Origin of the sequence: Parascardovia denticolens DSM 10105 = JCM 12538 (genome assembly GCF_001042675.1) — a bacterium.
Taxonomy (GTDB): Bacteria; Actinomycetota; Actinomycetes; order Actinomycetales; family Bifidobacteriaceae; genus Scardovia; species Scardovia denticolens.
The window spans coordinates 1,496,579-1,554,249 of the sequence record NZ_AP012333.1; the positions used below are offsets into that span (position 1 = coordinate 1,496,579).

46 protein-coding genes, 4 tRNA genes and 1 pseudogene (2 of these 51 running past the window's edge) are annotated in these 57,671 nt (G+C 60.7%); 12 read left to right on the plus strand and 39 right to left on the minus strand.

Annotated features, from left to right (window positions below; genetic code table 11):
• From nusB to PSDT_RS06180, 5 genes are all read right to left on the minus strand, one after another.
• A protein-coding gene (gene nusB, locus PSDT_RS06160; protein ID WP_006288802.1) for a transcription antitermination factor NusB crosses the window boundary here: on the minus strand, positions 1-78 show its beginning. The gene continues 552 nt to the left of window position 1, outside the view; 78 of the gene's 630 nt are visible here — the first part of the coding sequence; it begins with the start codon at positions 76-78; its stop codon lies beyond the left edge, outside the window.
• Between the two features lie 2 nt (positions 79-80).
• Positions 81-644: an elongation factor P gene (efp, locus tag PSDT_RS06165; RefSeq protein ID WP_006288801.1), complete on the minus strand. Its 564-nt coding sequence runs from the start codon at positions 642-644 to the stop codon at positions 81-83.
• Positions 645-785: 141 nt separating this feature from the next.
• Positions 786-1,385, minus strand: a complete 600-nt coding sequence (locus PSDT_RS06170; protein ID WP_223293574.1) for a methionine ABC transporter permease — start codon at positions 1,383-1,385, stop codon at positions 786-788.
• A 101-nt stretch (positions 1,386-1,486) separates the two neighbouring features.
• Entirely contained in the window at positions 1,487-2,812 is a 1,326-nt protein-coding gene (locus PSDT_RS06175; RefSeq protein ID WP_006288799.1) for a methionine ABC transporter ATP-binding protein, read from the minus strand.
• A 103-nt stretch (positions 2,813-2,915) separates the two neighbouring features.
• On the minus strand, positions 2,916-3,920 hold the full coding sequence (locus PSDT_RS06180) for a MetQ/NlpA family ABC transporter substrate-binding protein (protein ID WP_006288798.1): 1,005 nt from the start codon (positions 3,918-3,920) through the stop codon (positions 2,916-2,918).
• A gap of 414 nt (positions 3,921-4,334) precedes the next feature.
• Between PSDT_RS06180 and PSDT_RS06185 the strand changes: the two genes are divergently transcribed.
• Entirely contained in the window at positions 4,335-5,396 is a 1,062-nt protein-coding gene (locus tag PSDT_RS06185; protein ID WP_144412449.1) for a C40 family peptidase, read from the plus strand.
• A gap of 161 nt (positions 5,397-5,557) precedes the next feature.
• Here PSDT_RS06185 and ribF read toward each other — a convergent pair whose 3' ends face one another.
• Positions 5,558-6,811 (minus strand): bifunctional riboflavin kinase/FMN adenylyltransferase, encoded by a 1,254-nt coding sequence (ribF, locus tag PSDT_RS06190; RefSeq protein WP_006290179.1) that lies wholly within the window; start codon positions 6,809-6,811, stop codon positions 5,558-5,560.
• A gap of 214 nt (positions 6,812-7,025) precedes the next feature.
• On the opposite strand from ribF, the gene PSDT_RS06195 reads away from it, so the two are divergent.
• The 6 genes from PSDT_RS06195 (at position 7,026) to PSDT_RS06220 (ending at position 11,183) form a co-directional block, all read left to right on the plus strand.
• Positions 7,026-7,115: transfer RNA gene (locus PSDT_RS06195), tRNA-Ser, on the plus strand.
• A gap of 199 nt (positions 7,116-7,314) precedes the next feature.
• Positions 7,315-7,863, plus strand: coding sequence for a DUF1310 family protein (locus PSDT_RS06200; protein ID WP_006290005.1), 549 nt, complete (start codon positions 7,315-7,317; stop codon positions 7,861-7,863).
• A gap of 3 nt (positions 7,864-7,866) precedes the next feature.
• Positions 7,867-9,213: a DUF2974 domain-containing protein gene (locus tag PSDT_RS06205; RefSeq protein ID WP_006290177.1), complete on the plus strand. Its 1,347-nt coding sequence runs from the start codon at positions 7,867-7,869 to the stop codon at positions 9,211-9,213.
• Entirely contained in the window at positions 9,210-9,503 is a 294-nt protein-coding gene (locus tag PSDT_RS06210; RefSeq protein WP_006290176.1) for a hypothetical protein, read from the plus strand. Before PSDT_RS06205 ends, PSDT_RS06210 begins: the two co-directional genes overlap by 4 nt.
• Entirely contained in the window at positions 9,500-9,787 is a 288-nt protein-coding gene (locus PSDT_RS06215) for a hypothetical protein (RefSeq protein WP_006288792.1), read from the plus strand. Before PSDT_RS06210 ends, PSDT_RS06215 begins: the two co-directional genes overlap by 4 nt.
• Positions 9,788-10,001: 214 nt before the next feature.
• A complete protein-coding gene (locus PSDT_RS06220; protein ID WP_006290175.1) occupies positions 10,002-11,183 on the plus strand; it encodes a hypothetical protein in 1,182 nt (393 codons plus the stop codon).
• Between the two features lie 56 nt (positions 11,184-11,239).
• Here PSDT_RS06220 and PSDT_RS08135 read toward each other — a convergent pair whose 3' ends face one another.
• From PSDT_RS08135 to PSDT_RS06245, 6 genes are all read right to left on the minus strand, one after another.
• Positions 11,240-11,497: a hypothetical protein gene (locus tag PSDT_RS08135; protein ID WP_006288790.1), complete on the minus strand. Its 258-nt coding sequence runs from the start codon at positions 11,495-11,497 to the stop codon at positions 11,240-11,242.
• Between the two features lie 120 nt (positions 11,498-11,617).
• A complete protein-coding gene (locus PSDT_RS06225; RefSeq protein WP_223293541.1) occupies positions 11,618-12,292 on the minus strand; it encodes a holo-ACP synthase in 675 nt (224 codons plus the stop codon).
• A gap of 125 nt (positions 12,293-12,417) precedes the next feature.
• Positions 12,418-21,894, minus strand: a complete 9,477-nt coding sequence (locus tag PSDT_RS06230; RefSeq protein WP_006288786.1) for a type I polyketide synthase — start codon at positions 21,892-21,894, stop codon at positions 12,418-12,420.
• A 191-nt stretch (positions 21,895-22,085) separates the two neighbouring features.
• Positions 22,086-23,765, minus strand: a complete 1,680-nt coding sequence (locus tag PSDT_RS06235; protein ID WP_006288785.1) for an acyl-CoA carboxylase subunit beta — start codon at positions 23,763-23,765, stop codon at positions 22,086-22,088.
• Positions 23,762-25,624 carry an acetyl/propionyl/methylcrotonyl-CoA carboxylase subunit alpha gene (locus PSDT_RS06240; protein ID WP_006288784.1) on the minus strand — a complete coding sequence of 621 codons (1,863 nt, stop codon included), beginning with the start codon at positions 25,622-25,624 and terminating at the stop codon, positions 23,762-23,764. Before PSDT_RS06240 ends, PSDT_RS06235 begins: the two co-directional genes overlap by 4 nt.
• Positions 25,621-26,694 (minus strand): biotin--[acetyl-CoA-carboxylase] ligase, encoded by a 1,074-nt coding sequence (locus PSDT_RS06245; RefSeq protein ID WP_006290173.1) that lies wholly within the window; start codon positions 26,692-26,694, stop codon positions 25,621-25,623. Before PSDT_RS06245 ends, PSDT_RS06240 begins: the two co-directional genes overlap by 4 nt.
• Positions 26,695-26,945: 251 nt before the next feature.
• Between PSDT_RS06245 and dinB the strand changes: the two genes are divergently transcribed.
• Positions 26,946-28,283, plus strand: a complete 1,338-nt coding sequence (gene dinB, locus PSDT_RS06250; RefSeq protein ID WP_006288782.1) for a DNA polymerase IV — start codon at positions 26,946-26,948, stop codon at positions 28,281-28,283.
• A gap of 14 nt (positions 28,284-28,297) precedes the next feature.
• Here the strand turns inward: dinB and fdxA are convergent, their stop codons facing one another.
• The 5 genes from fdxA to PSDT_RS06275 all read right to left on the minus strand — a co-directional run bounded on the left by fdxA (position 28,298) and on the right by PSDT_RS06275 (position 32,253).
• Entirely contained in the window at positions 28,298-28,624 is a 327-nt protein-coding gene (gene fdxA / locus PSDT_RS06255; protein ID WP_006288781.1) for a ferredoxin, read from the minus strand.
• A gap of 88 nt (positions 28,625-28,712) precedes the next feature.
• Positions 28,713-29,486 carry an ABC transporter ATP-binding protein gene (locus PSDT_RS06260; RefSeq protein WP_006290170.1) on the minus strand — a complete coding sequence of 258 codons (774 nt, stop codon included), beginning with the start codon at positions 29,484-29,486 and terminating at the stop codon, positions 28,713-28,715.
• A 35-nt stretch (positions 29,487-29,521) separates the two neighbouring features.
• Positions 29,522-30,061: a hypothetical protein gene (locus PSDT_RS06265; protein ID WP_006288779.1), complete on the minus strand. Its 540-nt coding sequence runs from the start codon at positions 30,059-30,061 to the stop codon at positions 29,522-29,524.
• Between the two features lie 23 nt (positions 30,062-30,084).
• A complete protein-coding gene (locus PSDT_RS06270) occupies positions 30,085-30,630 on the minus strand; it encodes a hypothetical protein (RefSeq protein ID WP_006288778.1) in 546 nt (181 codons plus the stop codon).
• 291 nt (positions 30,631-30,921) lie between these two features.
• On the minus strand, positions 30,922-32,253 hold the full coding sequence (locus PSDT_RS06275) for a UDP-N-acetylmuramate dehydrogenase (RefSeq protein ID WP_006288776.1): 1,332 nt from the start codon (positions 32,251-32,253) through the stop codon (positions 30,922-30,924).
• A 320-nt stretch (positions 32,254-32,573) separates the two neighbouring features.
• On the opposite strand from PSDT_RS06275, the gene PSDT_RS06280 reads away from it, so the two are divergent.
• A complete protein-coding gene (locus PSDT_RS06280) occupies positions 32,574-33,158 on the plus strand; it encodes a DUF4854 domain-containing protein (protein WP_006291168.1) in 585 nt (194 codons plus the stop codon).
• Between the two features lie 137 nt (positions 33,159-33,295).
• Here the strand turns inward: PSDT_RS06280 and PSDT_RS06285 are convergent, their stop codons facing one another.
• From PSDT_RS06285 to PSDT_RS06325, 9 genes and pseudogenes are all read right to left on the minus strand, one after another.
• Positions 33,296-34,852 (minus strand): amino acid permease, encoded by a 1,557-nt coding sequence (locus PSDT_RS06285; protein WP_006288771.1) that lies wholly within the window; start codon positions 34,850-34,852, stop codon positions 33,296-33,298.
• Positions 34,853-35,074: 222 nt separating this feature from the next.
• Entirely contained in the window at positions 35,075-35,245 is a 171-nt protein-coding gene (gene rpmG, locus PSDT_RS06290; protein WP_006288770.1) for a 50S ribosomal protein L33, read from the minus strand.
• An 85-nt stretch (positions 35,246-35,330) separates the two neighbouring features.
• A tRNA-Met gene (locus PSDT_RS06295) sits at positions 35,331-35,404 on the minus strand.
• Position 35,405: 1 nt separating this feature from the next.
• A tRNA-Thr gene (locus tag PSDT_RS06300) sits at positions 35,406-35,480 on the minus strand.
• 1 nt (position 35,481) lies between these two features.
• Positions 35,482-35,563: transfer RNA gene (locus tag PSDT_RS06305), tRNA-Tyr, on the minus strand.
• A gap of 147 nt (positions 35,564-35,710) precedes the next feature.
• Positions 35,711-36,825, minus strand: a pseudogene (locus PSDT_RS06310) (histidinol-phosphate transaminase).
• A 264-nt stretch (positions 36,826-37,089) separates the two neighbouring features.
• Complete coding sequence (gene groES / locus PSDT_RS06315; protein ID WP_006288769.1) at positions 37,090-37,383, minus strand: co-chaperone GroES; 294 nt, start codon at positions 37,381-37,383, stop codon at positions 37,090-37,092.
• 238 nt (positions 37,384-37,621) lie between these two features.
• On the minus strand, positions 37,622-38,617 hold the full coding sequence (locus tag PSDT_RS06320; protein ID WP_143828279.1) for a hypothetical protein: 996 nt from the start codon (positions 38,615-38,617) through the stop codon (positions 37,622-37,624).
• Positions 38,618-38,851: 234 nt separating this feature from the next.
• Positions 38,852-39,628 (minus strand): GNAT family N-acetyltransferase, encoded by a 777-nt coding sequence (locus tag PSDT_RS06325; protein WP_006290161.1) that lies wholly within the window; start codon positions 39,626-39,628, stop codon positions 38,852-38,854.
• A gap of 23 nt (positions 39,629-39,651) precedes the next feature.
• Here PSDT_RS06325 and PSDT_RS06330 point away from each other — a divergent pair, with 23 nt between their 5' ends.
• The 3 genes from PSDT_RS06330 (at position 39,652) to PSDT_RS06340 (ending at position 41,941) form a co-directional block, all read left to right on the plus strand.
• A complete protein-coding gene (locus PSDT_RS06330; protein WP_223293540.1) occupies positions 39,652-40,587 on the plus strand; it encodes a 5-formyltetrahydrofolate cyclo-ligase in 936 nt (311 codons plus the stop codon).
• A gap of 118 nt (positions 40,588-40,705) precedes the next feature.
• On the plus strand, positions 40,706-40,912 hold the full coding sequence (locus PSDT_RS06335) for an FmdB family zinc ribbon protein (protein ID WP_006288765.1): 207 nt from the start codon (positions 40,706-40,708) through the stop codon (positions 40,910-40,912).
• Positions 40,913-41,116: 204 nt separating this feature from the next.
• Positions 41,117-41,941: an SAF domain-containing protein gene (locus tag PSDT_RS06340; protein ID WP_006288764.1), complete on the plus strand. Its 825-nt coding sequence runs from the start codon at positions 41,117-41,119 to the stop codon at positions 41,939-41,941.
• A gap of 11 nt (positions 41,942-41,952) precedes the next feature.
• Here PSDT_RS06340 and PSDT_RS06345 read toward each other — a convergent pair whose 3' ends face one another.
• The 13 genes from PSDT_RS06345 to PSDT_RS06405 form a co-directional block, all read right to left on the minus strand.
• The gene (locus PSDT_RS06345; RefSeq protein WP_006288763.1) at positions 41,953-42,168 is read right to left on the minus strand and encodes a hypothetical protein; all 216 of its coding nucleotides are present in this window, start codon (positions 42,166-42,168) and stop codon (positions 41,953-41,955) included.
• A complete protein-coding gene (locus PSDT_RS06350; protein WP_006290158.1) occupies positions 42,149-45,934 on the minus strand; it encodes a hypothetical protein in 3,786 nt (1,261 codons plus the stop codon). The genes PSDT_RS06345 and PSDT_RS06350 overlap by 20 nt, the downstream gene beginning before the upstream one ends.
• Positions 45,935-45,939: 5 nt before the next feature.
• A complete protein-coding gene (locus tag PSDT_RS06355; RefSeq protein WP_006288761.1) occupies positions 45,940-47,247 on the minus strand; it encodes an FHA domain-containing protein in 1,308 nt (435 codons plus the stop codon).
• 236 nt (positions 47,248-47,483) lie between these two features.
• Positions 47,484-47,864 carry a 50S ribosomal protein L7/L12 gene (gene rplL / locus PSDT_RS06360; RefSeq protein WP_006288760.1) on the minus strand — a complete coding sequence of 127 codons (381 nt, stop codon included), beginning with the start codon at positions 47,862-47,864 and terminating at the stop codon, positions 47,484-47,486.
• 136 nt (positions 47,865-48,000) lie between these two features.
• Positions 48,001-48,522, minus strand: a complete 522-nt coding sequence (gene rplJ, locus PSDT_RS06365) for a 50S ribosomal protein L10 (RefSeq protein WP_006288759.1) — start codon at positions 48,520-48,522, stop codon at positions 48,001-48,003.
• 300 nt (positions 48,523-48,822) lie between these two features.
• On the minus strand, positions 48,823-50,391 hold the full coding sequence (locus PSDT_RS06370) for a hypothetical protein (protein ID WP_006288758.1): 1,569 nt from the start codon (positions 50,389-50,391) through the stop codon (positions 48,823-48,825).
• A complete protein-coding gene (locus tag PSDT_RS06375; RefSeq protein WP_006288757.1) occupies positions 50,375-51,049 on the minus strand; it encodes a hypothetical protein in 675 nt (224 codons plus the stop codon). The genes PSDT_RS06370 and PSDT_RS06375 overlap by 17 nt, the downstream gene beginning before the upstream one ends.
• 81 nt (positions 51,050-51,130) lie before the next feature.
• Positions 51,131-52,420 carry a hypothetical protein gene (locus PSDT_RS06380; protein ID WP_006288756.1) on the minus strand — a complete coding sequence of 430 codons (1,290 nt, stop codon included), beginning with the start codon at positions 52,418-52,420 and terminating at the stop codon, positions 51,131-51,133.
• Between the two features lie 81 nt (positions 52,421-52,501).
• Positions 52,502-52,852 (minus strand): hypothetical protein, encoded by a 351-nt coding sequence (locus tag PSDT_RS06385; RefSeq protein WP_006290155.1) that lies wholly within the window; start codon positions 52,850-52,852, stop codon positions 52,502-52,504.
• An 8-nt stretch (positions 52,853-52,860) separates the two neighbouring features.
• Positions 52,861-53,946 carry a hypothetical protein gene (locus PSDT_RS06390; protein ID WP_006288755.1) on the minus strand — a complete coding sequence of 362 codons (1,086 nt, stop codon included), beginning with the start codon at positions 53,944-53,946 and terminating at the stop codon, positions 52,861-52,863.
• 17 nt (positions 53,947-53,963) lie between these two features.
• Positions 53,964-54,284, minus strand: coding sequence for a histidine ABC transporter substrate-binding protein HisJ (locus tag PSDT_RS06395; RefSeq protein WP_006290154.1), 321 nt, complete (start codon positions 54,282-54,284; stop codon positions 53,964-53,966).
• 220 nt (positions 54,285-54,504) lie between these two features.
• Positions 54,505-54,801 (minus strand): WXG100 family type VII secretion target, encoded by a 297-nt coding sequence (locus PSDT_RS06400; protein ID WP_006291185.1) that lies wholly within the window; start codon positions 54,799-54,801, stop codon positions 54,505-54,507.
• Between the two features lie 214 nt (positions 54,802-55,015).
• Positions 55,016-57,671: the 3' portion of an FtsK/SpoIIIE domain-containing protein gene (locus PSDT_RS06405; protein ID WP_006290150.1), read on the minus strand. Its footprint extends 2,447 nt past the window's final position; only the last 2,656 of its 5,103 coding nucleotides appear in the window; its start codon lies off the right edge, out of view; the stop codon is at positions 55,016-55,018.

The following is a 57,671-nucleotide window of genomic DNA, read 5'->3' on the forward strand; positions in this document are numbered from 1 at the left end:
GATCTCTTCACCCTTCTCATCGGCTTCGTACAGGGTGTTGAGGGCGCGCTTGCGCGCGGTGGTCCGTGCTCGTGCCATCTTTAGTTTTCGCGACCCAGGTAGGAGCCGTCGCGGGTGTCCACCTTCACCTTCTCGCCTTCGGAGATGAAGAGGGGGACCTGGATTTCGGCCCCGGTCTCCACGGTGGCGGGCTTGGTGCCGGCGGAAGAACGGTTGCCTTGGAGGCCAGGTTCGGTATGGGAGACCGTCAGGACCACGGAGGCGGGCAGTTCCACGGACAGGGGGTTGCCATCATGGAAAGAGACGATGCAGTCGGTGCCTTCCAAGAGGAACTTCTCCTGCTCCCCCACCAGGGATTCAGGGATCATGACCTGGTCGAAGGTCTGCATGTCCATGAAGACGAAGTTGTCCCCATCCCGATAGGAATACTGGAGGTTGCGGTTGTCCACGGTCTCGAAGTCGAGCTTGGTCCCGGCGTTGAAGGTCTTGTCCACGATCTTGCCGGACAGGACTTCCTGAATGGTGGTGCGCACGAAAGCGGGGCCCTTACCTGGCTTCACATGCTGGAACTTGATCACCTTCCACAACTTGCCGTCCAGGTTGATGACGGAGCCGTTCTTAATATCGTTCGATGTCTGTGCCATAGTTCACCCTCTTGTTTTACTTTTCGATTTCCGTTTGATTGAAGTTCGGTCTTATTGACGAATCTGGCAAAACGCTTGACCATTATGCCACAGGGGATAAACGAGCGGGTCGGCCTACCGCGGGGCCAGACGGCCCAAGGGTCAGCGGCGCAGGAGGCGCTTGGCGAAGGCGTTGGCGATCGCTTGGACGATCTGCACCAGGAGGATCATGATGATGACCGAGGCCCAGGTGACCCAAGGATTGAACTTCTGGTAGCCGAAGGCGATGGCGAAATTCCCCAAGCCGCCGCCTCCGATGTATCCGGCCATGGCCGACATGTCGAGAACGGAGATGAAGAGGAAGGCATAGGCCAGGATGAGGGGGGCCAGGGATTCGGGGATGAGGACGGAGGTGATGATCCCCAGCTTGGACACCCCCATGGAACGGGCGGCTTCGACGACCCCGGGGTCGACGGAGACCAGGTTCTGCTCCACCAGACGGGATGAGGCCACGGTGCACATGATGACCATGGGGAAGATGGCGGCCGCGGTGCCGATGGAGGTGCCGATGACGGCTATGGTCACCGGCTGCATGGCCGCCAGGAAGATGATGAAGGGGATCGGCCGGATCAGGTTGATGATCACGTCCAGGACCTTGTAGACGACGGCGTTCTCGAAAAGGTTGCCCGGTCTGGTCCCCCAGAGGATCACGCCCAGGATCAGCCCCAGGAATCCTCCGATCAGGAGGGTGACGGCCACCATGATGAGGGTCTGGAAAAGGGCCGAAGTCACAGACCCATCCTGCAGATAGGACTGGAAGTCCAGGAAGTTGCTTTGCGGGCCCACCCCGATCAGATTCACGTTCATTCGTCCTCCCCTTTCCTCGCGTCAGAAGCCGTCCGTCCCCCAGAGCCTGGGTCGGGCCCGGCCGGGACCTCCACATAGCGGTCGTAATCCAGCCGCCACTCATCCGCCTCCAAGACCCGCAGCCGAGCCTGTTCATTGGCCTGGTAAGCGGCCAAAGCTTGGTCATAATCAATCGGATGGGAAACCGACCCGAAATCCACGATGACGTTGGCCAACCGCAGCTGGTCAACATACCGGTCGAGGTCCAGGTCGCGGTCCGGGCGCCCGGCCGGAACCCCTTGCCCAGCAGCCCCGGGGGAGGCAGCGGCCGGGGACTCCTTCTGACCGCTGAAGAACTCGTAAGTGAAGGCCCCCAATCCTTTGCCGGAGATATCCTGCACTCCCCCTTGCAGGATCCGGTTGGTGATACCCCGGTGGGTCAGCATGGAAGAGATCCGCTGGCCCGAAGGGGTGATGCCCAGGGCCTGGTCGGGCGAGCGCATGACGACCGTCACCAGACGGCCGGCGGACCGAGCCCGCAAACGCTCGACCTCATCGGCCGAAGGGATGGTGTTGACGGCGGTGGAGACGAAATCGCGGGTGATCTTTTCCCTGGGCTGGGCGAAGACCCGGTACAGGGGGCCGGATTCCACCGCCTTGCCCTGGCTCATGACCAGGACCCGGTCGGCGATGTGGGTGATCACATCCATCTGATGGGTGATGAGGACGATGGTGACCCCGAAATCCTTGTTCGCCCGTTTGAGCAAGTCCAGGACTTCGGACGTGGTCTGCGGGTCCAAGGCGCTGGTGGCCTCGTCCGCCAGGAGGATGTCGGGATGGGTGGCCAAAGCCCGGGCGATCCCCACCCGCTGCTTCTGTCCGCCGGAGAGCTGGCTGGGGTACTTGTGGGAGTGCTCCTTCAATCCCACGAAATCCAGGAGTTCCGCCACCCGGGCTTGCCGGTAGTCCTTCCTCCAATGGTCCTGTTTGAGGGGGTAGTCGATGTTGCCGGCCACCGTTTTGGACGAGAAAAGGTTGAATTGCTGGAAGACCATGCCGATCTTCTTGCGGATCGGCTGCATTCTGGCCTCGGACAGGGCGGTCACGTCCTGCCCGAAAACCCGGACCGTGCCCGAAGTGGGCCTTTCCAGTTCGTTGATCAGCCTGACCAAGGTGGATTTGCCGGCGCCGGAATAGCCGATGATCCCGAAGACCTCCCCCTTGCCGATCCGGAAGGAGACGTCGTCGACGGCCACGTGCGGGTCCTGTCCCCTTTTGGCTGGGGGGAACTCCTTGGTCACATGTTCGAAGGAGATGAGGGGCTCATCCTGTTCTTCAGCCATATCCGTCCTTTGCTCGTCCTGGCTTCGCCCTGCCTTGGCTTGCCTTGCCTGAATCCTTAATCCTGAATCCTGCCTTGCCATCCGCGTTGTAGCTTGGCTCGCCCTACCTCGCCTCGGACTCCACGCTCTTGAGGATCTTCTGCAGGTCCTCGGCGGAGTCGTCGTTGAAGGCGACGTCCTGCCCGAACTGCTGCCTGACGGCCGCGCGCACCGCAGGGCTGTGGAAGATCTTGACCAGCTTACGGTAGACGGGATTGTTGACATCCTCCTTACGGGAGACCCAGACGTTGATGTAGGGCTTGGCGGACGGGGTGGTGGCCGAGTCCCGGAAGAGGGCGTTGGAGGTGCTCAGGCCTGAGTCTTTGACGTAGTCGTTGTTGATGACCCCGGCGGCCACCTGCTTGGCTTTCACCTGGTTGGCCACTTGAGCCGCGTCCAAGGGGAAAACGGAGACCCGGGAAGCGGAGGCGTCGATGTCGCGGGGGGTGGTGAAAGCGGTCCACTTGCCTTTGAGCTTGACCAGGCCGGAGGCCTGCAGTACCACGATGGCCCGGGCTTGATTGGTCTCGTCATTGGGGATGGCCACTCTGGCCCCTTGCGGGATCTCTTTGAGGGACTGGTACTGGGTGGAGTAAAGGCCGAGGGGGAAGACGGCGAAGCCGCCGATGGGCTGCAGGTCCTGCTTGTTCTTCACGTTGTAGTTGGCCAGGTAAAGGATGTGCTGGAACTCGTTGAGGTCGAGCTTGCCTTGGGCAAGGGCCGGGTTCTCGGATGTATAGTCGGTGAAGTTGCGCAGGGTCACGTAGATGCCGGCCTTCTCGGCTTCGGCCTTGAAGGCCTTCCAATGGGGGTTCTTGGCCCCGACCACGCCGATGACCACAGGGTTGGCCTGGGAGCCTTTGGGGGCTGCCTCCCTGTTCTTATTGGCGGCCCGGATGCCGAAGAAGGCTATCAGGGCGACGACCAGGACGGCCACGGCCACGAGGATGCCGTTGCGCAGGCGGTTGTCCTCGCGGATGGGCTCGACCGAATTCGATGGCTGGTCCTGATTCGATGGTTGGTCCTGCGGAGTTTGGTAAGTGTGCGGATTCTCTTGCGAAGTCGACATGCGATGGCCTTTCCTCTTGCGCTTCCCCTCTCTTATGAGGCCTGACGCGGGTTTCCGATCACGTATGGCCAGAGTCCGGAAGAGAAAGCTGATAAAACTTTTTCTTATAACTGAGTGCTTTTCTTCAAAGCATGCTTATAACCATAAAACAGGGGGGCCCGAAAATGGGCGTCTTTTAAGAAGATCGCTTATAGGTGTCTTTTATAGCAAGTGCCAAACTCCTGAAAGAGCACGGAAATCGAAGGAAAATCCTCCCCCAGACTGACGGCGCTCGCCCTCGCCATCTTTTCTCGGACTGCGAAAAAGGCAGGGAGACAGGGAGGAAACCCCGGGGATGAGAGAGAAAAGACAGGCTTCTTGTTCACCTCCGCCATTAGGATGGAAGAAAATATCACACAAGTCAGGAGTTTTACTTTGGCCCAAGGTCGACACATACCCGAACAGCCAGGCTTCCTTGCCTCTCTGAGAAAAGGAACGTCCTCCCTTGCCACCGGTATCGCCAAGACGCCAGCGAACCTCAAGGCTCTGCGTTTAGGAACCGTCGTTCCCAGCATCGCGGTCCTGGCCGCCCTGGCCGGTTCCACCTCCCCCGCTTTGGCGTCCGGCAATGGTTTGAAGGAATCTTTGGATGAAACCACGGTGGTTTCCCGTTCCGAAGACCGCTCCAGCCTTTTGAGCGAGTCGGTCACCGTCACCAGCGGCGAGAACGACACTTTCACTTTGTCCGACAACAGCACCAATTCCGCTGTCCCCTACAGCCAGACCCCTGACCAGCAAAAAGCCCATCAGACCCTGCAGGTCGCGGCCGCTTCCGCCCAAAGCACGTACGAATCTTCTTCCCAGGCGGACGCCTCCACCCGCGCCACCCTCAAGGCCAAGATCGATGAGGCCAAGGGCCTGCTCACTCGGGCCGACGCTTCGACCGCCGACCTCAACAAGGCCGCTTCCGCCACCACCGCAGCCGCCACTGCGGCCCGCAACAGCCAGGCCAGCAAGGTGGCCGCCGCCAACCGCACCGCCCAGGCCCAGAACGCCGGCGGCACCGCAGGAACAGGCGCGAATACCCGGCAGCCGGCCACCCCCTCCCTTCCTTCGACCGACAACTCCCCCCTCGTCTCCGGCAGCGGCAAGGGGGCGGCCGTCGTGGCCCTGGGCATGCAGTACGTGCACAAGGTCCCCTACGTCTTCGGCGGAGAGACCACGGCCGGATGGGATTGCTCCGGCTTCGTCAAATGGGTCTACGCCCATTTCGGGGTGAACCTGCCCCATAGTTCCGGGGCCCAGGCGGGAGCCGGCCGCGCCGTCCCCAATCTGGCGGCCGCCCAGCCCGGCGACATCATCGCCAATGGTTCCCATGCCGCCATTTACATCGGCGGCGGCAAAGTCGTGAATGCGGCGAACCCCTCCCAGGGGACCTGCGTGAGCGAATTGCGGTGGATGTTCCCCGGCGGCTACTCCATCCGTCGAATCTTCTAAGACTCCTTGTCGGCGGCGGGCGCGAATCATTCGATTCAAAGGCCGTCCGTCCACAGACATGGATAAAGCATAAGGCCCGGCATCACTTCGGGCCTTATCCATTTCAGCGAAAGGTCATACCGCGGAATGGAATCCAAGGGCCACAACCAAACGATCGGTCATCAGCTCCCCGCTTGGCCGTCGGTCAGCTCTTCCGTTCTGCGCTCATCCTCCTTCAATTGGTCGACCAGCTCTTCAGCCGAATCGAACCTGACCATGGGCCTCAGGAAGGCGGCGAAATCCACGGCCACCCGATGGCCATAAAGGTCCAGGTCATGGGAACCGAGGACGTAAGCTTCGATGGTACGGGAAACATCCTCCCCCGCTTCATGGAAAGTGTCGTTGAGGCCAACGGAGATGGCGGCCGGCAGGCGGGCCGGCTCCCGATCCCGGCCGTCGAACTCCCGGTATGGATGCCCTGAAAGGTCTTCCTGCCTGGAAGCGGCCCCTTCGGAAACGGAACCATCCCCAAAGCCATAATCCAAAAGATAACCGGCGTAGACCCCATCCACCGGAATGAAACCTTCCCGATAGCCGCCTACATTGGCCGTGGGGAAACCCAGATCGCGGCCACGGGCGTCTCCATGCACCACGACCCCCGCCACTTGCGGGTCGCGCCCCAAAACGCTCCTGGCTTCGGCGATGCGGCCCGTCGCCAGGCAATCGCGCACGTGGGAGGATGACCAATCCCGCACGGGACGCATGTGGTGTTTCTTGGTATAAGCCCGCTTCTGCGCCTTCGACATGCCTGCCAGCGGGTTGGCCGGCTCCCCCTTCCGCTGCGGAGCCTGGTAGGTGACGGTCCCAGGGACCCAGGTCCCGGCAGTCTCCCCTTGGTCATCCACCACTTCCAGCTCGAAGACCCCCACCGCCTGGGCCACGTTGCGGATGGCCTTGATGTCTCCCGACCGGTCTTTGCCCAGACGGGCGTCCTCCCCCAAAACCAGGGTCCTCATGCCGACCTTGCCCACCAGCTGCCCCAGGAAGGCGGTATAGGTGGTCTGGGCGAATTCGGGCGTGTACTCCATTTCGAAGAGGGCATCCACTCCCTGACGGGCGATCAGCTCCTCCCTCTGGCGCAGGCTCGTCAAAGCCAGGCGGTCCTCCTCTTCCGAAGCCGTCCTCCCCTCTTTCCAAGCGAGATGGGCAAAGGAGGGACGAGGGGTGAAAATGATGACCAGGGAGAAGGAATCATGCTTCCGTGCCAGCTCCACCGTTGTGGACAAGACGGCCTGATGCCCCTTATGAACCCCGTCGAAAGTGCCGATGGTCACCACGGACCGGCGTTGGGCGTCCAAGAGAGGCCAATCCACCTTGCCGTGATCATCCGGGCTGAGTTTGAAAATCTTCACGATTCCGATTCCTTTGCCTTCCATCTTGCGAACCCCGAAGGGTTTTAACCCTAGGATTGTACCTGTTCCCCTGGCCCTGCCAGGGATGAATCAGCCCTGGGCCCGCCTGAGGGAAAGGATTGGCCAGGGTCTTCTTCCACCGGCTCGCCGACGAGGACCGGCCTTCCTGGATGTCCACAGAATTCCATAAGATATATGCTTGTTGCTCCTTGCATGGGGTTCTGCTCGAATTGAATATGGAGACGTGCCTGAGCGGCCGAAAGGGGCACCCTGCTAAGGTGTTAACCGCGTAAGCGGTTCGAGGGTTCGAATCCCTCCGTCTCCGCCACCAGGCTCCGGCACCGTTCTCGGTCCGAGGCTTTTCCTTTTCTTACGCTTCCCTTGTCCTTCGTCCTTTTCCCATTCGGCTTCTTCCTCCGCCCCCTTTGCCGCATCTGAGCATGGACTCCGGTTTTTGGTGATTCTTTCAGCTTGTCGTGTGAGCGTTTCATAATGGGGTGGAAAGTTTTTGATGGAAGGAGGCTGCCGTGGCGTTGCAGAAGAAGCGTCGGATGCCTGGCTGGGTGATGGCTTTGGCTGTTCTGCTGGTCGTGGTGGTGGGTGTTCCTTCCGGTTGTTATGTGTATGAGAGGAGGAAAGCCATGGATTACCGGCAGGAGATGATTAGCATCGTCCACTCCCAGGAAGTGAAAAAAGTCATCGAAGTAAACCTAAGAGAAATAGATCCGCATGCCTTGGACGGCCAGGGGGTGATCAGAACCTACTATATCAATGACGGTTCCATTGAGCACAATCCTATGGGAGGATACGATTTCGATGTCATCGTCAACAATGACCGCAAGCTAGGCGTCAGCTTCGCCATTGATCGGCGTTATATCGCCGGCGAGGGGTACGGGCCCATCGACGGCGACGGAAGCCCTTCCGTGGAGCTGGCGGATTTGTTGGACAGGCGTTACGGGAAGGGGTGGGATGAGACGGATGACGCGGCGGAGAAGTATCGTAAGGCGCATCCCGAGGAGTTCCCCACGCCACAGAAGACCCAATCCGACAAGTCCGGTGAGAGCGGTGAGGAGTGAGTAATGGACGATTACACGGAGAAGCAGCGTATGGAGATCACTAATGAGGGGTATAAGGATGAGAATTGGCATGTCGGACATCCCTTTTCCATTGACCATTACAAGACAAAATTGGGTACGGTGACGCGGGTGGTGCGTGGCCGGGACGGGGTGAAGGGGGATAATCCGAACGGTTTGGACGCCCTGGTGGTCAAGGATCCGAAGACGAAGACGATCCGGGTGATCTACCAGGGGTCGCGGGGGAATATGCTGCTCAGCAAGGATTGGACGATGAACGATTGGCCGATGGCCGGGCGGATCATGGGGTCCTCTCCGTCGCCCCCTCCTGTGCCGGATCGGCCTTGCCCTCCTCTTCTCAACATGCTGACTCGCCCGTCTATGCCCGACCTTCGCCCTCCCTGGGTGACGGGCCAGCTGAAAGACGCGTCGCGGTTGTTGAAGAAGACGTTGAAGGACAATCCCGGCTACAGCGTGGAGGTGTATGGGCATTCCCGGGGGTCCATGGACGGCCAGTACGCGGTGTCCAGTCTGGATGAGGCGGAGGCGAAAAGAATCAAAGGCGCCTGGCTGTACGAAGGCCCCGACATCTACCCCGCCCTGAATGAGGGGCAGAAGAAGCGCGCCCGCTCCTACGGCAGCCGGGTGAAGAACTACGTGGATTCCCAGGACCTCGTGCCCATCGGCTATCGGGACGACAAGCAGGCCGTCGGCCAGGTGCGGCACGTGGAATCCACGGACGCGGGAGGCTCCAACCCGATGGACCATATCGGCAAGCAACACTCCTGGGGCGGCTACCAGTGGGCTTCCGACGGCAGCCTGGCCCTCACCGAACAGACCATCGACGCCACGCAGCTACGCACGGACACAGCCCTCAAGAACCTGCGCTCCCAGTGGGAGAAGGACGGCGGGGCGTTGTCCGCCGGGCAGAAGATCTACCTGGACTACCAGCAGGCGATGAGCCTGCTGACCGCCGTCAGCCAGGAGATGGGGCGCACCGACGCGCTGGTCGCCGCCGCCAGGAAGCATCAGGCCGCCACCGCCGGGGACGTGTGGGAGAAGGACATCACCGACATCTACGTCTACCAGTTCACCTCCGTCGGCGATCTTTCCCGCGACGACCTGGTCGACATCGCCACCCAGGAAGGCCACTCCAAGCAACGGTTCATCCAGCAGGCCACCGCCAGCATGGACGCCTACCGGGATCGGGTGAAGAAAGCCCATGAGAACCTGGACGAGCTGACACGCACAACCAGCGCCGCCCTGAAGACCCTCCTGGACAAGGACGCCCACCTGGCCACCCGGTTCCGCCAATGGGACACCCAACTCGACCACCAGGAAACCAACCTATGAACAACAACCAGGAGCGGGCGAGGGCCATGCTCGCCCAGGAGGAACGGGACTACCAGCAGGCCCTCGCCCGCATCAAACACGACGAGGACTTCCTCAACGACCAGGAGGACGCCTGCCAGACCCTCGCTTTCCGCCACCCCGCAGCCTCCCAGGACATCCTCATCGCCTCCCAAAACCTCCTCGGCACCTACCGGGACGAACTACACCACCGCAAAAACACGCTCACCCAACACCACGACCAGACAATCAACCACCTGCACACCACCCTCACAAAAGAAAACCACACATGACAATAACAAAAGAGATTCGAGACGACCAATCCGGGCAGACTGATCTTGATCTTGACGGCATCGAAAGAGCCCTCGCCCGCAAGAACATCCCCATCGTCCTTGGTACGGAACTCGTGATCGCCAAAGCGACCATTTTAACAGATATCCAACCTGTGAAAACCGACGCTTATACCCGCCTGACCACCATCGTCTCCCGCCTCAACAAAGCCATGGAAGGCAAATACAGCACAGCCATCACAGACAAATACCACGAGGAAATCAAAAAGATCAAACCAGAAAAATAGCGCCGACGATACCTCATCACATAGGGTTCCGCCTACGACCTTGCTATAAGCCTGCATAAAGGCGGAAATATTCATTGGCCTTTCTCCCGTCTCAGATTCCGGTAATCACAGGGATGTTTGTATTCTTATACAACTAGCCTGGGAGTACGTTTCCGGAGCGGAAACGGAATTGTCGAAAGCGACAAATCCGAAGATCAGGAAAGGAGAAAGTCACATGGCAAACATCGTAGCCTTCCTCTACGTGGTGGTCGCCATTTTCATTGGCGAATGGATATCCAAAAGGACCAAGTCCTGGATCCCCTCAATCTTCGTAACGGCCATCATCTTCTTGATCGGATTCTGGACGGTCATCCCCAAAGACATCACTGTCCGGGCGTCTTTCGGCGCGGAATTCACCAACATCGCCATCGGCATGCTCCTGGTCCACCTGGGCACCCTCATGAACGTGAAGAAACTCCTGCGCCAGTGGAAAGCCGTCTGCATCGCCCTGCTGGGGGTCGCCGGCACCATGCTTTTCACCCTCACGGTCGGCGTCCTCTGCTTCGGCAGGAACCTGGTCTTCTCCACGGTCCCCACCCTGACCGGCGGCCTGGTGGCGGCGGTCATGATGGCCAAGGGCCTGGCCGTAGCCCATCTTCCTGAGCTTGCAGCCTTCCCGGTCGTCATGTTCGTGGTCCACGAAATCATCAGCTTCCCCCTGATCGCCACCTGCCTCAAGTCCGAAGGCAAGCGTCTGCAGGCGATCTACAAGGATGACCCCGAGAAGGCGAAGCAAGTGGTGGCTGCGGAGACGACGAGCGAATCACGACTGAGCCGCTTCTTCACCCCCAGCGAGTCCTACAACACGTCCGCTTTCATCCTGGCCAAGGTGGCCCTGATCGCCGTCCTCGGCACCTGGCTTTCCGCCCTCACCCATGGCGCCGTCAACTCAGCCGTTTTCTGCCTGATCTTCGGCGTCATCTTCCATGCGCTCGGATTCCTGGATGACGACGCCCTCAACAAGGCCAAGGTCTTCAACTGGCTTATGTACGGGCTGCTCGCCTATGTCTTCTCCCAGCTGAGCAACGCCACCCCCCAAGCCATCGGCAGCATCATCCTCAAGGTTCTGGCCCTGATCGTCCTAGGTCTGCTCGGCATGTTCCTGGCCTCCTTCGTCCTGGCCAAGCCGTTCGGAATGAGCCGGCCCATGGCCTTCGCCTGCGCCCTGACCGCCCTGTGCGGATTCCCAGCCGATTACATCCTCACCACCGACGTGGTCCATAACCTGACCGAAGACGAGCACGAGAGGGCCTTCCTCCTCAACAGCATGCTGCCCAAGATGCTGGTCGGAGGATTCGCGACGGTCTCCATCGCCTCGATCTTCGTCGCGGAGCTCTTCCTGCGTTTCGTGCATTAGCGGCCTTGCGGCCTTCGCAGCATTAGCCTCATTCGCTGCATTCGCAACACAGTATTTCATGCCTCATACGCATTGAAGAGCAAAGAGCTGTTGGGTAATCCGTTTGCATGATTGCCAGGGGACGGGATGGCAGACGCCAGCCCGAAGCCATCCGAGACAGAACGGATCCGCGGACGCTGGAACGCCAGGGACGCCGCCAAAGCCATAAAAGAAGCAGGGCGAAAGCGACCCTCCACCAGGCCGCCGGCAAAGGAAAGCTGGCTGAAGGCGACCTTGGCCACCATGGTCGCGGCGTGAATCAGGGCGGCTTCCACAACCCGCCAAAACGATGACCGGGAGCCGGCTCAGGGCGGTCAGGACGAGGAATCACATGCTGTGAATACCTCATTACTTTAAAGAAAACGCTCCCAAAACCCGGCGACCCGTATCAGATATCAACGAATGCCAATCCCCAAGACCGCGGAAGCGTAATGCCCGTCATGGCTGATGGACAGGCGGAAGTCGACCGGCTGGTCGGATGCCAGATCCAAAGAGCCGCGGAAAGCCTTATCCAGCTTGGCGGATAAGCGTAGAGAAGGGACTCCATGGGCGTCGGCGATGATTTCGACCTCTTTCCAAGGGAAATTCTCCAAACTATAGGGATATCCACCATAGGAAGAATTCCCATCTTGGGAAAGATTCCCGTCGGAAGCGGGCTCCACGCGGGAGGAAGGCGCGAAGGACAGGAGCTGGCACCAGGCTTTGACGAAGGATTCCTTGGCGGCCCAGCGTCCGGCCAGGTGCAAGGCGAAGGAGTCGTTCTTCGTGGCTGCCCTTTGCTGGGCCTGGCGGATTTCCTGACTGGAGAAGGAGGACCGGGTGAAGGCGGAGCAGCGGGAAAGCGCGGCGGCGGCCACGAACCCGGCGGAAGAGACGGGAGCGGAGGGAGCGCCGAGTGAGGCAGGCGAGGACTGCCCCACCAGGCCGGCGAAATCGTCAATGAAGACCAGGTCATGCCCCATCCCCCACAACGGACGCAGCGGATGGCTTCCCCCCTCTTCATCTCCCACGCTTTCGGTCGTGCCACCAGCCGTGCCACCAGCCATACCATCATGCATGTCACCCATCATACTTCCGCCTTCCTTATCATCAATCAGGAGTCTCATTCCTGAATCATATCGGACTTTCAACGCCGGAAATCAGCGGGGCACCCGACCGAATAAATCGGCCGGATGCCCCGCTGATTTTTCAATTCTTAGGCGGCGTAATAGCCGTCCTCACCCAAGCGGGCGTCAGGATTGAGCAACATGGCCTTCTCCACTTCGTGGGAATCATAACCACGGCCATCCTCATGGAAACGGCGGTTATCAACCGGAGTGTAGAGGTCGGCGTGGCCGAGCATGGCTTCCTGGAAGCGGCGCTGCCCAGCGGCCAGACGGGCGTTGGCACGGCTCAGCCACTGATCCAGGCCCTCCTGCCCATAGGCGGCCAGGATGGCTGCTTCGAAAGCAGCCGGGTGAGCCAGAGCGACCAGGCCGGAGACGTGGCCGAAGCCCAGGGAGGTGACCAAACCGGCCCGAATGGTCTTGCCTTGAGAGGCCAGATCCAAAGGCTTGCGCAACCAGACCATGAAGTCGTCACCGGCCAGCTTGGGGTCAACGCAATCCAAAGAAGCATTGGCCGGGATGAGGCCGGAGGCGAAGACCTGAGTCAGGCCATTGACCTGGAAGATGGCGGCCCCGCCCTTGGCATGGCCAGTGATCGTCTTCTGGGAGATCACGTACAGCGGGTTGCCATCCGCGCGGCCCAAAGCGTGCTGGAGGCTGTTATGCAGCTCGGACTCGTTGGGGTCGTTGGCGTTGGTGGAGGTGTCATGCTTGGAGACCACGGCGATGTCATCGGTGGTCAGGCCCAAGCGGGCCAGATCGCGGGCCAAGGCCGAATCCTTGCCACCGCATGCAGCGGCCAGAGCGCCCAAGCCGGGAGCCGGGATGGAGGTATGGGCCCCATCGGCGAAGGAGTTGGCGTAAGCCACCACAGCGGCCACAGGCAGACCCAGCTTATAGGCCAGATCGCCTCGGGTCACCAGGATGGTGCCGCCGCCTTGAGCCTCCAGGAAGCCGCCGCGACGGCGGTCGTTAGCCCGGGAGAAGAAGCGGTCGGACAAGCCCTTGGCGTACATCTCTTCGGAATTAGCGGTGGCGTTCATATCGCCGAAGCCATTGACCGATTCCACGCCGATGTCATCGATGGCGCCGGTGACCACGAAGTCAGCCTTACCCAGCTTGATCTTGTCGACGCCTTCCTCCAGGGAGACAGCCGCCGTAGCGCAGGCGGAGACGGGCTGGATCATGTTGCCGTAACCGCCGACGTAGGACTGCATCACATGGGCGGCCACCACGTTCGGCAAGGCCTCTTGCAGGATGTCGGTAGGATAAGGCTTGTTGAGGAAACGGTCCACGTAAAGCTGACGCATGGAATGCATGCCGCCGAAGCCGGTTCCCTGAGTGGAGGCCAGCTTGGAGGGGTGGATGGACTTCAGGAGCTCGGCTGGGCTGAAACCAGCGGAGAGGAAGGCGTCCACCGTGGTGACGATGTTCCACAAGGCGATGGGATCGACCGAATCAACCATGGAAGCGGGGATGCCCCAGCGCTGAGGATCGAAGCCCTGAGGGAACTGCCCGCCGACGGTCCGGCTCATGACGGCCCGACGAGGCACATGGGCGGAAGCCCCGCTGGTCCGGGTGACCAGCCACTCACCGTTCTCGGCGTCATGCCGCAGACGGGTATGGTCGGGGTCGGCGTCCAGATATTCCTTGGCTTCGGCTTCGGAAGCGACGGAGAAGGTGATGTCATGGTCCAGGAAGACCTCGGCGGCCTTCTCATCGGTCCCATGCAGATAATCGGCCCCCATGCCGTCGTCGAAAGGCCGCAGGCCGGAGCGGGCCACGACTTCGTCATGGAATCGGTCATAGATGTCCGACTCGGGAACCAGGTTCCCTTCCTGATCCACCCAGCCGGGTTCAGGGGAATCCTGCCATGAGATCAGGCCCATGTTCCAAGCTAGCTCGATTACGCCTTCGGCGTTCAGATCCACCTGTCCATCAGGATGGATGCCCCGCTCAGCCAGGCAGCGGGTACGGCCGGAGCCCCAGACGCCCAACTCGCCGATGGAGACGATGACGATCTGGTCTTCCGGACGGGCGGTCACGCCTTGCCACTGGGAAAGGTCATCCTGGGCCTGGGCCGCTTGATGCAAGGTCGGCAGAGCCTTGATCAGGGACTGGTCGGAAGTCTGAGAAGCCTGGGGATCGGCGGAGGCGGCGGAAGCTGCAGCAGAAGAGGCGGCATCAGTCTGAGTCTCCGCAGCCATCTCTTCGGCTTCCTGCTTCAAAGCGGCCATGTCCAGACTGACGGACCCCATGCCTCCGGTCAGGTCCACATCCAGCGGGGCCTTGCGGGCCTCCTGGCGGGACTGTTCGGAAGCCAAATCCAGCAGCTTCTGGGAGATCTCTTCGGTGCTGAAGGTCCGGACCCCATGCTTTTCAACGGCTGCGACCAGAGGATCGTTACCGCCCATGAGGCCGGTGCCTCGCACCCAGCCGATCCGCGGATGGGCGAAGGTGACATTGGAGGACCAATCCTTCTCCACCCGGGACCGGTTGATGATGGCGTCCAGAGCGCTCTTGATCTCGCCGTAAGCGCCGTCCCCGCCCAAGGTGCCCCTGTTGGGAGACCCCGGCAGGATCACATGGAGCTGATGATCCACATCCGTGTCGGTGTCCAGGGGCCCCAGCTTGGCGATCAGGCGTTCCAGACCCCAGAGCATGAGGCGGGCCTGGGACTCGAAGAGCTGGCCCGAATCGGCGAGGGTGCCGTGCATGGAAGGAGCGGCGAAGGGGTAAAGGAGGGTGGGCTGGTAGGCGGGCTTGATCACCGTGGTATCGGCCACATGGGTCTCCTTCTGCTCGGAACCGATCCAGGAGGCGAGGGCGTCCACGTCCCTGTAGCTGGAAAGGTTGGCGGGAACGATCCAGAGTTTGGCGGAGCCGGACGCGTTCTGCCGGTAAACCTGCTTGGCCCACTGGATGAAGGCGGTGCTGAAGGAATGGCTGGTGGCCACGACGGTGGCCCCCTTCCTCAGCAGTCCGGCCACGACTTGTCCGGCGATGGATTTGGCGGAGACACCTGTGACTAAAGCCACGTCCTTGGCAAAGGCGAAGGCCTGGGAATCCTCGGAATCCTGCGAATCAGAAGGATTCTGCTGGGTTTCCTGGGCCTGGGCGGCGATGGCGGAGAAGAGATCGGCCATCTCCTTCTTGCCCGATTCGTTAGCCTTCTGGGCGTACCAAGCGGCCTGTCGGGCCACAGCCTGGCCGGCACCGGCGAAGTTGGCGGCGGACACCTGGTCGGCGTCTTCCTGCTGATAGAAGATGCGGGCCAGGTCCTCGCGAGCGCTGGCCCAACGGTCATCCAGCAGAATGGCCTTGCGCTCATCGAAGCGGGGCTCCACCTGCTTGGGCCAGGAAGCTCCCAGCTCGGCGGTGACGGCTTCCACGACGGCGGCGGATTCATCCTCTTCGGAGTCACCGGCCTGCTGGTTTGCGGTCAAGCCCAGTTTATCCAGCAGGTAGCGGGCGGTGGAGGCCAAAAGACCATCTTCCCCGGTGATGCCGGAAGCGAATTCCTTCAAAGCGGCGGAATCCACCATGGCTCCGGAGCCGGCGGACTGGGCGGATTGCAAGGAGACGGTCACTCCCCTATCCGAGGCCACGGCCTGCACGGCCTGGTCAATCAAAGCGTCCGCGTCGGCGGCGTTGGAAACGGCTTCGGTAGGCAGGGCGGCCAGGTCCCCTCCCCGGGTGCTGGCGCCTTCACGGGTGGCCAAAAGGAGTTCGGCGGTGACGGCCGCAGCCCAACCTTCCGACAGGCCCCAAGCCTCGTTCAACCTTCGGGCGATGCGGGCCTGCTTGACGCCGGCGGAGCCGAAGAGCTGATGCAGACGTTCGCGGATGGCTTCCGACAGAACCGGTCCGAAGGCCTTGTAACGAGGAGCGGCCTTGACGACTGCGGCCTGCAGAGCACTGACGGGGGCTTCGGCCGCGCCTTCGATGGAAGGCACGGCCAGTTCGGAGCTCATATCCATCAGGAGCTGGTTGCGGCGGGAGGAGACGCCGTTGGTCAGGGTGTCAGTGGTATCGGCGGAGCCGATTTGATCAGGACGGATCTTGGCCGAGTAAGCGATCAAGGTCTTGATCCCATCCCAGGCGGTGAAGGTGATGTCGGCGGCAGGGGCCGATTCGGTCGCCGGGACCGCAGCCGCAGGAGCGGTAGGAGCCTGAGCTTGAGCGGGAGCCGGGGTCGCAGCAGCCACCGGAGAGGATGGGGCCGCGGCAGCCTGAGCAGGAGCCTCCTCTTCCTCAAGCTCATCCTCATCAGTCTGAGGAACCAGGGAATCAGGATCGGAATCGGTCATGTAGACGCGGGCTTCATCCCGGCCCACGTTAAAGACGTTCACCTGTCGATCAGCGAACTGCGGCAGCATCAAGGTCTTGGTACCCAGATTGGCCAATGTAGGCGAATTGCCCAGGCCGACTTCCACATAGTTCTCCACGGCCAGACCATCGTCTTCCTGAGAGCGGAAGAGCAGGTCCTGGGTCTCGATCCAACGGACGGGGGAAGCGAACTGCCAGCAGAGGAGCTCAACCAGGAGCAAGCGGCCCAGCTTCTGCTCGTCGGCGGCATACTCGGCCCAGGCCTGGTCGTCGTTCACCACTGCGGCCAGAGGCTCGGAAGGCACGACTTCCAGGATGGAGCGGGCGAAGTCCCGGGTCATCTCGAAAGGCCGGGCCACCAGGTTGGGGATGTAGCGATCCACCAGGCGGGAGTAATCGATCTCCTGGGGGAGCAAAGTATCCAGCTTCTGGCGGAACTCGGGGACCCCCTTGCGCAAGAGGACCGAGTGGAAGGGGACGTCGATTCCGGGAACCAGCATGAAGGGCTTCTTGCCGCCGGCTTCGCGGGCCCGACGGGAGGCGTCCTTATCCAAAGCCTTCAAACCGGCGATGGTGCCGGCGATGGCGTACTGGGCTCCTGCCAGATTGTAGTTGACGATCTGCAGGAATTCGCCGGACTCCTCGCTTACCTGCTCGATGTAGGCCTTGACGTGGGCGTCATCCACCCCGAACTGGTTGGGTCTCAAGGCCCCCATCCGGTAGTTGGACCGGCCCTTGGCATCGCGGTCGATCAGGTGATGCATGGTGGATCCGCGGTGGAAGACCAGGACCAGCTCCGTTTCCAGAGGGATGATCTGGGCGAAGGCAGACAGAGCGTTGTACTCACCCAGGGAATGACCGGCGAAGTAGGCTGGTTCGAAGGTCATGCCGGCCTCGCGCAGCCGGGCCATCTGGGCCTGGGCCACGGTCGCCAAAGCCACCTGTGTGAACTGGGTCAGGTTGAGCAGACCTTCCGGATGCCGGTAAGTGACCCCGTTGGCGGTCAGTTCACGAGGGTTATCGCGGACGACGGCCAAGATGGAGAAGCCCAGCTTCTCCCGGGTAACCTTGTCGGCCCGCTCCCAGACCAGGCGGGCGGCCGGGGACGAGGTCCGCTCGTCCAAAGTCATGCCTTGCTTCTGAATGCCCTGGCCGGGGAAGACATAGGCGGAAACGGGCTGGCGGCAGATGGCGGAGGCCTTGGAGACCACTTCCCTGCCCACCCGGCAGGTCACTTCCAGGACCAGACCGCCGTCAGTGGCCTTGCCCACGCGTTCCACGCTGATTTCCACCTGGTCGCCCAGTTGGACCATGCCGTACATGAAATAGGTCCAGCCTTCCAGCTCATAATGGGCGCCTTTGACGTCGATTGCTTGGGCCACATGCTGGGCGGTGGCGGACAGCCACATGCCGTGCACCAGAGGGGCCGTCAGACCGGAGACCCGGGCGGCTCGCTCAGAGGTGTGAATGGGGTTGAAATCGCCGGAAACCCGGGCGAAAGCGGTCATGTTATCCGGGGCGGTCACCGTCACCTTGCGCAAAAGGCGGCGGGCGGTATCGCGGACTTCGGCCTGATGCCCGCCGAAGTCAGGGGCCTCGGTCGGCAGCTGAGAAGAATAGACGCGGCCGCGGATGGCGAAACGCTCGGTTTCGTGGGCCAAAGGAGTCCCATCGGAGGCCACATGCTCCACATGGATGGTCACCACGCGTCCAGCGGAAGATTCGGCGTAGTCCTCGGCCCAGGAGGTCAAGGAGACGGTCTGCCCGTAGTAGGACTGGAGCCGGGCTTCATCCACCAAGAGCTCGATGGAATGGTCCAGATGGACGGCGTTCAGCAGACCTTCGATGATCGGGGTCTGGCCAGAGTATACGGATCCCAAGGCGGTATAGATGGCCGGCCAAGCCGGGCCCACCAGCGCGTCGGGGACGATGGCGGAAGGCCGCAGGGACTGAGGCAGGTGGCCGGCGGTCACGCTTTCATGATCGAATCCCAGGTTATCGCTCAACGTGTAAGTGGCATGGGCGAGGCCGAAAGGATAGGCCTGATCGACGGAAAAAGGATCCACTTGGGGCATGTCTACCAGCCGGTCGCCGGTGATGGCCGTATTGCCCATGCCGGCGGTACCGGCCAGGAGGTCATAAATGTGCTTCTTCAAGCGGGAGGCGTCAACCACGGGGATGAGGAAAGGATGGTCCCTGTCCAGGCTGAGCGGAATCGCGATATGACGGACGGCGTGAGGAGCCAGGGCCGAGTAGCCCCCCTCCTGCTGATCATCCCAGAAGGTATCCAGATGGATGTCCAGGTCGAAAAGATCATGAGACCCTTCCCGCCCTTGATGGACGAGCTGATAGACCTGATCGCCCTTGTGGCTGCCGAAGGCCGGGTTGTCCATGACATGACCCACCCAGGAGATGGAAGGCGAACGGCGGATGAAGTCCTCGTCGTCCTGGCAATCGCCCTGGACGCTGTATTCCAGCCGCTGCTCATAGGCGTCGGCCTGGTCGAGCTCAGCCACGCGCCGAGTGACGGCAGCATCGAACCGGGCCAGGATATCGACCACGGGCTCATCCATGGTGGTGATGCCGCCCACGGACAGGGGTCCGGGGATCACGCGGACGGAATCGGCGCTGTAGCGGTCATCCTCCGACTGCCAGAGCTGGTCACGACCCCACCAACGCAGGAGGTCGCCGTCAATCACGGGGACGAAAGGCAAAGGCTTGGGGTATTCCCGGGACAGCTGAGGGAACCAGGCCGCATCCGTGGCGGAGACGGCGGTGGTCTCGGCCTGAGGATAGGCGGAGATCAAGAGGTCCAAAGCCGCCTGAGGGTCTTCCTGCACGGCCGAATCGGAGAAGACGGAAGTGAACTCGCCCTTGTCGGCAGGGTTCAGACGGGCCTCGATCCTATGCAGCAGGTGGAGGAAACGCAGGCCGAAGGTGTAGTCGGCCCAGGGATAGGTCAGCTCCACGAAACGCTGGGCCCACTGGGCGTAGGTCATGGAAGCCAGGTCGCCGAAGTAGGGTTTGGCGGTCAGGGCCAGGGAGTCGATCACTTCCTGCCGGCGCTGGGGAAGCTCGTCAGGATGCTTCTCCAAATAGACCATGAGCCGACCGGCCTTGGCCGAAGAGTTCTCGATCTCGTAGATATCGGCATGCAAATGGCTGAGGCCGGAAGACATGCCGCCTACCTGGCCGCCGGAGGGGACCCAGCTTTCGCCCAGAGGGGCGAAGGGGTCGTCGTTCTTGGAGAACTCGGTGATGCCAGGGGTTTCCACCAGGAGCTTCTTGACCTGAGGGCTGGTATGGGCTTCCTTGGCGGTCATCAAAGCGGTTCCCACCATGACGGCGTCCACTGGCATGACAGGCAGGCCGTAGCGGTTGGACCACTGGCCGGACACATAGTCGGCGGCCCTTTCCGGGGTGCCGATGCCGCCGCCCACGGTCAGGATCACGTTCTCCTGATTGCGGATTTCCGCATAGGTGTTGACCAGCAGGTCGTCAAGGCTCTCCCAGGAGTGATGGCCTCCAGCGGAGCCGCCTTCCACTTCCATGATGATGGTGGTGCCGGCCGTCTGCTTGGCGATCTGCAGGACCTGCCTGATCTGGGAGACGGTGCCGGGCTTGAAGACCACATAGGGGAAGCCGTCGGAATGAAGCTGTTCGATCAGCTTCTGGGCTTCATCCAGCTCGGGGATGCCGGCGGAGATGACCACCCCGTCGATGGGGGCGCCGGACACGCGGGCCTTGGAGACGATGCGCTTGCCGCCAAACTGCAGGTTCCACAGGTAGCGGTCCATGAACATGGCGTTGAACTCCACGGAAGCGCCTTCTTTGAGGAGCTCCTTCAGATGGGCCACATTGGAGTCGAAGACCTCTTCGGTCACCTGGCCGCCGCCGGCCAATTCAGCCCAGTAGCCGGCGTTGGCGGCAGCCGCCGGAAGGTCGGCCTCCACCGTGGTGGGGGTCATGCCGGGAACCATGATGGTGGAGCGACCGGTCAGGCGGGTGAAGGCCGTGCTCACCTTGTCTCCGGCCGGAGTGTGCACGATGTGGGGGGCGAAGCGGGACCAGTTTCCCAAAGGCTTATACGAGATGCCGGGAGTGGCCAGGTCCAGACGCTTCTTGGCGGTGGAGGCGGAGACCAGGCCGCAGCCGGTTCCTTCCACCAAAGCCTTGGTCAACTTCTCCGCGGTCGCGCCGGGACCGAAATCCAGGAACCAGAGGGCACAGTCGGCCGAATCCTTGTTCAGGCCCCGCTCTTTCCGCCAATCCTCATGGTTCTGAAGGATGTCCTTGATCTGGGCGTCCCAGTCCACCTGATCCACCAGGACCGCCTGAGCCAGGTTGCCGGCCAGGTCGGAATCCAGACCGCATTGACGGGCCCACTCCTGGACCAAGTCCACGGCATCCCGCAAGAGGGAGGAGTGGAAGGGGATGGAGACTTCCAGATATTCGGCCGTGGGATCGAAGACGCTGCCACCCCGGACCTTCTGTTCGCGAAGCTTGGCCTGATGCTTGTGTTCCTGCCCCATGCAGGCTTCCAGCTTGCGCAGATCTTGGGGGAAGCCGGAGACCACGTAATTGTCGCGCGCGTTCTTGACCCCGATGGCCACCGGACCCAGGGGCTGGGGAATGCGGGAGATCAAGGCCTCGATCTGTTCGCGGGTGGCGCCTTTGATGGCCAGCATGGGGGAAGCGGCGGTTTCGGGGACGATTCCCTGGCGGGCGGAGACCTGGCTGCCAGCCGCCCCGATCAGGCGGGCGATGGCCAGAATCAGGCCCATCCGTCTCGTGGCCTCTTCTTGATTGATGACCCCCGCTGCGGCGTCGACCAGGACCCCGGCTGCGTCGATGGACAGAAGGCCTTGGGAATGGCCGGCGTAAGCCACGAATGTGTCAGCGGCGAAAGGCATCCCCAGGTTGCGGGCGTCCTCGAGGGCGGCGATTTGGGCCAGGACGACCCCGGGCACGCTAGCTTCGGCGTATTTGGCCTTCCCCAGCACCGGCTGAGCGCTGGCGTAAGAGAAGAGGTCCAGCTTCTTGCCGTAGACGGTCAGCAGCTGGGTGGCCACGGGCCGCAGGAGGCGCTCGGCCTCCTGGTCGTAGGAACGCAGGGCGTCCATGAGTTCGGCGTTATCGCCGACTTCCTGAAGGACCTGGGTCCACGGGGTGGACTGCCCTGCGAAAAGGAGGGCGTGCGGCTGCTTTTGCGCGGCTGAGAAGAATGACTGTTCCATAAATGTCCTTGTCTCTTATGACGGATGTCCACCGTTCTGGCGGTGGGCCTTTGGGGTTCTTTGTTTCGGTTTCGTGTTTTTGTTTTGGTTTCTGGTTTTCCGATTGATCGATTGGACAATTGATTATTTGATCAATTAATCGCTTGATCGCTTATTGGGCCTGCCCGACCGCTTCCGCGAGGGCCGCCCTCTTACAGTGGCTGGTTATCGTGCCTCCTGTCCATGGTCGGCAGAGGTTTCTTGTCTTTGAGCAGTTCCAAGGCCTGGGCGATGGAATCACGGGTGTCTTCGGGGTCGATCATGCTGTCGATCTGCCCGATTTCCAAGGAAAGATTGGCGTTGACCGTGGTCTCTTCGTACTCCTTGACCAGGCTGGCCCGCAAGGCGTCCACGTCCTGCCCATCGTCCTTGGCCTTGCGCAGCTGTTTGCGGTGGATGATGTTGACGGCCCCTTGGGCCCCCAAGACGGCGATCTGAGCGTTGGGCCAGGCCAGGTTGATGTCCGCTCCCATGGCCTTGGACCCCATGACGATGTAAGCCCCGCCGAAGGCCTTGCGCAGGATGACGGTGATCAGGGGCACCTGGGCGGAAGCGTAGGCGTAGATCACTTTGGCCCCGCGCCGGATGATGCCGGCATGCTCCTGGTCGCTGCCCGGCTTGTAGCCTGGCACGTCCACCAAGGTGACCACAGGCAAGTTGAAGGCGTCGCAGAGGCGAACAAAACGGGCCACCTTCTCCGACGACTCCACGTCCAGACTGCCGGCCCTCACGCTGGGCTGGTTGGCCACCACCCCGATGCACCGGCCTTGGATGCAGCCGAAGCCGACCACGACCGACTGGGCGAAAAGCTCATGGACCGGCACGAATTCCCCGTAATCGAGGATGCAGCGGATCACTTCGGTCATGTCGTACGGCTGCCGGTCGTTCTCCGGGACGATGTGCCCAATCCGTTCGGCGGCTATATCTTCCGCGCGCCCTTCCGCATAAGCGTAGAGCGGCGGCTGTCCATCGCAGGAGGAGGGAAGGTAAGACAGGACCGTGCGGGCGTAGTCGATGGCGTCCGCCTCGTTCTCGCCCAGATAATGGGCCACTCCGGAAACCTCATTATGCACCTGGCCTCCGCCCAGGTCGGCCATGGAGATATGCTCCCCGGTCGCCGCCTTGACCACTTCCGGGCCGGTGACGAACATGTAGGAGTTCTCTTTGGTCATGATGACGATGTCAGTCAAGGCCGGGCAGTAGACGGCTCCTCCGGCGCATGGGCCCAGGATCAGGGAGATCTGGGGGATGAGGCCGGAAGCCATGCAGGTCTTCCTGAAGATGCGGCCGTACTGGGTCAGGGCCTGGACCCCTTCCTGGATGCGGGCGCCGCCGGAATCGATGATGGCCACCACCGGGACTTTGATCTCCATGGCCATGTCCAGCAGGTGGCAGATCTTATGCCCTTCGGCCTGGCCCATGGTCCCCCCGCGCACGGAGAAGTCCTGGGCGTAGACGCCGACCGTCCGTCCCATAATCCGGCCGAAGCCGGTGATCACCGCGGCCCCGGGAACGTCCTGGTTGATCTTCCCGCCGGAGAAGCGGCCGATTTCATGGAAGGTCTGAGGGTCGAAGAGGAGGTCCAGCCTCTCCCTGGCCGTGTACTTGCCTTTGGGATGCTGCCTGTCCCGGGCCTTTTCCTCGGCCTGGGAGGCCAGGGCGGCCGCATGGACGATCTCCGACCGGATGGGTTGGTGGCCGCCGGAAAGGATGATGGAAGAGGAGGCCTCAGGCAAGGCCGGAGGCTCCCACCCGTCCGGGGTCCCTTGGGAGTCGCCCCCCTCTTGAGGGCTCCGTTCCCCGGTTTTCGCCGGGATGTCTGTCGACGTCATTCAGTCATTTCCTCCTTATGTTCGCCCTGCCGGGCCTGATCCTCCTGCTTGATGGTGACCAGGGGGTCGCCGGCGTCCACGCTGTCGGAAGGGCCGACCATGATGTCAGTGACGGTCCCCGCCAAAGGCGCGTAGACGTAGTTCTCCATCTTCATGGATTCCAGCACCACCAAGAGGTCCCCTTTGGCCACCTTCTGGCCGTCGGCCACGTTGACCCGGGTCACCACGGCCTGCATGGGGGCGCTGATCTGCCCGCCGGCCGCGATGGAAGAATTCTGTTTGCCCTGGCCCTCTTGGGCGCTGCTCAGACCGTTGCCCCGCAAAGGCTGCTGCAGGCGCCGGGGGCCCCGGGACCTGCCCCCGCCCAGGAGTCCCACGAAATCATCGGGAACATTGACCCTGACCCGCTTGCCGTTGACCTCCATGATGAAGGATTGGGCGGCCACGTTCCCCAAGATCTCCTCGGGGGACTGCATCTGGGTCAGGCTTTGGGGCAGGCCTGCCTTGGAGGAGGCGGCGTTGCGGGAAAGGTATTCCTTCTCCAACCAGCGGGTGGTGACGGTGAAATTCCCGTCGTCTGCCACGAAGGCCGGGTTCCGGAAGATCTGCCGGTAGAGCTCGCAAGGGGTGGCGATGCCGGTGACCTGGAATTCATCCAAGGCGCGCAGGACGCGGGCGATGGCCTCCTGGCGGGTGCGGGCGGTGACGATGATCTTGCCCATCATGGAGTCGAATTTGGGGGAGATGACGCTGCCTTTATCCACCCCGAAGTCGATCCGGATCCCCGGGCCGGCCGGGAAGGTCAGGCTTTCGATGGTCCCGGCCGAAGGGGTCAGGTTCTTGGCCGGGTCTTCGCTGGTGATGCGCAGCTCGAAGCTGTGCCCCCGGGGCTTGCCGGCCAAGGTCAGGGGGAGGCCGTCGGCTATGTTCACCTGCTCGCGGACCAGGTCGATCCCGCAGACCTCCTCGCTGACCGTATGTTCCACCTGCAGGCGGGGGTTCACTTCCAAAAAGTAGACGTCGCTGGTGGGGGTGACCATGAATTCGCAGGTTCCCAGACCTTCGTAGCCGACCGAGTCGAAAAGCCGGCGGGAGTAGGTCTCCAGACGGGAGATGACCTTGTCGTTGAGGAAGGGGGCGGGGGCCTCTTCGATCAGCTTCTGGTTGCGCCTTTGGACCGAGCAGTCGCGGGTGGAATAGACGGTGAAGGAGCCCAGCTTGTCGCGTCCGCACTGGGTTTCCACATGCCGGGCGTGGGGGACGAATTTCTCGATGAAATATTTGCTCAAATCCCCGCCTTGCAAGGAATCGTGGGCCCCGTAGAAGGCCCTCAGCTCGTCTTCCGTCCGGCAAATGGTGATTCCCCGGCCTCCGCCTCCGTCGGTCCTTTTCATCATGACCGGGTAGCCATGTTCCGTGGCGAAGTCCAAAAGGGTATGCAGGTCCTCCACCGGATCGCTGATGCCGGGGACGGGGGGCACCTGGGCCACCCGGGCCACCCGGCGGGCGCTGATCTTATCGCCCAGATCTTCCAAGACCCCAGGCTTGGGGCCGATCCAGGTGATCCCGGCCTCCATGACCTTGGAGGCGAATTCGTCCGATTCCGACAGGAAGCCGTAGCCGGGATGGATGGCGTCCGCCCCGCTGCGGCGGGCGATGTCCAGGATGGCCTCCTGGTTGAGGTAGGTCTCGTTGTAGGTGTCCCCGGGGAGGTAATAGGCCTCGTCCGCCCTGCCCACGTAGGGGGCGCGCCGGTCCGGCTCCGAGTAGATGGCGACGGTGGGAATGCCCATCTCTGTGGCGGTGCGGATGACGCGCAGGGCAATCTCCGCCCGGTTGGCGATCAGGATTTTCTTCATCGGCTTTCCTTCCCCTGCTTCCCCGTTCGCCCGGGGTCGCTGTCGGACTTGGTGCTGTGATTGAAAAGATTGTTGCCGGCGGCGGAGGCGGTCAGGCCGCCATCGGGGCCAGGGGCGCTTGATGTCCCGGGGAGGGCGGACCAACCGGTCCTGATCGCCGTCACATCCCCCACGCTGATGCGGCGGGTGCGGCCATCGGAGAATTCCACCGTCAGGCAGGCGTCGGGCTCGATCCCTTTCACCTTGCCCGCTAGGGAGATCCCGGTGGGGAAGGTGACGGTCACATAGCGGTCTGCCAGGAAATTCATCCGTTCGAGGTGGGCGTGGAGACTGCGGCTGGTCCCGTGGGGATGGGCGTTGAAGACCCCCATCCAGGCCGAAAGGCTGCGGCCGATAGCTAGGGCCAAGGTTTGGCGGAAGGCCGGGAGGTCGCTGCCTTGGGGGATCTCCATGAGCCAATCCAGGCAGGCAGGCCGGGTCGCCAAGGCGCCGAGTTCGAAAAGGTCTTCCAAAAGCTTATCGGGCATGGACAGGTTAAGACCGATGCCGATGATGAGGGGGCAGCGGCCGCCGCGGGCTGGAACCAGCTGGCTGAGGATCCCTCCCAGTTTCCCCCCACGCAGCATGATGTCGTTGGGCCATTTGAGTTGGAGGCGGTCGAAGGCTTCCCCTTTGCAATCCTTCTGATTTTCCTGCTTGTCCGCCACGAACTCTTCCAAGACCTGGACGGTGGCGACCCCGGCCAAGGGGGTCAGCCAGTTCATGGCCTGGTCTTGAAGGAGGGAAGAGGGGACGGACACGATGTAGGAAACGGTCAAAGACCCATCCTCGTCCGAAAGCCAGGTGTGGCCGTTGCGCCCTTTCCCCCGGCTCTGCCGGTCGGCCAGAATCATGATTGTATTTTTTGGGGAGTCCTCTAAAAACTCCAAGAGATCATTCCCTTCCTCACCCTCTCGCTGGTCTTGGGAGATAAGGGAATAAGCCAAATCATTGGTGGAATCGACCTGTTCGACGTGGAAGGACCTTATATGGTCCTCACAAAAAAGGGCAGACAATTCCTGACGCATCATAGGGCCAAGGTTACTCCGCCGAGGGCGGGTATTTCTCTGTGGGAGCCTCTAAACTTTTCTGAAGATTTTTGTATTTTTCTACAAATGATTTCTTCGAGCCTCCGGGAATGACTCCCTTATTTGCAAACCAAATTGTCAATGACTTACAAAATACATCTAGGCTTTCTGACCACTTTTTGCTTCTTCCTACAAAAACCGTCCTTCCAGCGCGGACGGAGGCGGAAGGAAGGCGAATGCCTTACAATGGCAGCATGAGCACAGCACCACGCCTAGCCGCCGCCAAACACAGTTGGGGCGATGACTTCCGCGGCTGCTCCATGCTCCATATCGATATGGACGCCTTCTACGCCTCCTGCGAGATTGTCCGCCATCCCGAGTTGAAAGGCAAACCGGTCATCATCGGGACCGGACAAAGGTCGGTCGTCTCCGCGGCCAGCTACGAGGCCAGGGCTTTCGGGGTCAATTCGGCCATGGCCGTCGCCCAGGCCCGCCGCCTCTGCCCCCAGGGGATCTACCTGCCCGTTGACATGGCCTACTATCGTTCCATGAGCCGGAAGGTCTTCGCCATCTTCCACCAGGTGACCGACCAGATCGAACAGGTGTCGGTCGACGAAGGCTACATGGACGTGTCCGCCGCCCTGCTCCAATGGGGGGATCCCAGGAAAATCGGCGCCTGGATCCGGCAGGAGGTGCGCGAGCGCGTGGGGGTCACCTGTTCCGTCGGCATCGCCTCCAACAAGCTAATCGCCAAGCTGGCATCCACCAACGCCAAGCCGGATGGGATGCTCCTCATCCCTGTCGGCCGTCAGGCCGAATTCATCCAGATGATGCCGGTCCGGTCCATCCCGGGGATCGGCCCTTCCACCCAAAAAGCCTTGGAAAAATGGGGGATCGCGACCGTCAAGCAGCTCTCCCAGCTCAGTCTGGCCGACCTGACCTCCGCCTTGCGCTCCCCCGCCCACGCCCGCTACCTCTATGAGGCCGCCCGCGGAATCGGTTCCGACCAGGTGGTCGTCGACGCCCCGGACAAATCCATCGGGGCCGAAAGGACTTTCCCTCATGACACCGACAGTTGGCTGGCCGTGGCCGGACTGTTGCGTTGGGCCTGCGACCGGGTGGCCACCACCTTGCGGGAGCGAGGCCTGTACGCGCGGACGGTGACGGTCAAACTCCGCTTGGCCGACCTCTCCCACATCTCCAAATCCCTGACCGTGGCCGAGCCCATGAACACGGCCAGTCAGCTTTACCCCCTGGCCTTGAAGCTCCTGGCCCGGCTCCTGTCCATGGGCCAACCGGCCGCCGGGAAGGAGGCCCGACTGCCGCAACAAATCCGTCTGGCCGGCATCGGCACCTCCCACTTCTCCGACGCCGAACACGCTTCCTATCAGCAGTCCTTCGACGATTTGCTGGGGCCGGATGATGGAAGCGGAATCGAGGATGCCGGCGGTAACAGGAGCGGGAGCGGGAGCGGGAACGGCCGGCGGGCGGAGCAGGGGGGCAGCAAGGTCAAGCATGAAAAAGTCGAATCCGCTTTGGATCGGATTCGACGCAAGTATGGGAAGGACTCGGCTTCGTTCGGCCTCGGCTGAAGAAGGGCGACCTCCTAGTCGGCGTTCACGTCGACGGGGAGGGCGGCCACCCGGGGCTCGTCATGGTCGATGGGGCCGAAAGCCGTGGCCCCGCCCTGGTCCCCCACTTCGGCGAAGAAGGATTCGGCCGCGTCCTTGTACCAAACCCATTCGTCGGGAAGATCGTCCTCATAGAAGATGGCCTCGGTGGGACAGACCGGCTCGCAGGCGCCGCAATCCACGCATTCGTTCGGATTGATGTAGAGGGTGCGGGGGGCTTCGTAGATGCAGTCGACCGGGCATTCATCCACGCAGGCCTTATCCTTCACATCCACGCAGGGTTCAGCGATGACGTATGCCATGATGCCTCCTTGTCGTCCTTGTGGGATATCCATCTACCGCCTTAGTTTAGCCCACCGCCGGAGAAATGGGAAGACCGGCCAAGTCCTCTTAGCCTTCCATCAGCCCCAGGATCCGCGACACGCTGGGGTCGTCGACGACCCCTCTGACTCTGCCGTCCCGCAGGACCGCCGCCCTGTCGGTCCTCGCAGCCAATTCCAAGTCGTGAGTCACCATAACGACGGTCACTCCACTGGCCGCCATCTCCTGCAAGAGAGCGAAAACGGTCGGGGTATTGGCTGAATCCAAGGCCCCGGACGGCTCGTCGACGAAGAGCACTTGGGGGCGGGAGACCATGGCACGGGCGATGGCTACCCTCTGTCTCTCCCCTCCTGACAGGTCCGCTGGATAATTGCGGCGCAACCCTTGGATTCCCAGTCTCTCCAAGGTCTCTTTCACCAGCTTTCTCCCCTGCCGATCGAAGCGTTTGCGGAACCTGAGAGGAAGCTCGACGTTAGCCTGTACATCCAAAGAGTCGATGAGGTTATAGTCCTGGAAGATGAAACCGACCGAGTGCCGGCGCAAGCGGGACAGATTCTGTTTGGACAGCCCGGTCAAAGAAATCCCCTGTAGGAAGACGTCCCCGCCAGTCGGTTTTTCCAAGCCTGATAAACAATAGAGGAGGGTGGATTTACCAGAGCCCGAAGGCCCGACTATTGAGACGAATTCCCCCGTCCGGGCCCGGAAATCCACCTCGCGGACCACGGGGACCAGGGAAGGGCCTGAGCCGAGAAGGAAACTTTTGCTCACTCCTCTGGCTTCCACCATCATCGGCTTCCCCGAAGCGTCCACGTTTCCTGACTGGATCCTCTCCATATGCGCCATCCTCCTCTTCGATGGAATCGTTTGACCTCCCATATTCAGCCCTCCGTCCTGCGGATGAGCGGGAGAGGGTTACGTCCAGCCTGGACCAGAGTGGTCAAGGCCAAGGTCAGGCCCAAAAAGCAGAAACTGAATCCCAGAACAAGCAAAGACGACCAGCCTATCCCCACGTACCGAGCGGAAGGAATAGGGCCCAAGCTCAAGGCTTCCCCCATCAGGAAGGCGTTGGTGGCCAAAGCGGATTGGCAAAGAAGGGTCGAGCCAAGGCTGTAGACCAAGGCTTCGATGATGCTGGAGCGGACCAAACACCGGATCGGCACCCCCTCCAAACGAAGCAGGGCCACGCCTATCGATCTTTGACGACCAGTGACCGCTATGGCGCAATAGGTGGCGACCGTGGCAAGGATCAGGGGGGAGACGAATTCCAACAGTATCTGCCCGCTCGGGCTGATTTGGATATCACTGGAGGGAATCCCCTGCGCCGACGAAATCTGCCGAATCTGCCTGGCCATCCCCATAATGGAACCGATGATGCCGGCGGCGACGACGGGGGCCACCAATACCGTCGTCGATCGCACCCGGAAACGGGCCGAACACTTGGTTAGGAAAGCGGAAGGGGAAAAGCGGGAGGGGAAAAGCGGGAGGGCAGGAAGGCGGACACGAGATGAACGAAAAGAGGGGCCAGCAGGGGCGACAACAGGAGATTGACCACGATCAAACCCATGCCTTCCCTCCAATAGGCCGCAAGCAGACCGCTCAGGACCTGCGGGTCGGCCATGGGCTTCATCCGGCTGATGGCGAAGTAGCCGCCCAGGAGTCCCGCCAGCAGTAAGATCCCCAGGACCAGGCGGGCGGGGTTCACCCGTCGGATCCGAAAACCGCTTTGCTCACGGACGGCCGCTATGGGGTCCACCTTCTTCAAAAACCCGAGCGCGATCAACCCGGCCAGGCCGACGGCCGCCACCGTCGTCACCAATCCTAGAATCAAGGCCAAGGAGGAGAGAGGCCGGGACAAGGCGGCGATGGCGGGGGGATGCACGCGGACCAGAAGCCGGGCGAAACCGGGCCAGGCGAGGAAAGCGAGAGCCAGGCCCAGGGCGGACCCAGCTGTCGCCACCGTCAGCAGCATGGCGAAATAGAGGCCCATGCTTTGCCTTACCGTAGATCCGACGAGCTGAACGGGCGATTCTGGGGGAATCGACGCGGATGGCGGTAGCGGTGAGAGGAGGAAGCATAGCCAGGATTGATATGACGGTGAAAGCAAGTTGCATCCCTCCCAAAGTCACGTACTCTTCCAAGACGTCATCCGACGATGCCTGGCTCCCCGCGATGACCATCCCCAGGGAAAGGGAAAGGAGGGATGCCGCAACGAGGACCATGAGACCAAGCGAAATCCAGCTTCGTCTGCAAGCGCGTAATTCACCGAAAAAGAAGGCGGTCATGCAGCGGAATCTTCCGGCGCATCGGAAAGGCCGATGAAGACGGGCTCCGGGACCAGATCGACGCCAAAGGCTTTTTTGACCCCGGCCTGAATCGCTTGGGACAGGCGCAGCAGATCGGCCGATGAGGCGTGGTCGTGGTTGGTCAAGGCCAGGGTGTGCTGACTGGACAGGGCCGCCCTCCCATCCAGGCTGAAACCTTTGGGGAAACCGGCATGGTCGATCAGCCAGGCGGCGGAGGTCTTCACCCTCTTCTTGGCTGCGACTGAGCCGGAATCGGAGCTGGGACCGGAGTCAGAATTTGAACTGAGGCCGGAATCCGGACCGGAGCCAAAGCCGAAACCTGAATCAGGAACCGGCAAAGGGGCGTCGAACCGGGGGGCGTCGGCCGGAAGGAGCTCGGCCGCCTGCTCGACCGTCAAAACGGGGTTGACGAAGAAGCTTCCACAGGACCAGCGGTTGCGCAGGAGTTGGGGATCGGTCGGGGCCAAGGCCTGAGCGGCTTGAATCTGGGCTTTCTGCTTGGTCCCTTTCATCCAGGGATTGCCGTAACGGGCGGGGTCCTCCACCATCCCTTTGGAAGCCCGTACGGTCAGGACGGCGTCGCGGATCTGGCCGGTGGGCATGCGATGGCCGACTTCCACCTGCAAGGCCTTGGACAACTGTCCCATGCCGACCACGCCGGTGGGGCTATGCCGCAAGGCGAAAGTCACCGAAATCACCACATAGCGGGGGGTGGGGAAGAACCGCCTGCGACCTTCCTCCTGGTACATGCTTTTCTTGAGCAAGGACGTGCGGTAGCCGAAATCCATCTGGTCCTTGGTCAGGATGACCACCTCCCCTGTGGACCGGTCCCAGGCCTGGACGGATTCCACCGTCGTCGCCACTTCCTGCCCGTAGGCGCCGATGTTCTGCACCACGCTGGCTCCAACCGTCCCGGGGATGCCGGACAGGCCTTCCACACCTTCCAGCCCCATGTGGATGGTGTAGGCGACGAAGTCATCCCAGTTGGCGCCGGCCTGGGCTTCCACATGGACGATGCTCTCCTGCCCCTTCTCGGCCGGGGCGGCTTCGTCCAGGATGGAAATCTCCCGGCGGGCGTCACGCACCACGATCCCAGGGAAATCCTGGTCCCCCACCAGGATGTTGGACCCCCCTCCGACCACGCATAATGGCAGGCCTTCCGCATCGGCTTGGAGGACTGCTTGGACCAGTTCGGCCCTATTGATCGGCTCCACGAACGTTCCAATCCGCCCTCCCACATGCATGGTGGTGATGTCGGCGAAGGTCACCCTCCCCTTTTTTCCGTCCAAATCCTCTGCTTGAGCCATGTCCCGTCCTTGGTCGCATTCATGAAAATCCAGTGCCGCCCTGCCGGCGTCTTCTTATTCCCATGGTATCCTTTCACCATGATGAATGCCCGACGGGCAGACCGACACCTTACAGGTGGGCTATTACCGGACGAATGAGCCGACTGCGGGCCCAAGAACCGCTTCAGGTACAGGACCGATGGTCGGCGAACGACCGGTAACGACCGAGAACGGATGGCATACGGCACAGGCCGAATGACACGCCGGACAAGCAAGGAACAATGCATCAGATGATGCATGGGACAAGGCACCGAACGGTGCGAAGCATAAAAGGAGAAGCAATGAAGAACAGCGGGAAAGTCAGTAAGGCCCTGGCCATCTTTCTGGCGACGGCGTCCTTGATGGGATTGGCCGCCTGCGGGAACGGGTCGTCCTCCTCCCCCTCCGCAGCCAACAGCCTCAGCGCGCAAGCCAAGCAAGCCCTGAAAGACAAGCAGGACGCGGCGAAAATCAAGAAGTACCTGCAGTCCTCCAAGGTCCAAGAGCAAATCAAGACCGCCAACGAGCAGATGAAGCAGACCGGCAGCATGGAGCTGACCTCTTCGGGGAAGACCGTCATCATGACCCTCAAGCTGAAGAAATCAGCCCTCCCCAATGCCTCCATCAGCGAACTGAAGAAGCGGATCAGCGCCAACACCGACCAATACACCAGCCAGTTCGGCCCGCTCGTCTCCCAGATCGAGAAGGAGACCGGCGTGTCCAAAGTCAAACTGACCATCCGCGTGCAGACCGATGAAGGCGATAAGCTGACCGAAGTGACGGTCGATGATTCCACCAAGCCCGGCACGGGTTCTTCCAGCAGTACGAACCCCGGCGAAGGTTCCAGCCAGTCTCAGACCCCGGGCCCGGCCGAGTCGAACAAGTGACCCGGACCGGGGTTGGGTTCCCCGGCTGATTTCGTAAGTTTCAGGAAATCCACGAAATCCATAAAACCCACGAAGGCGCCCTCATCCGATTCCATGATGGGGACGCCTTCTTCATTTTGCAGGGACCTCTCCTGAACCTAATTCGCGGGAACAGCGTCCCTCGATTCCGCGGAGCTGGCATCTCCCGAAGCCCCCGCGTCCAACTCCCCATCGACCACCTCGAGCGTCCGGATACCAGCATGCCGGTAGGAGTACCCGAAGTAGACGACGAACCCGATCAAAAGCCAGACCAGGAAGCGGATCCACGTCAGCACGGACAGGTTGATGGAGATGAAGACGCAGGCGACGGCGGTGAGAATGGGCAGCCAAGGATTGCCAGGCATAGTGAAGCCGCGCTTCAGGTCCGGCCGGCGGTTGCGCATGATCGGGATGGCGAGCGAAACCAGGAGGAAGGCGGACAGGGTCCCGATATTGACCATGTCCGACAGGACGCTGACGTCGAAGAAGGAGGCGATGCAGGCCATGACCACCGCTCCCCCAATCTGCAGGGCGGCCGGAGTCCCTCGTTTGTTGGTCTTGGACAGGTTCCGAGGCAGGAGCCCGTCCCGGCTCATCGCGAAAAGGATGCGGGTCAGGCCCAGCAGGAGGACCATGACCACGGTCGCCATGCCGATGACGATGCCGATGGAGATGATTTTGGCGGCCCAGGAGGCCCCGGCCAGCTCGAATGCCACGGACAGGGAGGGATTGGGAGCTTTGGCCAGCGTCTTGTAAGACACGATTCCCGTCGTCACGAAGGCCACGGCCATGTAGAGGACGATGATGATGCTCAGACCCAGGATGATGCCATGCGGGACCGTCTTCTCCGGGTTCTTGGCCTCTTCCGAAGCGGTGGCGACGGCGTCGAAGCCCACGAAGGCGAAGAAAACTAAGGCCGCCCCGGAGAAAATCCCGGGAACGCCGTAAGCCGTGGCCTTCCGCCCACTGATCCACTGCCACAGGGGCTGTTCCATCAGACCGCTCGAGACCCCCTGCCTGACCGAGGATGCCGGTGCGGAGTGAGGGATGAAGGGAACAAAGTTGCTCCACTTGATGTAGAAAAGACCGGCCACGATGATGAAAAGGACGATGCCGATCTTAATGGCCGTGAGCGTCCCGTCCACCCGGGCGGAAAGCTGAGTCCCGATAACCAACAGGGCGGTGAAGAAAGCGATGATCAGAAAGGGGGCCCAATCGAAGCTGACCGGCCCCAGCTGGACCGTCATCCGCAGGTTCCACCCCATCAGCCTGGTGAAGTCAGACAGGTAGACTCCCCAGTATTTCGCCACGACGGCCCCGGCCATCAGCATTTCCAGGACCAGGTCCCAGCCGATGATCCAGGCGACGAATTCCCCCACCGTCGTGTAGGTGAAAGTATAGGCCGAGCCGGCTGCCGGAACCATGGAGGTGAACTCCGCGTAGCACAGGACGGTCCCGCCGCAGACGATTCCGGCGATGAGGAAGCTGATGATGGAGGAAGGACCGGCGTAGTAGGCGGCCGCCTGGGCCCCAACAGAGAAAATCCCGGCCCCGACGGCCACGGCCACGCACATGAGGGCCAGATCCCAGGCGTTCAGATTCCTCTTGAGGGAGCGCCCTTCCTCCCTGGTCTCATCCAGGGTTCGCTCCACGGATTTGGTTCTGAATAAATCCATTATATTCCTCCCTCGTGTAAGCAGACGCCCTTCCCCAAGTGGTTCTTATCAGGCGCCCATCAGTCTTTTCCGCCACATATCCTTATATTACAACTTGCAATATTGCTCATAAGTATATTGTGTGCGAGTATAGGGGGGCGAGAGGACAAAGCGAAAAGGAGGATAAACAAAAACCCGGCCGAAGCCGGGTCTTTGACGTTTGATGTTTACGGAAATCTCCGCTCAGCGGGTCTCGCGATGGAGAGTCTCCTTGCCGCAACGGGAGCAGAACTTCTTGAGCTCCAGGCGGTCGGGAGTGTTACGACGGTTCTTCGTGGTCTGGTAATTACGTTCCTTGCACACGGTGCACGCCAGCGTAATGCCAGGACGAATTTCGGCACTCTTCTTTGCCATTGTTCACCTTTCGTTACATCTTGTCTTTTCTTCCAAGCCCATAAACCTACATGGGCGTTTGGACGAAAACCCAACGTTTTCCTCGTAGCGAGAGGGAGACTCGAACTCCCGACCTTACGATTATGAGTCGTACGCTCTAGCCAGCTGAGCTATCCCGCTATGGAGCCCCGAGCGAGAATTGGACTCGCGACCTCGTCCTTACCAAGGACGCGCTCTACCACTGAGCTATCGGGGCGTGGCGGATAGTGGATTCGAACCACTGAAGCTAGTAGCGGCTGATTTACAGTCAGCTCCCTTTGACCGCTTGGGAAATCCGCCGTTGCGTCCGTTGTTCACAGAGGCAACTTTGATAGTTTGACACGCCTCAAGGACAATTGCAAGTCCAACATGCCGGGCGTGTCAAAAATAGGGATTCCAGGAGGGGGAACAGGAGGGAAAGGAGTCGGGCAGGCGCGGCCTAATCGGTCACAAGGACCTCAAGTTCCGGCAGACGGAAAGCACCCGGTCATTGGCCTCGGGCAGGCCTAGGGAGACGCGGATCCCCTCCCCCGGGAAGGCCCGGACCGCCAAGGCCTGACGGGCGAAGGCAGCAGCGGCGTCTTCGGTCCCCTCCCCCAGAGGAAGCCAGAAGAAGTTCGCCTGTGGTTCGGGGATGGCGTCCCACCCCTGCTCTTTCAAAGCTTCCACGACCCTTGCGCGCTCCCCGATCAGAGCCTGCACCCGCCGGCCCAGCTCCGGCCTGGCCTCCAAGCTGGCCAAGGCCCCGGTCTGGGCCATGTCCGACACCCGAAAGGCAACATCACCTTCAGCAGGGATTCGACCACGTCCGGATGGGCGATGGCATAGCCGATCCGCAGCCCGGCCAAGCCATAGGCCTTGGAGAAAGTGTGGGCGATCACCAGATTGGGATGGTCGGCGAAGAAATCCAGGCCACGGGCTTGGTCGGGGTCCGAATTGAACTGGAAATAGGCTTCGTCGAAGAGGACGAGGATGTCCTCGGGCACGGCCGCTAGCACCCGCTGGGCCTCCTGCCTGCTCACGGAAGTGGATGTGGGGTTGTTGGGATTGTTGACGATGATCAGACGGGTACGGTCATTGACGGCCGCGATCATGGCATCGATGTTATGCCGGCCATCGCTGGTGAGGGGGGTCTGGACGCTGTCGGCCCCGGCGGACGAGACCATGATGGGATAAGCCTCGAAGCTGCGCCAGGGGTAGATCACCTGGTCCCCCGGCCCGGCCACCATGCGCACCAGCTGGGTGATTACCTCGGTGGAGCCGGCCCCCAGAAGGAAGTTGTCCTCGGTCAGACCCAGCCCTGTGCCCGTCCGGGCCAGCTGATCCTCCTCGTATTGGGCGGCCAGTCTCTGGCACACCACCCGACCCCGCATGTCGGGATATCGGTTGATCGATTCCAGGGGACCCCGGCTCAAGGCCTCCTGCACACTGGGAAGCGGCTGATAGGGGCTCTCGTTGCTGGACAGCTTAAAGGGGGTCAGGCCCGGTAAAGAGTCCGGCTTTTTGCCTTGAGGATAGGCGGGGATGGTATCGATGATGGGACGATGCCTGAAAGTTGCCATGATGCTACCTCCTTGTGGTCGCGGCCCGACCTGGGGCGAATCCGCCGACCAGCCCGTCCGGCCGGCGACGGAATCCATGGCTTCATTCTATATCCGCAGGGGTATCCGCACGGTAGAAGCAAGGGTATGCGTACGGCAAAAAGCAGAGGTATCCCTACGACAATCCGTACGACAAAAGGCGGGAAGCTGGAATCAGTAAAATAATAGCCCCTCCGCCAAACGGAGGGGCTGTCATGAAAAGCCTGATCGACTTGATCGACCGCTCTACTCGAGAACGGCCAGAATGTCGCGGGCGGAAACAATCAGATAATCCTCGCCCTTATAAGTCACTTCGGTGCCGCCATACTTGGAATACAGCACGCGGTCGCCTTCCTTGACGTCCATGGGGACGCGCTCGCCCTTGTCATCGCGGCGGCCAGGGCCGACAGCCAAGACTTCACCCTGCTGGGGCTTCTCCTTGGCGGAATCCGGAATGACCAGGCCGGAAGCGGTGGTCGTCTCCGCAGGGGCCTGCTTGATGATGATCTTATCCTCTAATGGCTTGAGTGCGATTGCCACCTTAACCATCCTTTCTAGAAGTTCAATCGGCTGGCGCAAGACCGTATCCGCTTGCGCGCCGTCCTTGTTCGCGCTGGGGCAGGTGAGCGGCTGACGAACACCCATCCGCGCTAAACGCTAGTTCTTATCATAGCGTGAACTTAGCACTCCACCAACACGAGTGCTAAAAACCTACGCTCAAAGCGTTAATTTCCTTGGGAAACGCCCGGGTCCAGCCAAGAGCCGGCAAGCGCCAACCTTACCGCTTATCCAAAAGGGCGAAGGCGTCCACCCCCAATGAGTCCTCCGACCCGGTCGGGGCGTCCACCGGAATGGCCATATCGGATGCGGGGATGGGGACCGGTTGGCTGGGAGGCACGGCCCGGGCGACCTGGCGGTGGGAGATGATCTCCCGGCTGCTGACGGCGATGGTGTCATCCCCGCTGGCGCCTTTGCCCAGGATCTTTTCCGCTTCGGCCACGGGCGAAGGCTCGTCCGATGAAGTCTGGACCGGCATGGCAGTAGTGGAAACCGAAGCCGCCATGCTCTGCTGACGCAGGTCTTCCATGGCCTTCTTGGCCTTTTTCCGATTGGCCGCGGCCTTCTCGCGCACGGCCAAGGTCAGGGTCTCCTGGATTTCCACCCGACTCATGGTGTCGGTCTTCTCCTCGGGCTCTTCCGACTTGATCAGGGCTTGGGCAACTTGGCTGGTGAAGTCGGACGGGGAGACGGGGAAAGAGGAGGAGGTGAGGTAGGCTTCAGGGTCGTCCGAAGAGACGGATGAAGGGGTCATATGACCCGCACGCAAGGATTTCTCCCAATCACGAGCGCGGGCGCTGGCTCGAGCACCCAAGCCCAAGACCACGGCCAGTAAGGTGAGAGGGATGAAGAAAATCCACCAAGGAGCCGGAGTAGAGATTCCCAAAATCGCAAACACGACGGTTGCGGCCGAAAGCAGGGAGACGATGATCTGACGACGGCGGACGGCCTTCTTACGATTGGCTCGAACCCGTCTGATGTGGTCTTGCGACAAACTGTGCGTTGCTTCCTTCATCGTGCGCGCCTCCTTACCATCACGGTCGTCATGCCCTTCTGCCCGCTCTTCGTTCGGAACGTCGACGTCGACGATATGGAGGGAAGGCGAAAAGCGGTCATCGTCATGCTCCGCCGCGTTCATCATCCCCCGCCGAGTCGCCAGGGGGACGAGCGCGACTATGGCCACCACCAGGGCCAGGGCTAAAACGATGCCACTCATCGATCCAAAGTCCATACCCTTCACATTAAATCACATGCTTGTCATTTCAGGGGAAACCAGAGAGCCGTGTCGTCTTTTCCCGACCGCCAGGCAAGACGCCTTTCAGGGTATCGGTTCAAATTTCCAATCATAATTTAAGATGCCAATCAAAACGTCAATCAAAATATAGGTTCAAAGGTCAAACACAACGATGACCAAAGATGCTGGACAGACGGCCACGGGCCCTTTGCGGTCTTACGATAGGTCGGAAGTCAGCAAAGAGTAGGAAAGATGGTCCCTCCATTGCCCATTGACATACATGTACCCGCGGCGAAGGCCTTCGCGGGTGAACCCCAGCTTCTCCGCCACCCTGATGGATCTGGCGTTTTCGGGCAGAACGTTGATTTCCAAACGATGAAGCCGGGGCCCTTGCGGATCTTTGAAAGCCCAATCGGCCAAGATGGCCACGGCCTGGGGGATATACCCGTGGCCGGCCTGTTGATGGGAGATCCAGTAGCCGATGGTCCCCGTGCGCAAGGCTCCGTAGTTGATGGCTCCGAGGGAAAGCTGGCCGATGAGGTCATCGTCCCGGTAGACGCCGAAGATCGTCCCCCGCCCTTCCTCTTCCGACTTGCGGATGTTCCCGATCCAAGCGTTATAAGTCAGGCCAGGCGTGCGTCCGTCATCCTGGCCGGACAAGGGATTTCCGGCGTCCCAAGGAGAAAGCCAGTCGGCGTTCCGCTCCCGTAAGGCGGACCAGGTTTCCTGATCGTCATATGTCAAAGGCCGCAGGCTGATGGCGGAAATGGGCAAAGGCGCCTCTTGGACCCCTGAGTCGGGACCGAACTGGGAATCCAGGTCTTCGGCCAGCTGGGAAAGCTCCGAAACCCGGCCGCGCATGAAAGCCTCCCAGAGGCCATGGGGGGACGGCCCCACCAGAGGAGGAACGATGAAATGGCTCTCGTCGATTGAGCCTGAGGCACCGCCGTCGCCCCGACCGGTGCTGAAGAGTTCTCGGAAGAAGGAGGACATATTCCTTATGATAAGGTGAAAGAATGACCAGACCTGCTGACCCGTCTCATGACACGCTCGACACGCGCGACACTCTCGACACACGTAGCGCGAGCGACACGCATGGCGCACACGCCGGACGAGACCGGCAGACCGCCCCCGACAAGCACGCCGTGGGTAACGGGTCTAGCGGAAGCGACGAGCGGAAGGGTTCCTTGCGCACGACGATCTTGGCCCGCCGTCGCCGGTTGAGTCCAAAGGATTCTTGGGAAGGAGGGCGTCAACTGGTCGCCAAGCTTGACTCATCCATTTTGGCTGAACGGATCCGAGCCGCACGGACCGTCGCCGCCTACCTGCCTGCCTTGGGAGAAGTCAGTTCCCAGCCTTTGCTCGATTATCTTCAGGCCCTCCCCCAGGCCACCGACGGCGAAGGGACCGCCCATGAAACCGGGGTGACCGATGATGACAAGCAAGGACGGACCACCCTCGTCCCCAAACTACGGAATCCCCGGTCCACCCATTTCATCGGAAGGGTGGCCAATCAAACCGGTCGAAGCGCCATGACCAGGCGGATCAGTCTGGATTGGGCCATCTATCAGTCCACGGACCGGGCAGAACGGGTCTCCTCCCTCTTTCCCCGCGACCCCTTGGGCCCTGGGCTCGGAGAGGAGGCTTTGCGGCAGGCCGACATCATCTTTCTGCCGGCTTTGGCCCTGGACGCGGATGGGAACCGACTCGGCCATGGAAGCGGCTGGTATGATCAGGCGCTGGTTTACGCCGCAAAGCAAGCCATAATAGTTGGCATCATCTGGCCTTGGGAGCTAAGCGAAGATTTACTCCCCCACGCAAGCTGGGACCTTCCCGTCTCCTTCATCGCGAGCCCCGACGGCGTCATCCCTTGCGGACGGCGGTCTGATGATTCGGCCGCAAGCGCCGTTCTCCGTCCCCGGCCGACGGGTGTATCCCCCAGCGCATCCTGAAATCCTGTCCGCCCAGCGAAATACCAGCGACGCCGCCACCCTGCTCGTCCGGCGACTTACTAGGATGGGTTCAGTACCGCTTCTCAGGGACACAAGACAGAACAGGAAACAGGAAAGCATGCCAACTTACCATTACCGTTGCAAAAACTGCGGCTATGACTTCACCGAAGTCCGTTCCTTCTCCGACGTGCCAGTGACCGTCTGTCCTCAGTGCGGGCAAGAAGAGGTCCGTCAGGTCTATTCCGCCGTCCCCATCTCTTTCAAAGGGAGCGGCTTCTACCGGACGGACAGGCATTCCCCCGGTTCCTCCTCCAATAAAGGCTGAAATCCCCTTGTGGATAAGTTATCCACATAACAACACGCCTGGGGATAAGGCGTGTTTCACATTTGACCGCATTCGCTCTCATCGCTCGCCTTTCCGACCGGAATCTCCTATAACGGAGGCATGAGAAAAACACGCGATGATACCGAAACGACGCTCCCCCGTCTAAACGAGACGCCACGGGGAAGCCATCTTCACGACCCGGGCATGGACCGCAGGGGCCATCCCGGCAGCCAGAGTGCGGGCGATGAAGTCGGCCGCCGCAAGCGCAGGTCCCAACCCCAGTCCAGGCGTAGGAAAAGGCCTCCCCTCTTGCAGATTCTCCTGCCCACTTTTTGGGCGCGCCTTCATGGCACCACAGTGACCACCCCTTCTTCGCAGCAAAGCCTTCAAACCTCCTTCCGCCTAAAGAAGATCGCGACGGCCTTCCTCATCTCTCTCATGGCTTTTTGCCTGATTCAGATAGGGTTGACGGTCAGCAGCAACCAAAGCGCCTTCGTAGCCGCCCGTGACATTTCCCAAGGTCAGGAAATCCATCCCGGCGACATCGCCCAAGTGAGGATGCGGACGAATCCTCTGGCTACGAGGACCGTCAAGTCGGCCTCGGCGGTTTTGGGGCGAAGGGCGGCCATCCCTTTGAGGAAGGGGGATCCCCTTGTCCCCACAGCGGTGAAAGCGGCGGAGGATTATCCGGCTGACTATACGACCATAGCCCTGACGCCGGCCAGCCAGATCTCGTCCCTGTCTCCAGGGCAAAAGGTGGACTTGGTCACCGAGAAAACCGAATCATGCCATGCTTCTCCGGTGGAAACGGGGAAACCTGGAATGGGAACGCAGGGCGTAGAAATCTGCTATGTGGCCAAAGGGGCCATCGTCCTGGGACGACCGGGAGAGAAGCGCACGGCGTTTTCCCTAACGGATTCGGACCAATCCCGCAAGGAAATCGTTTTCGCCCTGCCGGTGGAGTCCGCCTTGGCCCTCACTAACCTGGGCGAAGACGCCCCCATCCTCATCACCAACATCCGATCATGAAACCGCACGGCCTACTTCTTGCTGTAAAACACGGCCCAGTGTGGAGGAAGCTCGTTCAGGATCCGCCTGTCCTCGTCAGCTTCCTTCATGGCTTCGGTCACCCCATCCGCCGGGTCCTTTTTCACCCCGTCGGCGTCAAAAAGCTCCGTCCCTTTACGGACCACCCGCTTATACTTCTTCCTGCGGGCGGGCAAAGGGGAAGGTCCTTCAGGCGAGTTTGTCATCATAACTGTTGGCCAGGTAAGCCACGATGCGGTCCACCTCTTTGTCGGGATTGACGAACATACCGACGCTCCAGACGTACATGACGGACCAGCCCAACATTTCCAAGTCTTCCACATCGAAGCGATGACACTGTCTGGTGGAAGGGACGGTCATGAAACGGCTGTCATCCGTACAGATGGCCAGGGTGTAATCCTTGTCAGGAAGACCGACCACCAAAGGAATCCGATCGCCATGATTGTAACCATAGTTCATGCATACCTGAAGACCGCGCTGACGGATGCGGTCGGCCAAATCAGGAAGCAAGGCCTGCGTCTCGTCCGTATGTTCATGCGGTTTGGCATAGGCGGCGTCCTCAGTATGGGCCAATCCTTGCGCCCACGCCAGGACGCTCTTGAGCATCAAGGGGCCGGATTGGCGGATGCGGTCCAGCTCCATGTCTTCCGCGGTGATGGTGGCGACGATGTCCAGATTGCGCTGGGGAAGGGCCAAGGCATCCAGCAGCATCTTTTCGGCCGCCGGCTTCTCCAAAGACCCGAATTGAGGGTAAAGCTGGCCTTGGTTGTTGCGGCCGTAGCCGATGGAGAGGATCACGTCCGTCGCCCAGACCCCAGCCACTTGGTCGATGCTGGCCAGGCTGACATGCCTGAGGAAACGGGCGAAGGATTCATGTCCGGCGGAACGGGATTTGAGTTCCGCCCCGATGCGCAGGCGTTGGTTGTCGCTCAAGCATACGACCGCCAGGCGGTAAGAGGCCGTGGCCTCGCCCAGATCCTTGTAACGCTCCTCAATCAGATCTGCCACCTTCTTGACCTCGCCGGCGGTGGTCTCCACGACCCCGCTGACCACCGAGGCCAGGCCGGTAGCGTCCACATAATGGTAGATGACCTTGCCGCGGGCGTCTTCCATGGCCAAGGAGGGAATGGAGTTCCCATAGCCGTTGTTGCGCAGGAAGGCTTCCAGACGGATATCACGGGCGTTGCCGCGATTATGGCGGCGAATCGACGGCAGAAGGTCAATGAGCTTGCTCAAAGAGGGGCAGGAGACGGTCTCCTTGTGGGCCAGGACGATCACGGTGTTGACCCGGGCCAGGACGCTCAGCAACTCCAGGGGATGCAGGTGGGCGGAAGCGTCGATGACGCCGACGTCAGCCAAAGGCATCAAAGGCGTGGACGAAGCCAGGGCGGCGGGAGTGGCCACCATGATCGGCTTGGCGGCGCTGACGATATCTCCATATTCGCGCTGCAGCCGCTGCATGCCGATCGTGTTCTTGCTGGCGAGCAAAGTATGCAGTTGGTTCGCCTCGGAAGCCCTGGTATAAAGGATCTCGGACAAACGTCCCATCATCTCCTGGGAGACCATGGTCCCAATACTGCGGACATGCTCCGTGTCGACTTGGACGAAACGCTCGGAGACGGAGGACAGGGTCGCCCCATCCTGGTTGGAGATGATGGGGGACGATTTCATGATGTCCTCGAAGACCGTGGCCCACCAGGAAAGCAGAAGCTCGGCGGGGGCGGTGTCTTTATCCAACTCGCGGGCGCGGAAATCATCGACCAGCTTGCCCAGCCCCAGGTCGGCGCATTCCTTCAGCAGGTAAGCCCGTTCCGGCAGGGTGTCAAGAGCCCGGTGATCATCGAATAGTTTGCGCAGACGGGTCTCCAGGGCGGCGAATTCCACGCGCTCCAAACCAGCCCGTTCAGGCGTGGGGGCGAGGACGGCATCCAAAGCGGTGATGTCGCGTTCCAAGACCTCCTGGGTCTCCACGATCTCATCCAGCTTGTTCGGCAGGACGGGCCATCCCCCACGGGGGACGAAGCGCCGCCATTGGGCGGCTTGTTCCGCGACGATGACCAAGGCGTCATGCAGGCTTTCCACATGGGCGCCGGGGCGCAGCAGGCTCTTGGCCTCCTTGGTCAGACGATGACGTTCCCAATAGCCAAGCTTGCTTTCCCGCTTCTTGCGGTCTTCCTTGGAACGGGTCGCCTCGATCATGGCATCGATGTCGCGTTCGAAGATGGCCGGTTGGAAGATGTCCAAGACCCGACGCAGGTTGGTCAGTACCGTCACTTGGGCGGACCAGTCCTGAACGTTCTGGGCGATGGGGAAACCGCAGGTCTCCACCGTGCGTTCGATCTGCTCGCGGGTTTGCGGCAAAAGGGTGTCCAACAGGTCGACGACCCGCTTATAGGCGGCGATGGCCTCGTCCTCGCTGTAAAGGGCAGCCCCGTACCAAGCCGTGTCATCAGGGCCGATGAGGTACCCCCCTAGTTCTCCAAGACGGATGAGCTTCTGGCACCATTCTTTCTCATGTCCAATCATGGCATGCGCGGTCTGGGTACTCAGGCGCACCCTGGTGGAAGGATGCATGGGCAAGGCGGAGATTCGGGCGAGATTCTCCAAAGTCTCGTACGCGGAGACGTCCCAGTTCTTGTTCTTCCCATGCAAGTCGCCTAAGTAACGGCTGAGTCGGGCGCGCACTCCCACCAATTCATCGGCGGTCTGTTCGAAGATGCTGGAGGCGGATCCCTTCTGGAAGCCGACGGCGGCGATGAGTTGCCTGTCGATAGACTCGTTGAACCCGTCGTCGGAGATGTCCATGACCAGATTGGCCACGGCATGGCTGGCGGCGGCGCGGATGAAACGGCGCTTCTGCGCGGAGACGCCAGGGGCGTACAGCACAGTCCGCCCGCTCATGGCTGCCCTGGTGGCGATGGCGAGGGCTTCCTCGCTGGCGTCCTTGTTCGACGGCATCTCCAAGACCATGCTCTGACCGCTGGTCGCCGCCTGGGCGACGTACCGGGTTTCGTTGTCGACGTCGCCGACCCCCATCTCATCGTGGGGATCGCCGTCATAGGGACGGAAATCGGGTATCAGCCGTTCCTTCAAAGCCTGTCGGGCGTCGTCGACTCCCGCGAGCGCATCCAGGGTGGAATTGCCGCTGGCGCCAGCTATTTCCTGATTGATGATGGTCCGGGTATCGTTGAGGACCAGCGTGGAAGTCTGAATGAAATTGCCGATGATCATGCTGCGTTCGATGGCGAAGTGGGGCAGCCTCTCTCCCACTTGCTCCGTCATGGCGGCGTAAAGCTTGCGGGATTCCTCAAGGACCCCCGAATACTCGAACCCATCCATGATCTCTTGGACCTCCAGATGGACGCCGACCGCTTCCAGGGCCTGTATGTAAGAGGCGTTTAGTTCGATGGAGCCGGTGATCGAGATTTCGGCTTGGAAGAGGGACTGGGTATCCTCAGGCCGGGCCACGGTGATGGGGTAAAAGGCGACGGGCATGCGATGCCCATCCCAGGTGGCCACACCAAGGCAGAGGGAGATGAAAGCGACCCCATTGCTTTTCTGGTTCTCCTCCTGCTCGTCCAGCACCCGGTACAATTGGCGATCGGCCGCCTTTAGAGAGGAATTATCGCGGAAAAGGCTGTTCAACTTCACGGTCTTGTTGACCATGAACTGGGACATCCCCGCCGGATGGGCGTTGTCCAGGTTGAAGCGGTTCCGCAACCGGGAGATATCCTCCACCGGGGTATTGCCGCTCAAGGCGTGGTAATCCTTATACCAGGAACGCATATCATCCAAAGCCTCTTGCCGGATCTCCGCCAGAGAGGCAGACGCCGACTCCTGCGCCTGCACAACAGCCGCCTCTTCGGTCGAGGTCTTGCTCGCGTCTTGCGCGGGATCCACCGCCTGAGCTTCTTCGGCTTCAGCCGCCTTGCGAGCTAAGGCTTTTTCGGATTTACGGGACTTCCTGTCTGTCATAGCGGTCACTCCCCCTGTTCCTTCCAAGTGCGATAGCCTGGGTTCGTCTTCAAAGCGGCGTCGATGTCCTCATTGCCCAGCGCCTCCAACCAGGCGTACAGGTCTTCGTATAAGCCGGAGTTCATGGCCAGGTACGGCAGAAGCTTCGGCTGGCGGGCGATTTCGAATTGTTGGTCGAAATCACGGGACAGCTTCGCCTCCTCGGAAGTGAATCCGCCGGCTTCGACCACCTCTTCCTTCCGGTTGAATTCCCCTCGGGACAGCCGGTCGAAAACGGATCCCGGTTCGAAGGCCGGCTTGTAACGCCTTTCCGCCGTGTTGGCGGCCGACTTGGCGTCCTGCTCAGGATGAGGCTTGAATTTCTCGTCCGGATCCTCCACGGTTTGTTCGGATGATTGAGTCGATTCCGGCTCCTCCGTCTTCTTCTCGGTTGGTTCCTCTTCTTCGACCGGCTCGCTTGGTTCAACGCCCTCGCCAGTATTGGCCTCGCAAGTATCGGTCTCGTGAGTGGCAGCCTCGCCGCCGGCGGCAGCAGCACCGGTAGCAGCGGCATCAGCAGCGGGGGACTCGCCGGCACCAAGCTCGTCGGCACCAAGCTCTTCAACACCAAGCTCGTCGGAATCGTCCTCCGCCTGGACGACCGATTCCGGAGCCGCATGGAATTCCTGGACTCCGCTTGCCGAAGAGCCATCCTCGTCAGCGGCGACCCTCAGGACCTGCTTGCGCTCCGACCGCATCACATCATCGTGCAGACGGCTGAAGGGGCTGGCGTCCTTCTTCATGGTATGGAAAGTATGGGTCGGCTCCCCTTGGCGCACGTCGATGATCTCATCCACGGACATCGGGTCCCCCTGCGAGCGGGTGTCTTGCACGGCGGACGCGTAAGAGAAAAGATCCGACACCGCCGCCATCGGCTGAGAGACCGGTTCGGGTTCGGCTTGCGGCTTGACCGGGATCAGGTCCACCGGCACATCGCCCAGCTGAAGGCGGACCACCTCCTGAGGAAGGTCGAAGGGGATGTCGGCCACGATCCGCCAGAGGTCATCGCTATCCGTGACCACATAAGTCCCATTCGTGGAATGCAGGTCCTCCACCGTAGCGTTGCCCTGCTCGTCGGTGGTGAAAAGGGCATGCCTCTTAGACATGGAACGAGTGGAATCCTCGATATCCAACCGCGTGCGGCCTTCTTCGGCAGGCAAGGGGCGGATGGGCTTGCGCCCCAGGACAACCGCCTGGCCCGGACCTATATGGCCCAGGCTCGCGTTATCCACCAAGACGTCCCATTCCACCGGTGCGTTCGCGGCATCAGTCATACTGCACCTTCCATATGTTCGCTGACCGGCGGTCTCCGCTGGGGATCGGATGAAACATCCCACGAGGAGAGGCCGGTTGAAAGCCAATACTAACGAAAATACTCCTTTACCATTGTGACACATTCCTCCGGCTCTTCGCCCATCAGGGGAAATAAGCGCAAAGTCTGCAAAATAACACGAAAATCCCGATACCGGCGAACCGATATCGGGACCTGTAAACCCTATTAAAGAAGAAACTACTTAAGAGTGACGGTGGCGCCGGCTTCCTCGAGGTCAGCCTTGGCCTTCTCAGCGTCTTCCTTGCTGACGTTCTCAAGAACGTTGGCGGGAGCGCCATCAACCAGGCCCTTGGCCTCGGCCAAGCCCAGCTTGGTCAAAGCGCGGACGGCCTTGATGACCTGAATCTTCTTGTCGCCCACGGCGGAGAGGACCACGGTGAACTCGGTCTGCTCTTCTTCGGCGGCGGCGACAGCGGCAGGAGCGGCGGCGACAGCGGCGACAGGAGCGGCGGCTTCAACGTCGAATTCCTCTTCGAACTTCTTCACGAACTCAGAGAGCTCAACGAGGGTCATTTCCTTGAATGCATCAAGGAGCTCATCGGTAGAGAGCTTAGCCATAATCGGCATCCTTTCTATTGTGGCGCTCATTCGTCCGGCCGGATGGATCCGACCGGAAAAGTCTACGAATCGTTGAATTATGAGCGTCGGTTTTTTCTGTACGGTTTACGACAGACGGAGACGAATCCCCATCCGCCTAAGCGGCTTTCTCATGCTTTTCGCGCAAAGCATCCACGGTACGCACGGCCTTGGTAGGCAGGGCGACGAATGCGTAAGCGGCCTTGGCCATGGTGCCCTTGAGGGCGCCGGCCATCTTGGACAGGAGGACAGGGCGGGACTCAAGATCGGCAAGAGTGTTCACGCCCTCAGCGTCGTAAACGGTTCCATCCGCGAAACCGCCCTTAACGATGAGCTGCTTGTTGTCTTTGGCAAAATCACGCAGGACCTTGGCGGCCTCCACGTAATCACCCTTGACGAAAGTGATGGCGGAGGGTCCCTTGAGCATGTCGTCAAGACCCTCGATGCCGGCTTCCTTCGCGGCGATACGGGCGAGCGTGTTCTTTGCCACGTTATAGGTGGTATCGGTGCCAAGCTTTTCGCGCAGATCGGAAATCTGCGGTACGCTCAGGCCGCGATACTCAGTGAGGTAGATGGCATCAGCGTCGCGGAATTTATCCGTGAGCTTGGTGATCATCTCTCCCTTTTCGGGCCTTTTCATTGGCATTCCTTCCTATGTCACCGTCGCCTGAAAGGAATCGCCCGAAGGCCAGAGGACTCTTAACTGCCGGGTTCCAAGGAACGCCAGGCAATAAAAAAGCCCTGCACGCAGGCAGAGCATACACGGCAAGCGGACCTGCCTTCCATTCTCAACCTGCGCTGGCCGCCGAAGCGATTGCTGGACTTCGCTTCCGCAAAGCCCAACCAACGGTCTGTGGTTTACAAGTGAACACTCTAAAGCAAGGGGTGGATAAACGACAGGCCGATCATCGGCAGGCCAGCCTGCGATCGGTTCCCATCCTCACCTGTCCTCTTTGCGAACCTGCCGCTGATAGCCTTCCATGTTCCCGTCCATGATGAGCAAGGCCAGGGGCATGGCGGGGTCCGGGTCCGGAATCCAGTTGAGGAGGACGCTTGCCGCATCCGCATACCCCAGGGAAAGGGCTTTGAACCGCTCCGGTTGGAATGCATCGGTTTGCGGGTCAATCAGGCTTTCGGAGGCGTTGACCAGGAGGAGGGGGATGGCGAAAATTCCCTCCTCCCTCACCATCGTGTCGCAAATGCCGAGAACCTGGCGGCAAGTGGATACTCCCGTTCGTCGATCATCGGCGTCCTTGACGATGTGGTCGGCCATGGCCTTCCCCACCAGGGAGGCCAGCTGGTCAAGAAGGTAAGACCTGTCTTCCCAGGACCGGTCCATCTCCCGGGAGAGGAAGCCCAATTCCTGGTCAAACGTTCCGCAGGCGGCGTCAGCGATCCCTGCCCTGCCCTCATCCGTCGCGGCCGATTCATCCGTTTCAGCCGACCCGTCCGACCCGTCCGATTTCGTCTCGGCGACGGGGAAAAGCGCGCCCAGGTGGTCAAGGACTTTATCCAGCGTATAGAGGTAGAAAGGAATGGACTGAGGGTAAGGCAGCCTTTTCGCTTTCTCATCCGAAGGCCCGGAAGGATAATCCTTATCGTGACCATCCTGGCGGTCGTCATGAAGGTCGTCGGACGACTTCTCCTCGGAGGGCTTCCTGGAAGACTGGGCGGTCGGGTCCTGAGAAGCCGGGCTCCAGAGATCCGAATCATCGGCCCCGGCCTGGCGGGCGATTGCTTGCTGAATCCGTCGGGGGACCACGTCGTCATCGTCGTCGTCAAGCATTCCTAATGAGTCAAGACCAGCTACAGGAATGCGGGGACGGCCGTCGGCCTCCCCTGCCTCATCAACCTCGGAAACCCTCTCAGAGTCGTCAGATGCATCAGGGCCGCCCTCAACTTCGTCATCGTCGGCAAGACCCTCCATCCGGAAGAAGACCCCTGCCCGGGTCTCCATGATGTCCAGCGCGTCCTGATACCGCCCCCTCAGCAGAAGACTGGCCGCAGACTGCATTTCCATGTTCCTCGCCCCATAAACGAGAATCACATGGGCGGCCACCCGGCAGACGTCTTGGGCGTGCTCTTCGGAATACCGGCCTTGAGCGGCCATGGGGACCAGGATATCATCCACAGACCCGTCATCATGGAGAAGGGAAGGATCGAAGTCCGAGGGGCAGGAGACGTAGATAAGCCGGTAAAGCCAGCCGATCCCCCCTTTGTCTTCGATCATGTCCAGGCTGCTTTGGAGGAATTCTCCCATATCGCGGCAGACTTCGTCACCGGCATCCGCCAGGGTGGCGAGCCTGATCATCATGGTGAAGGAAGTGGGCCCGAAAATCTTCCCCGCCAGCCTGACGCAACCATCACCGGCCACGTCCTTATCGGAATCGGGCGCCCCCGTGCGAAGGGTCCGTTGATAATCTTCCACCAGGGTTGCGAAGTCTGTGGCCAAAGACCGATCATCGAGAAAACTTCGGCCGTCATGGCTGGTCTCATTCCACATGGTCATCGCCCCCTTCGTCTGATTCCACCGCAGGCTTGACCGGCTCGATGCTCAGGGTCGATGTCATCAGGGCGAACATCTGGAAGAGGATGTCCCGATACTCCTCCTGGAAGCAAGTTCCCGTGGCGACGATGGTCTGGTTGAGGGTGGGGAAATAGGCACGGAAGAGGGAGACCTTATGGGACAGGTTCTTTCCTTTGCCGGTCTGCAGGTATTCGACCGAGGAGACCTGGACCCCTTTGCCGAGGGACTTGTTCTCAACGGAGACTATCTCGCTGTACTCCCCTTCGAGGAACTGTTCCCTTTCCTTCAAGGATGACTGATATATGGCCTCCCGGCAGGAATCGTCATCGCCATCCGGCGAGGCCGGAGGCAGGATGGCCACGTTGAACATGGCGATCATGTTGACGGTCCCATCCAGACGGACGCGCGGCATGATCGCATAGCGGACGCCCGACCGCCAGGCCTGGGCGAACAGGGATACGATGGACCTTCGCAGGACAGCATAGGAATCATCGACCCGAGGAAGGACCTTTTTGAGGGTTTTCATCAGCGCCGCGATCTGCACCTCACGGCGCGCAGGATCCACGGCTATCTCCACCCATGAAGAGGGAGGGAGAAACATCAGATTAAAATCAGGCGACGATAAAGAACCTGTCATCATGGGAATCCTTTTCTTATGTCAAGCGGCGTCCAATCCGAATCCAGCATCCTGCGTGAGGATGACGATTCGGCCGCCGATGTGCTATATGAGCGGGTTGGAGGGGTCTATGAGGGCGTTGTCCCCGTATAAGCCCACCAGCAGGAAGACCGTAGCCACCACAATCGTCACCACCAGCTCATAACCCGCCAACCATTCAAAATGCGCCTTACGCCGATGCACGCACGTCCAATACGACAACAACTGCGCAGGAAGAACGAAAGCCACGCCAACAACGCCAGCCCCCACCAGCAGCACAGCGGACAACCACCTCACCTGGCCGACGGCATGCACCAGGAAAGTCTGACCGATCAACCCCACCGCAAGCAACACGGCCGACAAGGAACACACGCCGAACACCGCATCCACGAAACCCTCCGCGCTGCCCCCACGCAAGACATAAGCCAACACCACACACGACACCACACCAGCCGCCACCAGGCACAACCCCACAGCCGGACGCACATCCACCCGCACCTGACCACGCATCATACGGAACGTATCCACCCAGGAGAACTCACCGGCATCCGCCAAACGCCCGCCAACACGCTCCCCCTGATACAAGGCATCCCCATAATCGGGAAAATACGCCCTCTCCACCAGAAACAGAACGGAAGGACGCGTATGATCCCACCGGTCAGCCACCGCGGCGGTCAAACGACCCGACCCCACAAACACGTCATACCAACGACCCCAGCCAACGGACGAACCCACATACGTCGACAACGAATACAAACCCCAAAAAACGAACACCCGCAACACAGGAAACAGCACCTTCCCCGTCCTGCCATCATAAGCGGCGCTTCTCTCCCCATGGCGACGCGAGCAAAGATGCACACTGAGAGAAACCGCGAATAGCATATAAAATACCACCCCCATGCCGCCAAGGTTGATGAACGCCTCCACGAACGAGAACCAACCCCGCTGAATCCCATACCATTTCACCAGGAAATCAAACGACGCCACGCTGCGAGGAAGCATATACGGCAGATTCGTCAACCAACCCTGATTACGCGACTGCGAATCCATCGAAGAAAACACATACCACGCCTGCACCGCACACGAACCACAGAAAAACGACGCACACGCCACAAACCAGACCGCGACCCGCGCCCACGAATACGACGACCGCCCCACACCAGCAGGAGGCAGCATCTCCCAACAAAGTCTCGAATGACCCGTATCATCCTTGCCAGCCTCCTCACCACTCAGCAAATACCCCGTCGGATGAAGAATAAACGAATTATGGAACCCATCCTCCACACCAGTGAAACTAAATTCCTCCGCACCAGAGCTTTCGACAATATCAGCAGCCGTGTTCTCTTTCAAATCCATGCCGTATGCTCCTAAAAGTCTTGTATCTCATACTTGCAGCGGATTCTAACTCAGATTCAGAATCCGAACAACGAAAAAATATCATGGTATGAGGGAGTTCGATGGCTCCAGACCGGACCATTTCAGACCGGATCTCACCATCGCCTTGGCCCAATCCTTCGCCAGATTCGTATGCCAGCCACCACGCATGGTATCCGCGGTCTTTGCCGTGGCGATAGAGGCATCCTTGAAATTGCCGGCGAACTTTGAGGCCTTCCCAATCAGTCCACCTTTCCATGCGGTTACAAGGATGTTTTTCGCACCATGTGCACCCCGGCACCTCGTGACGGCATTCACCATGTCCCGCCCGCGGCCGATAAACGAATCCTCCTTCATCAGCTTGAGAACCTGGTCCCCATGCTCTTTCCATGTCGTCTTCGTCGCAGCGAGCATGGAATCGACTATCCCCGTCGGCTTCCCCGCAGAGGCATCAGGGATATGGAGTCCGTGCAAGGTGCTTCTCGAACTCCTGTACGCCCCTTTGAAAGCGTCGACGAGCCCTTCACATTTGCCGCCTTTACTGAAAATAGCCGGACTCCGAAGGGCAGGATTAGTAAATGTGATTTGCTTAAAAGTCGATATTCCTCCGACAACGGATAAAAGGCGAAGAAAGTACTGGTCCAGTATTCCGCATCGCCAATATCCTTTTTGGAATGTTCCACTGTCGACATCATCCACTGGGCGACCCCCACGCCGGCCGATAAAGCAGCCAGCCATCCCACGCCGGGGAAAGCGAAACAGGCGATGGTCAAGACGACTGAGGCGATTTTCAAGGCGGAGCTTACGAACTGCCAGGCGGCGCTGTAATAGAAGGCGTCCAACCCCTTGAGCCTGGCAGGCATATCCAGGCTGCGGATTGCGTTCGCATGCCGCCGCGCGTCCGTCTCGTAATCGCAGGCAAGGGCATCGATCAGCCTCTTCTGCTCGGCGATCGTCTCTTCGGCGGTCGACACGGCCTTCCGATAAGCGGACAGATCATCCTGAGCGGACTCCAGGTCCCTCTTCGCCTTCGCCTTATCCGCCTGCGAAGCCTGAGAATCCCTCACCATCGAATCAGAGACCCGCCGCCGCAGATTCACCTCCTGCTGGGCGGCGTCCACCTTCCAGCCGATCCGATCCTTGTCAATCTGCGCGTCTTCGGCAGCCTTGATGTAGGAAGCGGCCAAAGGGCAATAAAATTGCAGCTGCCCGGCCCAGCTTCTCAATTCCGACCGCATCACGCCGAAAACCGACGCCCACTGGCGAAATTCACCTTTCATCGAAGAATCAAGATCCTCGTTGAGTTTCTTCGCCCACTCGCCTTTCAAACCGTCTTCGGCGTCCAAACCGTTCAGAATGCCGCTCATCCGCGCGAAGGAATCATGAAGAATCCCATAATGGGCGGCCATTTCAGCGACCTCATCCGCGTCGCCGGGGAAAGGCGACTCGGCCCGGCCCACCAGATCCCAACGCGCTTGCTCCAAACGAACATAATCCATATAAGCCATAACGAACCCTGGTCCCCTTAAACCCGACGCTTCCTGGTATGAACGATCTCTTTCTTCCGCGCCGCCTTCGCCGTTTGGGCATCCCAGTGGGTGGACTCATCCAGAGTCTTCTGAAGAAAATCGATGTACTTCTTCGTTTTCTTCTGGTACTTGACTTTCAGGGAGTCAGCCCGCTCATTCACCTCGTTGACGGCGCGAACCAGATCCGCGAACCCCACATTCTCACGTTTGGCCAGGACCCTGCTCGTCCCCGAGTCCAAACTCAACATGTCCCTGATGGAGGAGAACCCCTTTTTCAGATCCTCCACCTTATCCTGTTTGATGACCAAATCAGACATACGCAGTCCTCCTCCTGCACGATTCCCCCGGCCGGTAAAACGTCGGTGGGAAACCGACCGTCCAAAAGCCCCCATACCGGCGCAGCCGCCAGTCCGGTACGCCGGCCCACCGAAATCCAAGGTCTTTCACATACCGTCACGCCATCCCGACCCTGGCATCAAGCGGCCGCCGCAAACCGGCGGCCGCCAGAAAACCAGAGGAGACGCCACACAAGAAGCGTCAGCTCTGGAGGGAAGAGGCCAGGGAGGAATCCATCTCGCTCATGGACTGCTGGGCCTTACGCAGGAAGGAAGCCATCCCTTCCAGACCGCTGATGGTCTCCTTGGCCCCTTTCGTGAACTGCTCGTAAGAGGTTCCGAAGGCGCCGGAAGCCTTATCCGTCTGGAATCCAGCGGAAATAAGCTGATTCACCTGGCCCTGCAACCTGTTCAAGGTGGACATCAACTCCTCCTCACCAGCTTTCAGATTGCTGGCCTGGGTGGTCAACTCCTCATACGTGACATTGAGATTAGCCATGAAACTATCCTTCTTTCTACTGAAGAACGCCCGCCGCTTCCACAGCGGGCCCATTATCACCTTTTGATTCCCGCTTCCCGTTCACCCGGGCTCACCCCACGCGGACGGGAAGCGAAACTCGCACATGGCAGAAGGACCGGTCCGCGCAAGGAACCTCTCCTTATCACTGCCATCCTTGCGCCGACTACCATACCAGCAGGCCCGGCCAAGCCCACTAACCCACAGAATCACCGCTCCAGGCCGGAAGCGCGACCTGCGCCTGAACAACGACCCTGCCCAGATGAACCATGGCCCGGCCCTCCGGCCGGGGTTCAGCCGCCCAACGCACAGGGATGCCCACATCAATAAAATCCCCAAAAGAAGCATCCCCCAAGGAAAGCAAAACCCCCTGCCTGACCTGCGACCCGACCCGGGCGCCCCATCCTCCGCCAAACACCGACGGGAAAGCCTTCGCGTCACCAGCAAAAACAAAAGCGCAACCAGAAAAATCATCGGCGGTCAGCATGTTCTGTATCCATGAGGAGGCCGGCATCTGGTTGAGCTGATGACAGTCGTCGAAGAGGAAGAGGACGGGCTTCCTCTTCGGGTCTGACCCCGCTTGCCTGGTCAGGGGCACCAAGGCTTCCTCGGTCAAGTCATTCGGCTGTTGGAAGACTTTCAAGACCCCGTCGCGCCCGTCGAACCCCCTCAGCCCCTTGCGTTTGGGCGAGGCCAGGACTACCTGGTACCCTTGGGAGAGGGCCCGGTCGGTCAAAGACACAAGCAGGGAGGTCTTCCCGGACCTGGTAAGCCCGTAAATGGGCAGGACGGGGGTTTCCCGGGGATTCCAGGCCACGATGTCGTTGTTCTCGCCGCCGATGGCGAAAGGCAGGGCGAGCTGGTCCCTGAACCCTTGCGCGGACAGGCGTGCTTCGAAGGAAGCGGCCGTCAACTTCTGAGGCAGCTCCTCCACGCTGAAAGGCATCGACTCCCTTGGCAGGAACTTGTCCCGCCCTTCGGCGAGACGATGGCCAACGGACCGGATGATCTCCACTTCCTTGGCGCCGGTGGCATCCTTGTCGATCAAAGCGATCTGCACTTCGACGTTCTCCGCCGCCGTGATCCCTCGACCATTGGCCATATGCTCGGGGACATCCCGGATCCTCATGCCGATGGCGCCGTAATCCGAATTATCGACGAGCCTGAGGACTATCTTGTCTTCCGCGAGGAGGGAGACCTGCCCGCCCAAGAGCTGCTTGTCCCCGGACACCACGAAATGGAAGCCCACGGAAGGCCCTTCCCTCATCAGGACTTTGATGCGTTCGATGAAAGCGGAATGAGAGGAGCCTTCAAAAGCCGAGTTGAGCCCGTCCCAGGAATCCACGACGATGATGATATGGGCGATGACATCGGGAGCCTCTTCGCCGGAAGCCGTAGAGACTGAGCCGGCGACGGCCTCGGGGGCATCCATGGACTCCGGCTCTCTTCCAAGCCCCGACCGGGAATGGTCGTGATTGTATTCGTCGATGGTGCTGTAGCCCTCTTGGGACAAGAGGTCCGCCCGCCGACGGTACTCCCTTTCCAACTTCCCCAGCAACCGTTCGATCTTCTGCGTCTCGGTGCGGGTCGCCACCGCCCCGACGTTGGCGAAAGTCTGCAGAGGCAGAAGGGCCCCGTTGCCGGCGTCGATCCCATAGACATGGAGGACGCTGGCGTTCATGCGGGTGTAGGCGCTGAAAACGATGGTCCGTAAGGCCGTCGATTTTCCGCTGCGGCCGGTGCCGGCCAGGAAAAGGTTGCCCTGGGTCTTCACATCGAAGGATATCGTCTTCTGTTTCTGCTCCGCTGGGTAATCCCCCAAGGCGAAGGGGATGGGGACGACCCGGTCTCCGGGGCCGAAAGAGCCGTCGCGCAGCCGTGCATCCGGCTTATCCGGCGTGTCCTGCATATTCGGCATATCCGTCTTATCCGGTACATCCGGTTCACCCAACTCATCCAAGCCGATCTGTTCGCCCAGGGCTGGCAGCCAAGGCTGCCTTTGCGCCGGAATGCCCAGGTCCCGGGAGGCTTCGGTGATGGCTCCGACCAGCATCTTCAAATCGGTGACGGAAACATCCCCCCGGTTCTCCTTCTTCTCGAGCGGGGCGGGAGGGGGATTCCCTATGTCGTCGAAGGTCACGACGTCAATCAAGGCATTGGCCGCCATGGCTTTCTCGTCCTCCTCCCCCTTGCGCATATCGGGAGTCATGTATCGGCCTCCCACCCGCGAAGACTGGAAGGGGATGAGGGTGTTCGACCCCAGCCTCACCACGGCCCGACCAGGCGTGGTCTTGGAGATGAGGGCGGCGTCTTTGGCGTCGATCACATCGTTCGACTCCTCGGAAGAGGTCATACGCAAAGCGATGCGGAGGTTGGTGTTCGCCCGGATCTCCGGGCTGACGACGCCTCCCGGCCTCTGCGTGGCCAAAAGAAGATGGATCCCCAAAGACCGGCCCCGCTGGGCTATGTTGACCAGGCCGGTGACGAAGTCGGGAAGCTCCCTGGCCAGGGAGGCGAACTCATCGATGACGATCAGCAGTCGGGGTATCTCAGGCAGCCGGGGTTTTTTCACCCGCAGGTCGATGTAGTCTTCCAGGTCCTTCGCCCCGGCTTGGGCCAGGAGATGCTCCCGGTAATTGAGCTCAGCCCCGAGGGAAATGAGGGCCCGGGCGACCAAGTGGTTGTCCAGGTCGGTGACCATGCCCACGGTATGAGGCAGGTCCACGCAATCCTTGAAAGCCGCCCCGCCCTTGTAATCCACCAGGACGAAGTTCATGGCGTTCGGGGTGTTGCTGATGGCCAGGGAGGCCACCAGGGTCTGGAGGAATTCGGATTTGCCCGATCCGGTCGTG

Bases quoted from the DNA above. Each gene is read 5' to 3' on its own strand.
- PSDT_RS06350 (WP_006290158.1), bottom strand. From the start codon at position 45,934: ATGACAGACAGGAAGTCCCGTAAATCCGAAAAAGCCTTAGCTCGCAAG.
- PSDT_RS06370 (WP_006288758.1), bottom strand. From the start codon at position 50,391: ATGACCATGTGGAATGAGACCAGCCATGACGGCCGAAGTTTTCTCGAT.
- PSDT_RS06380 (WP_006288756.1), bottom strand. From the start codon at position 52,420: ATGGATTTGAAAGAGAACACGGCTGCTGATATTGTCGAAAGCTCTGGT.
- PSDT_RS06325 (WP_006290161.1), bottom strand. From the start codon at position 39,628: ATGTCCTCCTTCTTCCGAGAACTCTTCAGCACCGGTCGGGGCGACGGC.
- PSDT_RS06345 (WP_006288763.1), bottom strand. From the start codon at position 42,168: ATGATGACAAACTCGCCTGAAGGACCTTCCCCTTTGCCCGCCCGCAGG.
- PSDT_RS06335 (WP_006288765.1), top strand. From the start codon at position 40,706: ATGCCAACTTACCATTACCGTTGCAAAAACTGCGGCTATGACTTCACC.
- PSDT_RS06375 (WP_006288757.1), bottom strand. From the start codon at position 51,049: ATGATGACAGGTTCTTTATCGTCGCCTGATTTTAATCTGATGTTTCTC.
- PSDT_RS06320 (WP_143828279.1), bottom strand. From the start codon at position 38,617: ATGAGTGGCATCGTTTTAGCCCTGGCCCTGGTGGTGGCCATAGTCGCG.
- PSDT_RS06340 (WP_006288764.1), top strand. From the start codon at position 41,117: ATGGACCGCAGGGGCCATCCCGGCAGCCAGAGTGCGGGCGATGAAGTC.
- PSDT_RS06175 (WP_006288799.1), bottom strand. From the start codon at position 2,812: ATGGCTGAAGAACAGGATGAGCCCCTCATCTCCTTCGAACATGTGACC.
- PSDT_RS06230 (WP_006288786.1), bottom strand. From the start codon at position 21,894: ATGGAACAGTCATTCTTCTCAGCCGCGCAAAAGCAGCCGCACGCCCTC.
- PSDT_RS06225 (WP_223293541.1), bottom strand. From the start codon at position 12,292: ATGATGGGTGACATGCATGATGGTATGGCTGGTGGCACGGCTGGTGGC.
- fdxA (WP_006288781.1), bottom strand. From the start codon at position 28,624: ATGGCATACGTCATCGCTGAACCCTGCGTGGATGTGAAGGATAAGGCC.
- PSDT_RS06215 (WP_006288792.1), top strand. From the start codon at position 9,500: ATGACAATAACAAAAGAGATTCGAGACGACCAATCCGGGCAGACTGAT.
- PSDT_RS06280 (WP_006291168.1), top strand. From the start codon at position 32,574: ATGAAGAACAGCGGGAAAGTCAGTAAGGCCCTGGCCATCTTTCTGGCG.
- PSDT_RS06220 (WP_006290175.1), top strand. From the start codon at position 10,002: ATGGCAAACATCGTAGCCTTCCTCTACGTGGTGGTCGCCATTTTCATT.
- PSDT_RS06275 (WP_006288776.1), bottom strand. From the start codon at position 32,253: ATGGCTCAAGCAGAGGATTTGGACGGAAAAAAGGGGAGGGTGACCTTC.
- PSDT_RS06260 (WP_006290170.1), bottom strand. From the start codon at position 29,486: ATGGCGCATATGGAGAGGATCCAGTCAGGAAACGTGGACGCTTCGGGG.
- PSDT_RS06270 (WP_006288778.1), bottom strand. From the start codon at position 30,630: ATGGGCCTCTATTTCGCCATGCTGCTGACGGTGGCGACAGCTGGGTCC.
- PSDT_RS06400 (WP_006291185.1), bottom strand. From the start codon at position 54,801: ATGGCTAATCTCAATGTCACGTATGAGGAGTTGACCACCCAGGCCAGC.
- dinB (WP_006288782.1), top strand. From the start codon at position 26,946: ATGAGCACAGCACCACGCCTAGCCGCCGCCAAACACAGTTGGGGCGAT.
- PSDT_RS06180 (WP_006288798.1), bottom strand. From the start codon at position 3,920: ATGTCGACTTCGCAAGAGAATCCGCACACTTACCAAACTCCGCAGGAC.
- PSDT_RS06170 (WP_223293574.1), bottom strand. From the start codon at position 1,385: ATGGTGGCCGTCACCCTCCTGATCGGAGGATTCCTGGGGCTGATCCTG.
- PSDT_RS06330 (WP_223293540.1), top strand. From the start codon at position 39,652: ATGACCAGACCTGCTGACCCGTCTCATGACACGCTCGACACGCGCGAC.
- PSDT_RS06355 (WP_006288761.1), bottom strand. From the start codon at position 47,247: ATGACTGATGCCGCGAACGCACCGGTGGAATGGGACGTCTTGGTGGAT.
- efp (WP_006288801.1), bottom strand. From the start codon at position 644: ATGGCACAGACATCGAACGATATTAAGAACGGCTCCGTCATCAACCTG.
- rplJ (WP_006288759.1), bottom strand. From the start codon at position 48,522: ATGAAAAGGCCCGAAAAGGGAGAGATGATCACCAAGCTCACGGATAAA.
- PSDT_RS06235 (WP_006288785.1), bottom strand. From the start codon at position 23,765: ATGACGTCGACAGACATCCCGGCGAAAACCGGGGAACGGAGCCCTCAA.
- ribF (WP_006290179.1), bottom strand. From the start codon at position 6,811: ATGGAAGGCAAAGGAATCGGAATCGTGAAGATTTTCAAACTCAGCCCG.
- rplL (WP_006288760.1), bottom strand. From the start codon at position 47,864: ATGGCTAAGCTCTCTACCGATGAGCTCCTTGATGCATTCAAGGAAATG.
- PSDT_RS06205 (WP_006290177.1), top strand. From the start codon at position 7,867: ATGGACGATTACACGGAGAAGCAGCGTATGGAGATCACTAATGAGGGG.
- PSDT_RS06385 (WP_006290155.1), bottom strand. From the start codon at position 52,852: ATGCTCGCTGCGACGAAGACGACATGGAAAGAGCATGGGGACCAGGTT.
- PSDT_RS06245 (WP_006290173.1), bottom strand. From the start codon at position 26,694: ATGATGCGTCAGGAATTGTCTGCCCTTTTTTGTGAGGACCATATAAGG.
- rpmG (WP_006288770.1), bottom strand. From the start codon at position 35,245: ATGGCAAAGAAGAGTGCCGAAATTCGTCCTGGCATTACGCTGGCGTGC.
- PSDT_RS06210 (WP_006290176.1), top strand. From the start codon at position 9,210: ATGAACAACAACCAGGAGCGGGCGAGGGCCATGCTCGCCCAGGAGGAA.
- PSDT_RS06390 (WP_006288755.1), bottom strand. From the start codon at position 53,946: ATGGCTTATATGGATTATGTTCGTTTGGAGCAAGCGCGTTGGGATCTG.
- PSDT_RS06240 (WP_006288784.1), bottom strand. From the start codon at position 25,624: ATGAAGAAAATCCTGATCGCCAACCGGGCGGAGATTGCCCTGCGCGTC.
- PSDT_RS06285 (WP_006288771.1), bottom strand. From the start codon at position 34,852: ATGGATTTATTCAGAACCAAATCCGTGGAGCGAACCCTGGATGAGACC.
- PSDT_RS06395 (WP_006290154.1), bottom strand. From the start codon at position 54,284: ATGTCTGATTTGGTCATCAAACAGGATAAGGTGGAGGATCTGAAAAAG.